The sequence below is a fragment of the Kordia aestuariivivens genome, from assembly GCF_014397005.1.
Classification (GTDB): Bacteria; Bacteroidota; Bacteroidia; order Flavobacteriales; family Flavobacteriaceae; genus Kordia; species Kordia aestuariivivens.
The window spans coordinates 1-57,671 of the sequence record NZ_JACGWS010000008.1 but is presented as its reverse complement, the minus strand read 5'-3'; the positions used below and the strand labels follow the sequence as shown (position 1 = coordinate 57,671).

Here is a 57,671-nt window from a genome sequence, read left to right as displayed (position 1 = left end):
TCGTCAGTAGGTTTATTGAACTCTTCTTAACTTTTTCTATTTCCTAAAAAATGGTAGAAATTCGCCCATATTTCGTCTATTTTTTTATCCATAACGATGCTATACCTTTCAAAAATAGTCTCCTCTGAACAAATTTCAACGTATTTTCGGTTAAAAACAAAAAGTAAAGCTGAGTTCTTGTTAAAGAAGCAATATAATACAGATTGCTGAAAAAAGTAAAAAAAGTCGGTATTATTAACGGCATCATAACTTTAATTATTCATAATGGAGCTAAATTTTGATTTTAGGGAAGATTATTCTAGTTTTAACAATAACTATATTTTTTTAAAGCAACATGAGCATTTTTAATCGAAAATTAAAAAAGAAACATCTTCAGCAATTCGAACGAAATATTGCTGAATTGTTAGCAACTGAAATGCCGCAACTGAAAACTGTCATAGACCTTTCTGAAATAGCCGGAATTAGTTTTATGTATAAACCTAAAGGAATTTATATTCAAACTAAATACAATCCAGAAGATTATAAAATCATCAATAGAAATCACAAAACTTGTTTTAATCTGACTGGAATTTCTGTTTTTCACAAAAAAGAGCAACGCTATCAACCTGTTAAACTATACTATCAATCAGATGGTTTGACTAAAATTGAAGTTGAAAATCCTGAGTATTTTCATAAAATATATGATTTAACTCAAATTCGAAAAGGAGAAATTGAGTTAGAGCATTTGCCAATGGAAAATCCTGACCAAGAAATAGTTGAGAGAATTCTAAAGTCATTGACGCAAGAGCAACGCAATCTTTTAGAACTAGAATATTCTTTTGAAATTGAATTGAATGATATATTATTCTATACAATTTTAGATATGGAAGACGGAAATTATATTGCAGTAGATAAAAAAGGCAACGTATATCGTTTGATTCATGACCATGAAGAAATCGTAAAATTGATTGCTAGGAAACCAACTGACTTTTTTGAAATGTACAATGGACAAAAAAGTGAATTGGATGAATTGTTGTTTGAATAAATACTACTTTACAACAACACACTAACTTCTTAACAACTCAACTTCTGCATTTGGATTGAATAAATAGATGCGTCCTGTAGCCGCTTCAACACATTCAAATCGTTTTACACGCTTATTTCCACGCTTAAATATTTTCCCATTATGCAATCGAAAGGTACTTCCTAACGGAATTTCAAATACGTAATGTTTATCGTTTTCAGGATCGTAATGTTTTAATGCTAACGCGAATTTCGCATCCGTATCGCTACTTGCTTTCGGGTTTTTAAAATGATTCGCAACAATTGGTAATAGACGTGTTGGAAATATTTGCGGGTTAATGAAGGGCAACATGAGTCGTTGAAAAGTACGTTTCCACTCAATTCCGTGTGGTTTTATCTCGCGTCCAAATTTCTCAAAGGCAACTAAATGTGCAATTTCGTGAATAAGTGTCACAAAGAAGCGATACTTATTATCACCTGCATTCACCGTAATAATATGTCTTCCATCAGGCATTCTGCGGTAATCGCCATGACGTGTAACACGCTGATTCACAATCTTTAGATGCACTTGGTTGCTTCTAATCAATTCAAAAGTGGCGTCAACAGCGCGTTCGGGAATGTATTTGGTTAAGATATCTTTCACGTTCAACAAAAGTAAGGATTTGTTTGGTTTAGAGAAATTGAAAGCCTAAAAGATTCAAAATTAAACGTTTCCTATTTATTTGTCATTGCGAAAGTTGTTCACTGAGTTTATTGAAGTGAACAACTTATGAAAATCTGTTTCTTATGATAATGAGAAGAAATGATTAAAAAATATTAACTCTTTTTCTGAATCGTCAGTTCAAGTTGAGCAAAGCGAAGTATCGAGAACTACTTTGATATTTTCTAATACAAAGCTGTTCTCGATACAATTTTTATCCGTTTCACTTCTAAAAACCACTCGAACTGACGGTTCTGAAAATCTTGAATCTATATTCTATATTCTTGGTTCTTTAAAGAAATACTACGCCTTTCTCCATCTTCTGAAAAGAATAATTCCAATAATTAAAACTAAAATGATTGGCCAAACATATAAGATTCCAATTGCCAAACTCTGTATAAAGTACCAACCTGCTAACAAACCTTCTTTTGCTTTGGCTCCAAATCCTTTTTCGTACGAAACTGGTTTTTCTTTATACGTAATAGTTTCATAGATTTCTACTTGAATTGTACTATACGCAACTCTACTACTCATATATTTTATTTTGCCTTGCGCTGCTTCAATTTCTTCTTGAATGACTCTTAATTGCGCTTCTGTCGCCAAAATATCTTTGACCGTTTTTGCATTTTTACGCAATACCACTTCCAAACGTTCTTTGACTTCTAATTTTGTTTTCAAACGCGTTTGAACGTCCAAATACTTTTCAGTAACATCTGTGGTAGAAATATTTACATAATCCGTTTCTTCCGCAAACTTCTGAATGCCATCAAGCATGCCGTCAAAGTTTTCTTTTGGAATCTTAATTGTGAATCTATTTTGCTTTTCTTGATAGTTTTTATCATATCGCAACTCCGAAATGTAACCGCCATTTACATACATTACTTGTTTGATGTCCGATAAGGCTTGTTCAATATTTTTCACCTTATACCGCGTGCTTGCTGTTTTAATGATTTTTAAATCGGTCGGAATGTTCGATGCTAGCAATTGATTACTTTGTGTCGTTGTTAAACCGTTGCTCTTATCAGCTGTTTTATTGTCTAGATCATCTTTAGTATCTACGCTTTTAAAATCGTCTCGAAGATCAACGCTTTCCAGTGTAATTGCATCATTTTTATACTCTGAACTTGTGTTACAAGAAGCAGCAATTAAGAAAAGAAATACCAGTACATACGATTTTACGATTCGTTTTAGTGTGATTGCATTCATAATTTTATATTTTTAAGGATTACAAGCACAAACCTATTAGAGTTTCACCGTGAAGCTTTGTAAACAGCTTGTAACGGCTTTGTAAATTAATTTACAAAATACAATTCACTGATTATCTGACTGATACTTATTCCTTGAACACCGAAAAAACATATTATTTTTCACTCTTAAAAGAGCAAATTGCTAAGACATTTTTGACTTCGCATGCGGCTTCTGATGCTATTCGCGATTGGAAAGGAAACACAATTACCGATTTTCAAGAAGATTTACGCAGCAAAACAAAAGGAAGTATTAGCGAAAAATGGTTTTATACATATATTAAGAATGATGCCGAAAAGTTGCCACGTGTAGACATGTTGAATTTACTCAGCATGTATGTTGGCTACGAAAACTGGAATGATTTTGTGCAACATCAAACAGAAGAAACACAACTTGAAGAGACACAAAAGAATTCGAAAAAATCATCACGAAAATTGATTTGGTTTTTATTATTGTTGCCAATTGCTGCGCTTGCTCTTTATAGTTTATACCCGAAAGAAAACACCTTTTCATTTTGTTTTATAGATGCGGATCAACGTGCATCGATCACAAATATTCCGTTGGATATTATTGTGTTGCGTACGCAAGAATCGCCATTGTATTTTAAAACGGATAGTTTGGGATGTTTCTCGTATACAACTCCTGAAAGCGAATTAAAATTTGTAGTGAAATCGCCGTATCATAAAACAGATACAATTGTGCGACATGTCAATTCTAATCATCATAAAACTGTTCAATTGCAAACCGATGATTATGCGTTGATGTTATTGTATTATGCAAACGGAAATAAAGAAGATTGGAAAAAACGCCGTGAACAATTGCAGGAACTCATCGCGGATAACGCACAAATATATAGAGCATTTAAAAGTAATGTAGGTATTGAAATGTACTCAAAAAAGGAATTCATCAATCTATTAACGATTCCGACAAGTAGCTTGAAAAAGATGCGCATTTTAGATAAAGTCTATACGAATGACAAGATTGTGAAACTTAAATTTATGATTCAATGAAGCTGAAGATTATATATATACTATGTTTCTTGTTGTGTTTTTCGTGTGCGAATAATACGAAAGCAGATCAAATGATGACGAAAGATGAAGCTGTTGAAAGTGAAGAATTCAAAGTGGACAAAAGCGACTTACGAGATGATCTTGATGAAAAAAACAAGAATGCTATCGAAATTGATTTCTCTTTAAATGCTATCAACTCCGAGATTGAAGAAAAATTGCAAGCAAATTACGAAGCAAAAGTGTTAGCCGTAAAACATCCGGAGTTTCAAGAAGTGATTAAAGAACAATTGGCAAATTCTACAAAGTTCAATTTTTCACTTCCAGATTCTATTCAAACTATTGAAATAAAAGACATTGTTTTCGCTGGAAATTTAAAAAAAGAGAACGACAGCATCTACAAACAGAAAGTTTTATACACTTCATTAATTAATTCAAAACATACACAAAAAGACAGCGCTTTGGTCGTTATGAAACGCACCATGATTGTGATTGATAATTCGTTAAAAATGAATACGTCGTTTTTGTTTGAGAAGTTGGATTAGTTGGGCTGCTAGACTTGTTAGCTTTTTCCAAAGCTTCAAAAATTCTTAACGGAAAATGACTGCTATACTGCGGAAAAAGAATCCGTTGCGGGTAATTTTATATTGAGCCTGAATTAAACAAGAAAAAGTGAAGCGCTAAAACTGGCATCCTTTTTGATTTTGAGTTAAAAAGCTATTCACCTATAAATAGGTGTCTTACATCAAAAAGATTACTGATTGTTTTATGACATCGTTTTTTTTGTATAAATTTAACTTCTATTTAAAATTACTATTATGAAAAATGTATTGCTAATTCTACTACTTTGTATTGCTATTCCCTCCACTGCGCAAACCGAGTTAACAGATGCCAACGCTGAGTCAAAGTTACTCGTAGATAACGACCGATTGATTGTCCTAGATTTTTATGCAACTTGGTGCGGACCTTGTAAACGTATGGACCCGATTATAGCGGAGTTGGAGAAAAAATATAAAGATCGTGTTGATTTTTATAAAATTGATGTAGATAAAAACAAAGTAGATGATGCTTTAGGCGTGAACGCGATGCCAACGTATTTGTTTATTTATAATAGTGCAAATTTAGAACAGATTGAAGGTGCTATGAGCAAGTCTAAAATGCAAAGTTTGATTGAAAAACACATGGGCGGCGATTCAGGAACTACGGTTTCTACGGAAACAGCTTCGGATGAAAGTTTTTACGATGCTACTGCCAAACATGGTGATTCAGACGAATTTAGTCAAGCTACTTTAGATAAAATCTGGGATTCTTCTACACGTTTGAATTCACTAGCATGGCATACCTATAAAGAACATAGCGATATTGATTCATTATTGAAAGCTATTAAAGTGGTGGAACGTTCTGTAGAGTTGGAAGCAACCTATTATAATGTAGACACACACGCAGCTTTGTTGTACAAAACAGGAAACTATACCAAAGCTTTGAAGAAAGCTAAAAAGGCTGTTGATATCGCCAAAGAAGAAGGACTAAGTTATGCTTCTACAACAGAATTGATTGAGAAGATTATTGATAAGATGTAGTTTTGTCTGATAAAAGATAAAAGCCCGCTGCGCTTCGACAAGCTCAGCGCAAGCGCTGTTAGATCATAGGATATAGACTACATAGTAACTATTTCAAAAAATCTTTCATAGCGTTTATTATATACTTATAGAAAACGGAAGTCTTATGGCTTTCGTTTTTTTGTTTATTAGTAAGCTATTATTTTCACCATAATGTAACACAATTTAGAAGCGCCGCTACTTCTGGTGTAACGTTTCCTTTGAATTAATCACTCATACTATAGTTATGATTACTTTAAAACAAAAACTAACACACAATTATGGTATATAAAATCAAAGAAAAATTTTGATCATGGGGAACTGATTTTTCAATTACGGATGCACAAGGAAATGATTGTTTTTATGTAAAAGGAAAAGTATTTTCTTGGGGAAACAATTTATCATTTCAAGATGAAAGTAGAAACGAAGTAGCCGTCATAAAACAAAAATTGTTAACATGGATGCCTAAATATCAAATTCTTATTGATGGAGAACTCTATGCCGAAATAATTAAAGAATGGAGCTGGTTCAACAAGAAGTTTACACTAGACGTACCTGGACCAAATGATTATACTATTGAAGGTTCATTTTGGGAACATGAATTTGTATTTATAAGAAATAATCAACGAGTAGCTTCCATCAGTAAAAAAGTTTGGAGTTGGACAGATAGTTATGGTATTGACATTCAAGATGGTGAAAATGACATTGCAATTTTAATGGCTTGCATTGTTATTGACCAAGTGCTGCATGATGATAGAAATAACGCTTCAGATTAATACTACTTTAAAGCATTTCAATCTTCATGTTCAAATGCATCCACTTCGTAGGAACACTATCCGATCTACCATGAACAATTTTATCGTAGTCAATTCCCCAATCAAGTAGATTCATTTGACCTTCTATAACAAGTGCACTCGCCATTGTGTCTTTTGAATCTCTAATACCTGTTACAAATAGTTTTACCTTTTTTTCGATTCCTTTTATGGATAGCGTACCATTCACTTGATACCAATCCAGTCCCATCGTATATACATTCGTAGATTTGAAGATGATTTTTTCGTTATGTTCTCCAATAAATAATCCCGGTGTTTTAATTCTCGCCGTTACGTCATCTCCTCTGCAGACTTTAAATGTAGTAGGATCTACTTCAAATGAAATGTCCATATTCTCTAGCGGATTGCCCAAGTCTTCACGTATAGGAGCATTTACTTTTAAATTATGTACAACACCTGCAAATGGTGTACTGCAATGTCCATGTGTTACAAACATATTGATCATTTGATTTTGTTTGCTTTCTAGTACTTGAACGCTTTTATTTTCTTGAAGATCTGGAGTGTTATTGGTGTAGCCACTCGCAACAATGATAATTGCCAATATGATGAGTGGTAATACACTATTTTTGATTTTTTTCATGACGCTATATTTAATGTTTCTACGAATGTATAGCGTGTTCCCTATTAAATATGTCAATGAAATGTAAAAAAAGTGTGAATTCGTGTCTAATAGTATTTAACGGAGTTCTATATAACTTCTACAAAATGAAAGCTTAAGTATTTATTGAAAATTTAGAAATAAGCATTTGATTTCCAATTTATTATTTTTCTTTTCTTTGCATCGCACAAAGAAAAGAAACAAAAGAAAGTGCGCTTTTCCAGAGGTATTTTTAGTTTTTCTTTCTGTGAAAAACTAAAATCGCATGAATTTTTCTAAATTTTAGTTCACAGTTTTCTATTTCATTAAATAGGAGTTCATGAATCTTCGATTTCTCCAAGGCTTCGAAAATTTTTAACGAAAAATTCCTGCTATACTGCGGAAAAGAAGAAAACCGCTGTTAACATTTATATCGAATTCAGGTTATTTAGTATTTGGATTTACCGTAATAAAATCACTATGGCGTCGAACTAGATACTTGCAATATTTTTCCGTTATAAAACTTGTTTCCATTGAGTGAAAAGTCAAAGATATATTCTGCCATTTCTAAGGCAGTTAATGGTGCTTGATAGCCTGGAAAAGCTTCTGCTAACATTTCGGTTTGTACCGCACCTAAAGCCAATACATTAAACGCGATTCCTGCTTCTTTATGTTCTTCGGCTAATAATTCAACTAAAGTAATTACAGCACCTTTAGAAGAGCTGTACGCAGCTAAGCCTGGGAATTTCATACTTCCTTGAATTCCGCCCATAGAACTGATCGTTACAACATGACTTCCCGATTTCATATACGGAATCAACACTCTGCTGAGTTCAGCAACACCAAAGACATTGACTTCGTAAATCCACTTGAAATCTTCCATCGTGGTTTCTGCAAATGGTCTGTTGAGCAACGCACCTGCATTATGAATCACCACATCTACTTGTTCCCAGTTTTCATCTACGAAATCCGTCACTTTTGCATAGTCTTCTGGCTTGCTTAAATCAAACGCAAGTGAGGTAATGTTTTCAAAAGTTAGGTTGGAAACTGGTTTTTGATTTCGAGATAGTGCTAAGACATTGTGTCCTGCATTGGCAAATAAATGCACCATTTCAAATCCGATTCCTCTACTGGTTCCTGTGATGATGATGTTTTTCATTCTTTATATTTTTTTAAATCCGTTATTAGTATAACGTCAACCTAATATTATTTTATTAAAAAACTTTAGTCATAATAACGACAATACAAATTATTAATTTTCATTTTCTTTGCTCGCACAAAGAAAACAGAAACAAAAGAAAGTGCGCTTTTTCCAGAGGTGTTTTTAGCTGAAAAAGCTAAAACCGCAACCATTTTTCTAAATTTTCTCCAAGGCTTCAAAAATTCTTAACGAAAAATGTCTGCTACACTTCGGAAAAAGAATCCGTCACATAATTTTTATGTCGAACTTAGATTAATTACAAATGATAGTTATTGATTTCATTTTCAAATTATCAAATTAAAAAATCTTCAAATCATCTTCGTTTAACGATTACTCCGTTGGAGCATTCAACTTAATTTCTTTCGTATCCGCATTGACTGCTTTTCGAACTGCTGGAATGAACGTGTTTACAAAGGTTGCCATGTGATTGAAATCCATTGCAGCAGATTCGTCTCCTACTTTGTGATAATGATCAAAGTTTGTGAAATCGAAGGTTGAGAATGATTGACAAGGCACATTGAATTCTTTGAAAAACGCATAGTTATCCGATCGCATGAATAATCTGTATTCGCCTGCTTTTGGCAAGAATCCCGCAATCTTTTTTCCTGCGTATTCGTTCATTTTTTCAGCTAGATTCGATTTATCAAATCCGGTTACATACGCTGTGTAATCTTTCCCTACTAACGGAACACCCACCATTTCATAATTCAACATTAAATATAAATCAATGTTCTTCGCTTTTAAAGTTTCTGCTAAATATTTTGAACCTAGTAATCCTTTTTCTTCCGCAGAGAATAACGTGAATAAGATGCTTCGTTTGTTACTTTTTGTTTTTGAGAAGTATTTTGCCATCGTCAACACCGTTCCAACACCAGCAGCATTGTCGTTTGCACCATTGGCAATACTATCATTCCCTACGGGTTTTGCAAATCCGATATGATCGTAATGTGCGCCAATAATCACAAATTCATTTTTTAGTTTCGGGTCTGTTCCTTCAATGAATCCAATAACATTGAATGCATTTTTTCCTTTTACTGTAAAGCTATCGCGATAGGTATCGAAATACGGCTTCACTCCATTTGATTTGAAATAGTCTTCAATGTAGGTTGCAGCTTTTTCAATTCCTTCACTTCCGGTGTCTCTTCCTTTTAATTCGTCAGAAGCTAAATAGGTTACGATATCATCTACTTCTTGTGCTTGAATTACAACTTCTTTTGTTTTACAAGAAAATACAAGTACAGATATCAGACAGATTCCGAGTATGTTTTTTAAGTGTTTCATGATTGATGTGTCTTTTGATCGATGATTTATTTGATGAATAATTGCTGTATACAAAAAATCCCACTTCCGTGGGATTTTTTAAAGTGTTATATGTTTATGCTAACATTGTCACAGGATTCTCTATATACTGTCTTACAGTTTGTAAAAATTGTGCTCCTGTTGCGCCGTCCACAGTTCTATGATCGCACGCTAATGTTACTTTCATTGTATTTCCTACGACAATTGCTCCGTCTTTGACTACTGGTTTTTGGACAATAGCTCCAACAGATAAAATTGATGAGTTTGGCTGATTGATGATCGAAGTGAATTCTAAGATTCCAAACATTCCTAAGTTCGAAATCGTGAATGTACTTCCGTCCATTTCTGCTGGCGAAATCTTTTTGCTTCTCGCCTTTCCTGCTAAGTCTCTAACTTGACTTCCAATGGTTGTCAGACTCATTTGGTCCGCAAATTTTAACACAGGCACTAACAATCCGTCATCAACTGCAACTGCTACACCTATATGAATGTGTTTTTTATACGTTGTCGTTGCATCATTCCAAGAAGTATTTACTTGTGGATGCTTGCGTAATGCCATCGCGCACGCTTTGACAATCATATCATTGAATGATACTTTGATATCTGGAATAGCGTTGATTGTTTTTCTAGAAGCAATTGCATTGTCCATGTCCAATTCTACCGTAAGGTAATAATGTGGTGCCGTAAATTTAGATTCACCTAAACGACGTGCAATGGTTTTACGCATTTGCGAGTTTTTCACTTCTTCGCTGCTTTCTTCGCCTGCTGGCACAAAAGGAGTCGCTACTGGCGTTTCTTTTGCTGTCGGAGCTGCTACTGCTTTTGGAGCTGCAGCCGCTGCTGGCGTATAGTTTTCAACGTCACGTTTTATAATGCGTCCGTGATCGCCTGTTCCTTGTACTTGTGATAAATCGATTCCTTTGTCAGCTGCAATTTTCTTTGCTAATGGTGAAGCTACGATTCTACCACCTGAAGATTCGCTTCCAGAAACTGTTGGCGTTGCTGCTGGTGTTTCTTCTTTTGTTACTGTTGCTGCTGGAGTTTCCTCTGCTCCTGATTCGTTTCCCGACCCAAATGCTTTTAATACCGTATCAACATCAGTTCCTTTTTCACCAATAACTGCTAAAATGCTATCTACTGGTGCAGATTCGCCTTCTTTGACTCCTATGTAAAGTAAGGTTCCTTCTTGGAAAGATTCAAACTCCATCGTCGCTTTATCGGTTTCAATTTCTGCAAGAATGTCTCCTTCTTCAACTGTATCTCCAATTTGTTTTAACCAAGAAGCTACGGTTCCTTCTTCCATCGTATCGCTCAATCTTGGCATCGTTACTACGATTGCTCCTGCTGGCATTTCAACACTTTCAGTTGCTTCTGCTTTTGGCGCTGATGCTGCTGGTGTTTCTTCTTTTTTAGCTGCTGGCGTTTCTTGAGAAGCACCTTTTAGTAATGCATCAACATCGTCTCCTTCGTCTCCAATGATGGCTAGTAAGGTATCCACAGGTGCAGTTTCTCCTTCTTGTACACCAATGTAAAGTAAGGTTCCTTCATGGAAAGATTCAAATTCCATCGTTGCTTTATCAGTTTCAATCTCTGCGAGAATGTCACCTTCTTCAATTTTATCACCTACTTTTTTTAACCACGATGCAACAACACCTTCTTCCATGGTGTCACTGAGTCTCGGCATGTTTATAATTTCTGCCATGTTTTATAGTTTATGAGATAAAAATGGATAATCTTCTTGTTCGTACACTACGTCGTACATTAGACTTTTTGGCGGATATGGAGATTCTTCGGCGAAATTTTCACATTCTTTCACCAATGCTTTTACACGCTTGTCCATTTCAGCAATTTCTTCTTCCGTAGCATATTTTTTCTCCAACAACGTTTCTTTTACTTGCGTGATTGGATCTATTTTTTTGTACTCAGCTACTTCGTCTTTTGTTCTATAATGTTGTGCATCAGACATAGAATGTCCTCTGTAACGGTATGTTTTCATTTCTAAGAATGTTGGTCCGTCACCGCGTCTTGCTCTGTCTACTGCTTCGCTAACTGCTTCTGCTACTTTTTCAGGATTCATTCCGTCAACAGGTCCACAAGGCATTTCGTATCCTAAACCAAGTTTCCAAATATCTGTATGATTTGCTGTTCTTTCCACAGATGTTCCCATGGCATATCCATTGTTTTCACAGATGAATACTACAGGTAGTTTCCAGTTCATTGCCATGTTGAAAGTTTCGTGTAACGATCCTTGACGTACCGCTCCATCTCCCATGTAACATAAGGTTACTGCTTCTCTTTTGAAGTATTTGTCTGCAAAAGCTAATCCAGCTCCTAATGGAATTTGTCCACCAACTATTCCGTGTCCACCATAAAATCCTTGTTTTGGCGCAAATATGTGCATTGATCCACCAAGTCCTTGTGATGTTCCGGTTGCTTTTCCGTAGAGTTCTGCCATTACTTTTTTAGGATCAACTCCCATTCCAATTGGCTGAACGTGATTTCTATATGCAGTAATCATTTTGTCCTTTGATAAGTCCATTGCATGTAATGATCCTGCCAAAACAGCTTCCTGACCATTGTATAAGTGAAGAAATCCACGTACTTTTTGCTGAATGTATACAGCGGCTAGTTTGTCTTCGAACTTTCTCCAGAATAACATCTCCTCATACCATTTACGGTATATCTCTTTAGTGATCTTTTTCATTTATTTCAAGTTGGTTGGCTTTGTTACTAGTAACAATTCCATTTATAGGTTTATAGCTTCCTGTCGTTTGTTTTTTTTAAACGAATAACAAAAATACTATTTTAATAAGAAGTGAAAAAATGTAATGCAAATTTATCTATGTTTTAACACGAATTATTCTATCGAAAACGTTATCGAAAAGTATAAAATCAATTGATTATTAATTTTGACTTTTGTTTTTAGATAATTTATGGATTTTTTTGCACGTCTATAAATACGATTTATCAAAAATTAACGGTAATAAATCTTTGAGTGAATTGGATTTCATGATTTTTCCTTCGCCACCCATGAAGTATATTTCAATATCCGAATCTTGACGCATTTCGTATTCAGCAATAGATTGTCTACACGATCCACATGGCGGAATTGGTGTTTTGTTAATATGATTGTCTGAAGTTGCCGTGATTGCCATTTGCGTTATTTTGACTCCTGGATATTGAGCACCTGCGTGAAATATTGCTACTCGTTCTGCACATAATCCTGAAGGATAAGCTGCATTTTCTTGATTGTTTCCTGGGACAACGATACCATTTTCTAATTGTAATGCGGCGCCAACTCTAAAGTTAGAATACGGAGCATACGCATTTTTACGTGCTTCTACAGCATGTTGCATTAGCTCTTGAACGTCTTGAGGAAGTTCCTCTATGTTGTCATAACACGTGAGTGTTGTTGTGATTTTTATTTCCTGCATTTGAAATTTTTATTTTCTTTTGATTGATGATTAATTCAAATCAAAATAGCCTAGAAATATAGTGATTATTTATGGAATAGCGTAATTTGGTTGTTGGTTGTTGGTTGTTGGTTGTTGGTTGTTGGTTGTTGGGTGTTGGGTGTTGGGTCGCTGCGCTCTTGGGTTGTGGGTTAACTTGCGTTTTTCACTCTTAACTCTAATCTTTTTAACTTTTAACTTTCGGATTGTGTCCCTTTGCTTCTTGTTTGTTTGTTGATTTGTATATTTGATTATCTTACTTTGATTCAAATCGGAAACTCTTAAACTTATAAACTACTAAACTTTTCTTTTGTTCGTTTGTTCCTAAACTGAGTCTTTCGACTATTACTCATGATAAATTAAAAGTGAAGTTTATATCCACAAAAAAACCTTCCAAGTAAACTTGAAAGGTTTTTGTAATTGTTGTTATATCGAATTTTATAATTCGTCGTACGTGTCTCCTAAGTTGAATGTTAGTGAGAAACGCAATGTGTTTTCTAATGGATTTTTTACTTGTGATGCAGAGAATAAATATGAAACATCAATTCTTACTGCGCTGTATTTGAATCCAGCTCCAAGTGTAAAGAATTTTCTAGCTCCTTTGATTTCACTTTCGTTGAAGTATCCAAGACGTAATGCGAATGAATCTTGGTACCAGTATTCTGCTCCTATTGCATACGTGAATTCTTTTAATTCTTCACTGAATCCGTCTGGTGCATCTCCGAACGATTGAAAGATTCCTGACACAAAACTTACATCATCATCTTGTCCTGCAACAATGATTGTTGGTTCGTTTTCGTCAACGTCTGGGGTTGAAAGATCATCTGTATCTTGATTTCCGTCGTCATTTAAATCAACAAAACCGAGTTTTGGAGGTGTTGGCACTAATAGTTTGTTTACTTCAACACTTACCGCCAATTTGTTGTATTCATCAAAGATAAAGTCAAATCCACCACCAAGTCTTAAGTTTGTTGGTAAAAAGTTTTCTTGACCTAAGTCGTCATATTTTAATTTTGGTCCTAAGTTAGAGATATTAAATCCACCTCTCCAACGTCCGTTGAAGTTGTCATACGCTATTTCTTCTGATTGATAGTATCCTGCGATATCTACAGCAAATGTACTTGCTGCGTTTGCTTCCGTATCTGGTTGCGATTGTAGTTTTAAGTCTGAACGTAAGAAACGACCTGTAACCGACATTGCAAATTGATCACTTAAACGCAATGCATACGATGCATCAATTGATAATTCGTTTGGTCTTTCAATTAATGGTGTAAAGTTTCCAATATCAGCTTGTTGTTGTGTAATAATTTCAATTTCACCTAAACTGAAGTATTTTATACTTGCAGACCAAGCACTTCTTTCGCTTATTCTGTTGTAAAATGTAATATTTCCAAGAAATATATCATTTACTAAGTCACTTAAGTAGGGTGTGTAACTAATTCCTACTCCAATTTGCTCTTTTACAAATGCATATTTTGCAGGGTTCCACTGTTGTGAATACGTATCTGGTGATGTTGCTACTCCCAATTCTCCCATACCAGCGGCTCTCGCATCTGGTGTAATGAGTAAGAAAGGTACTCCTGTCGTTATTACTCTTGTATCATTTGGGTTTACGACCGTAGTTTGTGCTAACATTCCTAAAGGGATTAAACACAATATGGATAAAAATATCTTCTTCATTCAGTTAAAATTTTAACAAATATAGTTTTTATTTATAGTATTACAAGTTTTTCAAATTTTTCAACTTTCTGATTAGTTAACGGAGATTTTACGGTAATCTTGTATACGTAGACTCCTTTTGCTAATTTATCTCCGAAATCATCTTTCCCGTCCCAAAGAATATCTCTAGATAATGAACCAAAATCTTTGCTTGAAGCGCCAGCATTTGTTTTACCAATAAGCGTACGCACCACTTTCCCAGAAACCGTAAATACTTGGATCATGATATCCAGCTCACTAGAACTGTTATGATTGAACCAAAATTCGGTGTAACTGACAAAAGGATTCGGGTAATTTAAAACATTGTTAATGACCAATGAGTTGTTTTCATTGAATACGGTAAATTGTATTTCAGTTGTTGATGAGTTGTTGTAAACGTCCCACGCTTTTAATGATAGTGTATGTGTACCATCTTCTAAATCGCGGAGTGGAAATTTAACAATTCCTCTTGTGTAATCGTTTAATTCTGTTTCGTAGTAATCATTTAGGACAAAAGGATTGACTTCGTCTCCATCAAGAATAGCTACAATATCGTGTCCAATTCCACTTGCTGTATTGATTCCGTTTTCATCTGATAGTTTTGCTAGTAAGAATGGAGCTTCATTGGTAATTCCACCAGAAACAAAACTTTCATCATTCATAAATAGGTTTACTACTGGAGGTTCATTGTCTATTGGCGCATTTTCATTGAGTTCACCAACTTTGAAAGCTTCATTGACTCCTGTATGATCTTCTAAAACATCGCCTTTTTCGGCATAGAAACTTATACGTCCGTTTCCAACAGGAATGGTAATATCTCTAGGAACAACAAATTCAAATTCAAAGTTTCCATCTACGACTTCAGCTTTTCCTCTAAAAATAATTTCTCCCAACGTTTCAAAGTCTAATACAAATGGAAAGTCATTTGCCAATGTTTGACGTTGAATTTTTTTGTCATAGATTGTTGAGAATACGGTTCCATTGTATGTGCTTAGTAGATTTCCTAGCTCATCCGTGATGTTCCCCGCCATTTTCACTTTACTTAATGCTTTAAGCGTATCCGTTGGTTGCGTAATTGGCACATCATTGATGGCTGTAAGGTTTACTCTAGGTCTTGGAATTGCAAGTTTCAATGCAGGATCTCCAATGTAGAATACTGTTCTTTTGTTACTTGTTGATACTTGGTTTTTTGTAAGACGCAATGCTTCAGATATTGGCTCGTATTCGTTAGAACCGTACGAGAATAGATATCTTGCTAGTAATTCATTGATGCTTACTCCAACATTTTGAAATATTTGTCGTGTTGTTGTTAGTAACGAAACTGCACCTCCATTTTCATTCCAGAACATGAATTCTCCTGCAGTTTGACGCAGTGGATTATCAAATCGAGTGTATTCACACGTAATTGTGATAAATAGTGGAAGCCTACATGCATTGGTAAGTTCTTGCGAGTCTACTTTTTCAAAAATTCGTTCTCCTGCGAGTCCATCTTCTCCACCGTGACCAAAATAGTTGACCACTAATGAGCCTAATGCAATGTTATCTTTTATAGCCTCTGTTACTTCCGGATAGCGTTCTCCAGCTGCTGACGATTGTTGCACAAAAGCATCTGAGTGTATTTTAGATATATTGATGAATGGTTTTTGTAACGCAATGGTATTTCCTAATGCATCTAAATCTACTTCTAAATCCTTGTCAGAGTTATTTTGAGCATCATCAGAAATAATTGTTACCGTGTTTCGCCATCTTCCATAAGATTCTTTAGCATAATAACTTAATGTCTTGTCGACCATTTTTTGCGCTTGATTTGCATCAGAAATTAGCATTCTTCCCAACGCAATATCTAAACGATCTGTAATTGACATCAATCCTTCGGTATCATCCATCATTCCATAGAAATCATCCGTCATATAACCTCTCGTGAGGTTAAAACTATCGTAGGCTTGATATACAGGAACAATGTTTGTGTTTCCTTGAATTCTGTCTTTATAGTCATACGAAGCATCGCCAAAGAAACACACATATTTTATTCTGTTTTCGGGAGTACTTGCATTGTCGTACACGTATTTTAGAAAGTTTCTAATGGCTCCAATATCAGGATTTCCAGTATTGAATTCGGTATAGATACTTTTTAAGGTGACCACTTTTACAATCATTCCTGAGTTGTTTCTATGGAAATCTGCTAAACGTTCAGCTTGCCCTACAAAAGATTCTGGAGAGATAATAATGTACTCAACATCGCCATCCGCAAAGACACCACCTTTTAAATCCTGATTCGGAATTAAGCTATTTGGCTCTATGGATGGGATTAAGAATCGAGAGGTGTCTAACGCAATGTATTGTCTTATTTCGCCCATTGGCGCAGAGAAAGAGAAGTTACTTGCAGCAGTATCATTGGTTACTTTAGTTACATTCCAAATGTCTGTAATGTCCCAAACTTGCGCTATTGTTGCTGCATTAGAAATGACAAACTCGCCTGTTCCTATTATATTTCTTGCGTCATTATATTGAAACATAAATTGATCATCAACGCCCATTAACATACGTGTTGAAGCTACTGAAATATAGTCTAAATATGCCACCGAACCTGCAACTCCATTGTTTTGATAGTTTAAGGTAATGCTTAAATCTTCAGAACTTAGATTTACATCGTCTTCTATTAATCCTTGTCTATTTTGTGGAGATCCTGAAACGATATGCTGTGTAGCATACGACGAACCATCTATTGCCGCAAAATTAAAGTTAAACGCAGGTTGCCCATTACTATTTTGCGCAGGTTGTCCGTTTATAAATGTAGACATGGACGTTGCGTTGTTAGATATTGATGCTGGTTTTATTCCGATACGAACAGGTTCTGTCGTTACTATATTTGGCAGTGTAAAGTCAAATGTTTGCTCAGTTTCAATATTGAATACTTCTCCAAACCATCTTCTTCCTAGTTTTACAATGTTTATGTTGTCAACTTCGTGAAATTGATAATCGTTATATTGAGTAATGATAACATCGGGTGTTGCCGTAGGTTGTATCGCTTCTGGAATTCGTTTTCCATCTTCAGAACCATCCACCGTTATGTAATAATAGGTCTTATCTGTATATGCATTGATATGCGTTTGACTGTCTGAATTCCATTTTTTGGGTCCTTCAGCATAAAATAACACATAATCTTCTCCATTAAATTGTCCGTCTTCTTCTCCAACAACCGTAATTGCGTTTTCAGTAACGTCATAATATTGGTTTAATTCGTTTAAATGAGGAATCATTCGTCCACCATTTCCATAGATTTTTAATTTTCTTGGATTTATGTTTCCTGTATTTAAACCTATTTGATTTAAAAAATCGGCGCTTAATCTATGTATTCCTGATTCTTCTACTGAAAATTTATAAAAATTTCCGCTTGCCAATACCGAACTTGTGATTGCTTCACTGTTTTTAAAACCTGAATTTGGTCTTCTGGCAAGAAAATTATAACTCACATCAAAACTGAGTACTTTTTTAACAACTCCGTTTTCGTTGATTAATGGAGATACTATTAATATGTGTGCATTTTTCCCTCTAGCACCCGAATTTAATATTTTAGATTTTATAGAAGTTGGTAATTTTCTTTTGTCAATTCCACCTAAATTTTGATTTGAAATGCTTCCATACGCAACATTTTCAATACGAATAGAGTTTTTATTTACAGCACGATCATCATCCCATTGCGCTATGAAGTTAATGGTAGCATCATCATTGTACACAAAATATTCTTTGGTAAATGTGGGTAATGCGATCGTCGTTGTTTCCGTAGAAAATTGAGTTGGCGTATCATTCCATACTAAATCGAAGTGCTTATTTTGAGCATGAGCACTTATAAAAAGGATACCAATAAGGAGAGTAAGTGTATTTTTCATTGCATCTTTAACGGTAAATACATCGAAATATTATTCAATGTTTTAGCTATTTTATCAAAAAAACAAAATTAAGAATAATAAATAACAACTGTGTCCGTTATATGAAAACTATTAATATTTGTGATGCAGGTAAAGCATCATATTAATTTTTGAAATAAATCTTGATATTTTACCTTTAATTGCTATATTGCAAACCAAAATTTCTTTCAATACTCAAGTCTTGACTATGAAAAAGCGTACAATAAAAATTATGCTACTTGCCGCAGTAGTTTCACTAGGATTTTTTAGCTGTAAAAGATCATCATCAAATAACACCTCAAGAGCCACTGGTTGGCGCATTGACGGTAAAGACGGTGGATTTACAGCCAACACAAAATTTAAAGATCAGGAAACGGCTCCAGGATTAGTATTTGTTGAAGGCGGAACCTTCACAATGGGAAAAACACAGGATGACCCTATGCATGATTGGAATAACACTCCAAACCAACAACACGTGCAATCCTTTTATATGGATGAAACAGAGGTTACCAATTTAATGTACACAGAGTACTTATATTGGACAAAAAGTGTTTTCCCTCCAGAAGATGAAAATTACAAAAACATTTATACAGGTGTTTTACCTGACACATTAGTTTGGAGAGATCGTTTAGGATTTAATGAAACGATGACCACTAACTACCTAAGACATCCTGGATATGCTGATTACCCTGTAGTTGGTGTAAACTGGATTCAAGCAGTTCAATTCTGCCAGTGGAGAACTGACAGAGTGAACGAATCTGTTTTAGAGCGCGAAGGTTATATTGCTAAAGGTGTAAAAACGGATAGTATTGACGCAGGAAGCACATTTAGCACAGAAGCGTATTTGACAAGACCGAAAGAAACTTACGCAGGTAAGATTGATGATTACCAAGGTCGAATTGCTGAAAAATCAAAGAAGAAAAAGAAAAAAGGCGAAGATGACGAAGACGGTGAAGAAGAAGAATCTACAAATGTATATGCAAAACGTACTACTGGAATTATTTTACCAGAATATCGTTTGCCAACTGAAGCTGAGTGGGAATATGCTGCAAAAGGTTTAGATGGATTGAGAGAGTACAATAATGTACGTGGTAGAAAGAAATATCCATGGAAAGGTGAATTCACAAGAAGTGGAAACAGAAAAAGACGTGGAGATCAATTAGCAAACTTCAAGCAAGGAAAAGGAGATTACGGTGGAATCGCAGGTTGGTCTGATGATGGTGCTGATATTACTGCACGCGTAAAAACTTATCCTCCAAACGATCATGGTTTATATGATATGGCTGGAAACGTTGCAGAATGGGTTGCTGATGTATATCGTCCAATTGTAGATGATGAAGCAAATGACTTTAACTACTATCGTGGTAACTACTATACAAAAAACAAAATCAACGCTGAAGGAACCGTAGAAATTGTTGAAGCTGGAAGTATGAAATATGATACTTTAGCGAATGGTAGAATTATGGCAAGAAATCTTCCTGGACAATTAGCGCAAGTTGATGTTGACGAGAAAGAAACATACTTACGTACAAATTTTGACAAGTCTGATAACAGAAACTATCGTGATGGAGATGTTGCATCTTCAAGATATTTTGACTTATTTAATGAAGATGAAGATTCAGAATCTGAGGCAAAACGCATGTATAACGCACCAAAACATCAAGTAGGATCTGATTCTACAGGAATGGTGAGACAATATGACAAATCTAACTCAAGAACTACGTTAATTGATGACAATGTACGAGTTTACAAAGGTGGATCATGGAAAGATAGAGCATACTGGATTGATCCTGCACAAAGAAGAGCATTCCCAGAATATATGGCAACTTCATATATTGGGTTTAGATGTGCAATGTCTAGAGTTGGTTCTAAATCACAAAGTAACAAGAGACCAAGAAAATAATACTACTTACATTTTATGTATAGTACTAAAAAAAAGCCCTGATACATCAGGGCTTTTTTTCGTTTAAATATTAATTCGATTCAAAATGATTTCAGCATTATATACAATTTTTCAACAACACCCAGTAGTTTGTACGGATTCGAGAAACATTACACCTGATTGTATTTTTTTCGCTTTAAAAGGCGATAATTTTAATGGCAACATATACGCTAAAGACGCGTTACAAAAAGGTGCTGCGTATGCGATCGTTGATGAAGAAGCATACAACACATCAGAACACACTATTCTAGTAAAAGATGTATTAGAGACGCTTCAACAACTTGCCAATCATCACAGAAAACAATTAAACATTCCTATTGTATCACTCACAGGAAGTAACGGTAAAACGACCACGAAGGAATTAATAAATGTAGTATTGTCTAAAAAGTTCAACACAACTGCTACCAAAGGAAATTTAAACAATCATATTGGCGTACCACTTACCTTACTTTCCATGGATTCAACTACTGAAATAGGTATTGTAGAAATGGGCGCAAATCATCGTGAGGAAATTACCTTTTTAAGCAGTATTGCAGAACCTGATTACGGTTACATCACCAACTTTGGAAAAGCGCACTTAGAAGGTTTTGGTGGCATTGAAGGTGTTATTCTCGGTAAGAGCGAACTATACGACTATTTAAAAGTAAATAATAAATTTATTTTTGTGAATGGAGATGATCCAAAGCAAGTAGAAAGGACTCATAATGCTACAAAGTACACCTTTGGAAGTTCTGAAGATAATGATGTAGCGATTCGTTTTCTGAGCGCAAATCCAATGGTTCGCGCTACATTAAATGACGTAGAAATTCAAAGTCAATTGATCGGAGCATATAATTTTTCAAACATTGCAGCCGCCATTGCAATAGGAAGTTATTTCGGCATTCCACTAAACGATATAAAAGACGCTGTTGAATCATATACGCCTTCTAACAATAGATCTCAGATTATCAATAAAGATACAAACAGCATCATTTTAGACGCGTACAACGCCAATCCCACAAGCATGAAAGCTGCGTTGGATAATTTTTCAAACTTAACAAGTACAAACAAAATTGCTTTTTTGGGTGATATGTTTGAATTAGGCGAAAGCGCAGCAAAAGAACATCAATTTATCACGGATTATGTAAGTTCTTTGAACATTGATAAGGTATTTTTAATTGGAGAAAATTTCGGAAAGACAAGTAGCACTGACAACAAGATAATTATCTATCCAACTTTTGAAGAATTGAAAGCTAATTTTCCAGCACTAAAAAACAGCAATTTATTGATTAAAGGTTCGCGTGGTATGGCGCTTGAACGAATTTTAGAATTGCTGTAAACTAAAAAAAGCTTCTCATAAAGAGAAGCTTTTTTCGTGGGTAATACTGGATTCGAACCAGTGACCCTCTGCTTGTAAGGCAGATGCTCTGAACCAACTGAGCTAATCACCCGAAATCATTTTCAATAAGATAGTGGGCGATACTGGATTCGAACCAGTGACCCTCTGCTTGTAAGGCAGATGCTCTGAACCAACTGAGCTAATCGCCCTTATTGCGGATGCAAATATAGAATAGATTTTATATCTGACAAAATTTAAACTGAAAAAATTATACTATTTCTGCGACTACAAACGTACTTCCGCCAATATAGATTACATCTTTGTTTGTCGCTTTTGTTTTTGCAGCATGATAGGCTTCTGAAACTGAATCGTATACATTTCCAATCAAGTGTTGCTGTGCTGCTTTTTCTTGTAATTCGGTTGCTGACAAACCACGAATTATTTTTGGAGAACAAAAATAGTAGCGTGCGTTTTTAGGCAACAATGGCAATATAGCTTCTAGTTTTTTATCTTTCACAACACCCAAAACGATGTGTAATTCCTGAAAGTTCTCTGCTTGGAGTTGCTGCATGGCAATTGCTAAACCTTCTTTATTATGTGCCGTATCGCAAATCGTTTTTGGACTTTGATGTAGAATCTGCCATCTTCCTTGCAGTTTTGTGTTGGTAACGACATTGAGTAAACCTTTTTTAATGTGCGTTTCTTCGATTTGAAAGTCTTCTAATAATTGAACTGCTTGTACCGCAGCTTTACAATTTTTCTGTTGGTAATCACCCAATAAATCTGTTTGATACTTTTGTTGAATTGTTTCTTCTGCTAGATATAATACGGCTTCTTCTTCTTTTGCTCTTTCGGTAAATACAGGAAAGGTTTCTTCATGAAATTCGCTAATTACCACAGGAATATTTTTTTTGATGATTCCTGCTTTCTCAAAAGCGATTTTAGGCAATGTATCACCTAAGAATTCTAGATGATCAAAGCCAATGTTTGTGATGACGCTTACTTCGGGCGTGATGATATTTGTAGCATCAAATCGTCCGCCTAAACCAACTTCTATGACAGCAATGTCTACTTTTTTCTTGGCGAAATAGTCAAAAGCCATTCCAACAGTCATTTCAAAAAATGAAAGCCCTTCTGCTTCTAAAAATGCTTGGTGTTCTTTTACAAATTGAATGACAAATTGTTCACTCGCCCTATTTCCGTTGACACGAATTCGTTCTCTGAAATCTTTTAAATGTGGTGATGTGTATAAACCGACAATATAGCCCGCTTCTTGTAAGATAGAAGCAATTATATGACTTGTAGAACCTTTTCCGTTGGTTCCTGCAACATGTATTGTTTTGAATTTTTTCTCAGGAGATTGTAAGTATTCGGAAAGTTTTATGATATTTCCCAAACCTATTTTGAGCGCCTTTCCACCTTGTTTTTGAAAGACAGGCAACTGCTTGAACAACCAATCTAAGGTTTCTTCGTAATTCATTATGTACCGTAAGAAGATTATTAACCGCCTAAACTAAAGTTAAATTCAATAACTCCATATTGATTTTCTGGCGCCTTGTCATCAGGATTCCATTTAAACTTGAAAGCCGCTTCTTTTGCGAGATCTATTAAACATTTATCAATAGCAGTCGTACCTACACCTTGTTTTACTTTAACGACTTTACCTTGCTTATCTACCGTAATCTCTATAACTACTCTTCCTTCAGATTTACAATTGGATTCAACATCGGGTTTATACAGTCGTGTTCTACCATTTAACCCACTTCCTCCTTCACCTCCTGTACCTGAACCTGGCTTGCCATAATAACTTGCCGCATACGGATCACCATCTGGCTTTCCTTTGTTTCCATCACCATCATCTGGACCTTCGCCCTCAACGTCTTTACCGTCAGAGTTATTAACGCCATCCATCATGGCATCTAATTCTGCTTTTTTCTTATCACGCTCTTTTTGTGCTTTTTCTTCGGCTTCTTGTTTTTCTTTCGCAATTCGGTCTGCTTCTGCTTTCGCTTCTTCCGCTTCTTTGTCAGCTTTTTTCTTAGCTTCTTCTGCTTTTTTTATTGCGATAGATTCTTCCGATTCTTGCGTAACAACTTCTTCCGACTCTACTTCTTCTGGCGTTGTTTCTGGCTGCTCTTCCGGAACGGCTTCTGTTTCTTGCGACTCTTCTTCTTGTGTTTCTGTTGGCGTTGTTTTAGGCTTTGGTGTGTCTTTTGCCACTGAGTTTCCACTTCCAACATCAGTATTTCCAAAATTTACCGCAATACCACTTTCTATTGGCGGGTCCATGTATTTCATTCCAAATACAAACATTAATAACAATAATACAATCATTAACGCCGTCGTAATGGTTGCTGATTTTCGCTTGTGTTCTGTATTAAATAATGACATATTATTTTTATTTTGGTCGAACTGTTAAAATAACTTTGTATTGATTCTTGCTTGCAAGATCCATGATGCTTACTGCTTTTTCTACTGAAACACCTTCTTCTATTTGTAATAGAATTGTCGGATTTGCTTGTCCTTCAAATTGTATTTTTAATTTTTCTTCTAATTGAGTTGCCTCTATTTTTACCGAATCTAGATATGTTTCTAAATTTTTAGTAATTCGAATTGTAACCGAATTTTCATTTGCTACATTCTCATCAACTTTCGGTACTTCTAAATCTATTGCTTCCTTTGATAAATCTTCTATATATTTTGCAAAGTATGCCAATCCAATTAAGAAGATCACACCAGCAATAAAAACGAATGGTAAATTAAACTTTTTATTATTCGTTTCGAGCAAACTCATTATTGTGGGCGAACAGCTAGAATGATCTTATACTTATTTCTATTGGCAATATCCATAATGTTTACCGCTTTTTCAATTGGTACACCTTCTTCTGCTCTTAATATAATTGTCGGCTCGGATTGCCCTGCCAATTTTGCCTTCAGCTTTGCTTCTATTTGTCCTTCTCTGATTCGATCTGAATCGATATAAATTTCTAAATTTTTCTTGATGCTTACCGCAACATTTTGCGTGTTTGTTGATTTACCTTTTGCTTTTGGCAATAGCAAATCGAGTGCGTTTGGCGAATTTGATGTTAACATGAAAAACACCAATAACAGAAATACAATGTCTGTCATGGATGACATACTAAACTCTGGGCTTACTTTATTTCTACCTTTTAATCTCATATCTGAAAATTATACAGGTTCGTTTAATAAATCTAAGAAGTCTACTGCATTTGCTTCCATCTGATGCACCACTTTATCTGTTTTCACAACTAAATGGTTGTATCCAATATACGCAATAATTCCCACAATTAAACCAGCAACCGTAGTTGTCATGGCTGTGTAAATACCGCCTGCTAGCGAGCCCATTTCGGCTTGACCGCCACTAGTTGCCATTTCACGGAATGCAATAATCATACCGATAACCGTTCCTAAGAACCCAATCATTGGCGCTACACCAGCGACAGTTGCTAGAATACTTACGTTTTTTTCTAGTTTGTACACTTCTAAGGTTCCAGCATTTTCAATGGCTTTATTGATATCTTCCAAAGGTTTTCCAATTCGCGAAATTCCTTTTTCTGTTAAACGAGCTACTGGCGAATCTGTTTGCGAACACAACATTTTGGCTGCGTCTAGTTTTCCACCTGAAACATTATCTTTAATTTGATTCATGAAGTTTTTATCAATCTTTGAAGCTGCTTTGATAGCAAATAAGCGTTCAAAATAAATGTATAGTGCTACTGCTAACAATACTAATAAGACACTAATTATGATAATACTTCCTAAGCCACCATCAATGACTAATTGATAGATAGAAAATAACTCTTCCTTACTTTCTGGGTTTTCAGCTGCGTTATTCGTTGTTTGAAATAGAAACATGTGTGTTTTTTGATTTAAGATATATAACGTTCAATTTTTCAATAAAGTATACTTTAGAATAAAGTTCGCATGACCATGAATGCTGCTGAACCCACAACGAATCCGATGAATGCCAACCATGCTATTTTCTTGAGATACCAAAAGAAATCTATTTTTTCCATTCCCATGGCTACAACTCCAGCTGCCGAACCTATGATTAACATACTTCCTCCAGTTCCAGCTGCAAAAGCGATAAAGTGCCATAATTCATGATCCATAGGCTCTGTAAACATTCCTAAACTTGCTGCTACCAAAGGCACGTTGTCAATAACTGCTGATCCAACTCCGAGCAACATAACTACTAAATCTGAAACGCCACCAGAGTGCATTTCTGTTCCTAATTGTGGTGTTGCTGTTTTTAACCAATCTGCAAATCCAAAGAGCAATCCTAGTGATTCTAATGCTGCAACTGCCATTAAGATTCCTAAAAAGAATAGGATACTTGGCAATTCTATTTTTGATAACGAATGATGTACTGGGCTGTGATGTGCAGATAATGCATCTGATTCGCTTTCATATCCTTCGTTTGCTCCAACTGCAGACATACTGAATTTTGTATTGCTATACAATTCCGCAAATATGGCTACAACTGATAAAGACAACATCATTCCTACATACGGAGGCAAATGTGTTACTACTTTAAAAACTGGTACAAAAACGATTGCCGATAAACCTAAGTACAACATAGTTGGTCCAAAACGATGTGGCTTTTTATCATCTTTCGTTTCTTCATCAGGAAGATTTCCTTTGAATGGCTCTAAGAATGAAGCTATAAACGTTGGCACTAACATACATAATAATGATGGAATGAATAAATATCCTATTAGTTTCCCTGTAGATACTTTGTTTCCAATCCATAACATCGTGGTTGTAACATCTCCAATAGGAGACCAAGCTCCACCTGCATTTGCAGCAATAATGATTAAACCTGCATACCAAATTCGAATGTTTCTGTCGCCAATAATTTTTTGTAGAATAGAAATTAATACAATTGTTGCCGTTAAATTGTCAATGATCGCTGATAAGATAAATGCTAAGAATGCAAAAATCCAAAGAACCCGTTTTTTACTTCGTGTTTTGATAAAATCTTTGATCGTTGCAAATCCGTCGAAATAATCAATAATTTCCACAATCGTCATTGCTCCTAACAAGAATACTAGTATTTCTGCGGTTTTCCCTAAATGATGCAGTAAGGATTCTTCCATAATATGCATCTTTTCATCGCTCGCCATACTGCCAAAGTTTTCGACTAATGCATGTGCTCCTGAATCGAACCAACTTTGAAAGCCTTCGATTCCAAAAGCAATAAACGCCCAACATATCGCCATCATAGCTAATGCGGGAATAAGTTTATCTATTTTTAAGTTGTGCTCTAAGGTTATGGCTAAATATCCTATGACAAATATGGCTATTATTGCTGATTCCATTTGTAATTTTTATGAGTGGTTAGTTATACGAGTTCTTTTAGTGCAATTTCAAAAGCGGTTTTACTGACATCTACTTTTGAAGCATTTCGTTTGAATGTATTTTGCAATGCTTTTTTGATGGTTTTTGAAGTGTCTTCAAAGATGGCTTCATCGGTCATTTGAACTCTACGTTCCATGAAATAAGCAAATACTCTTGCCATTCCACAATTGGAGATAAAGTCAGGAATTAAACTTACTTGTTGATCTGTATGTTCCATGATAGAACCAAAGAAAATTTCTTTGTCTGCAAACGGTACATTTGCACCACAGGTAATGACTTCCAAACCTGTATCAATCATTTTATCTATTTGTTCTTGTGTAACTAATCGTGATGCTGCACAAGGCGCAAAGATTTCAGTTGGCAATTCCCAAATACGTTTGTTTATTTCTTCAAAAGAAATCATATTGTCTGCCACAAGCGTGTTTCCGTCTTTCTTTAAAAAATAATCTTTTATTTCTTCATACGAAAACCCATCTTCATTAATAACACCACCAACTCTGTCAATGATTCCTACTACTTTCGCGCCCATTTTCGCTAAGTAATAGGCCGCCGCAGCTCCAACATTTCCAAATCCTTGTACAATGGCACGTTTTCCTTCAATAGATCCGCCATAGATATCATAGAAATGGCGTGCAGCTTCTGCAACTCCAAATCCTGTAATCATGTCGGCAACTGTATATTTTCGAGAAACATCAGGAGAATATTTTGAGCTTTCAATTACTTTGATAACTCCGAGACGCAATTGTCCAATTCTGTTGATTTTATCAGCTTCTGTGGGCTTAAAGTGTCCGTTAAATACACCTTCTTGCGGATGCCAAACGCCACTATCTTCTGTGATTGGAATTACTTCATGGATTTCATCGACATTCAAATCGCCACCAGTTCCATAATAGCTTTTTAACAATGGTGCAACTGCATTGTACCAGCGTTTTAATACGCCATTTTTTCGTGGATCTTGCGGATCAAAGTTAATTCCAGATTTCGCACCACCAATTGCAGGGCCAGAAACCGTAAATTTTACTTCCATTGTTTTGGCTAGCGAAAGCACTTCGTTCATATCCAATCCTTTTCGCATTCGGGTTCCACCGCCAGCAGCTCCACCACGAAGCGAATTAATTACGGTCCATCCTTCTGCATTCGTTTCAGGATCTTTCCAGTTAAATACTATTTCGGGTGCTTTATTTTCGTATATTTTGAGTAGTTCTTTCAATTAAATATAGGTTTTATTGGCATGTTGTTTCTATTCAGACAAATATAAAAATTGTTAACATCTTTTAGGTTAATTTGCTTTAAGATTATAAATTTTTCCTGAACTGTGATTTTTAGACGCGCCAGTCACGCTTTTGAGGCAATTTACCTCATCGCGCAATCGGAGAATCCCTAAGAAACCAAATATTACAGCTTCTTTATACTCTAAAAGTTCATTACTTGGTTTTACAAGTGTAACTTCTTTGTAATATTGAATTCTTGATAGTAAATATTCATTGTATGCGCCACCACCTGTGACGAGTATTTTTGATCTAATTTTGAAACTACGTGCAATTTGTTGTGCAATATGCTCTGTAAATGTTCGCAATACATCAATTTGTTTTCGTTGAGAAGCTTCGAGCAGTGGAAATATTTTTTCTTGAACCCATTCCAAACCAAGCGATTTTGGCGGTTGTTGTGTGTAATAGTCTAAATTGTTTAATTCTTGTCCAAGCTGTAACAAATATTCTCCCGATTTGGCAAGATTTCCTTTGTCATCATAATCAAACCCTAACTGTTTTGCATATTTGTTCAAGACAATATTTACTGGACAAATATCATACGCAATCCGTTTTCCATCTTCATGGAAAGAAACATTCGCGAATCCACCTAAATTTAAACAGTAATCATATTCAGAAAATAATAATTCGTCACCAATTGGCACTAACGGCGCGCCTTGTCCGCCAAGTTCAACATCTTGCACTCTGAAATCACAAACTACTTTTTGCTGTAGTAATGCAGCTAAAATTTCTTGATTTCCAATTTGATAGGTAATTCCGTTTTCAGGTTGATGCAAAATCGTATGTCCATGTGAACAAACCGCATCAATTTTTGTAATTTCGTGTGTTGAGATGAATGATTTGATAGTGTTTGCTAACAGTTTTGTGTACAGCGTATCAAATTCGGCTAACTGATCTGCATCAAAGTGAATGGCTTCTCGAAGTGAATCTTCCATTTCTTGCGAATACGGAATCGTCACTGCTTTTAAGATGGAAAACGTCCATTTTTCTTGTTTTTTGAAATGTATATGTGCAATATCAATTCCATCGAGTGAAGTTCCCGACATTACACCAATCACTTTATATGAAATCATCTTGTAAAATTATTCAATTTTTGTCATTTGATTTCCTAATTTAGGATAATATTCACAATTAAATTACCTTTCTAAAGATTTAAAATTAAAGATTCTCAGAAATGCACGCTTATTATTGAAAATCTGCTATTTTAGAATTATCTTTGTGCGACTTTTTAAAAAATTTATTAATACAATATATAGTTATGGATTTTAATCTTACAGAGGAACATATCATGATTCGTGATGCAGCTAGAGACTTCGCAAGAACTGAGTTGCTTCCAGGTGTTATAGAACGTGATAATAAACAAGAATTTCCACAAGAATTAGTTCACAAAATGGGTGAATTAGGTTTTATGGGAATTATGGTTGATCCGAAATACGGAGGAAGCGGAATGGACGCCATTTCTTATGTATTGATTATGGAGGAACTTTCTAAGATTGATGCATCTGCTTCTGTAATTGTATCTGTAAATAACTCTTTGGTTTGTTATGGATTAGAAGCTTATGGAACTGAAGATCAGAAACAAAAATATTTAACAAAGTTGGCAACAGGAGAATTTGTTGGTGCTTTTTGTTTGAGTGAGCCGGAAGCTGGAAGTGACGCAACTTCTCAGCAAACTACGGCCATTGAAAAGGATGATCATTATGTAATTAATGGTACTAAAAACTGGATTACAAGTGGTGGACGTGCTGATGTGTATTTGGTCATTGCGCAAACTGATAGAGATAAAGGACATAGAGGAATCAACGCTTTTATTGTTGAGAAAGGAACACCAGGTTTTCACGTTGGGCCAAAAGAAGATAAGTTAGGAATTCGCGGAAGCGACACACATACATTACAGTTTAATGATGTAAAAGTTCCGAAAGAAAATCGTATTGGAGAAGATGGTTTCGGATTCAAATTTGCTATGAAAACACTTTCTGGTGGACGTATTGGAATTGCTGCACAAGCCTTAGGAATTGCTTCTGGAGCTTATGAATTGGCACTTAAGTATTCTAAAGAACGTAAAGCATTTGGAACAGAGATTTGCAATCATCAAGCAATTGCTTTTAAGTTAGCCGATATGTACACAGATATTACTGCTGCTCGCCTTATGGTAATGAACGCTGCTTGGGATAAAGATCAAGGGAATAATTACGATATGTCTAGCGCAATGGCAAAATTATATGCTTCTAAAGTCGCGATGGAACATACGGTAGAAGCTGTGCAAATTCATGGTGGAAATGGTTTCGTAAAAGAATACCACGTAGAGCGTTTGATGCGTGATGCAAAAATTACACAGATTTACGAAGGAACTTCTGAGATTCAGAAAATTGTAATTTCAAGAGGAGTTATTAAAGGATAAATTTTAAATAGATACAAGATCGCTCCGCTGTAAGATCTTAGAAAAAAAGACAAAATAAAAAAGCGCGTTGAACTTTAACGCGCTTTTTTTATGTTTTAAAAACGATAATCAAGCCCAATTCCCATAGCGTTTATGTTGACACTTCCCAATTGGTAGTGATTAAATCCTCCGTGAAAAGAGAAGCGTTTTCTGTGATAGCGCGCTAATAATTTGAATTCATCCACAGAAGATTCATTAATCAGGCTTTGCTTCCACGAAATTCCAAAACTGAATGGTTTGTTAAGGTAAATATCTACACCTACTTGATAGGCTAATCCAGTTTCGTCAACGCCGTTTCCAACGTGTGTGGCACCAACTCCCCAATATCCTGTGACATTTTTTTCACGAATTCGATAATAGTTTACCATAAATGAGCTTACGCCCAATTCTACTTTTGGAGTTTGCTCAAAGAAATGCAAGTGACTTACTTCAACACCAACCAATGGAATAAATCTGAAATTTAGTTTGAAGTCATTTCCATAGAATTCTTTTCCGCTTGCAAAAACCGTATTCGAAATCATGAATTGACTTCTTTTCAGAGGATAATCTTGCGTAAAGAGTGAATATTCACCATGCGAACCATCAGAATATGGATATTCATAAAAATAGCGTGGCTCCATTTCCCCTAATAAGATTCCGATTGTTACGTGGTATGCAATTTCGACAAATACGCTATCAAAATAACCTGGGTCATCATCATTTCCGCCACCTCTATTATTGTTACGTGAAGAACTTGAAGATGATGTGCTTGAGCTACTTCCCGAAAGATCGTCTTTGGCTTTATTGAGTTTTCCTTGTGCGTTGGCAACACTAAATGCAAGACAACAAAGTAGTATTGAAAGTGTAATTTTTGATTTCATAAAGTTTGGTGTTAATGTTGCCAGACTTCATCAAGAAAAGTGCCAAAGATAAAACCTTACTCATTCCTGAGACACCGTCACCTGGTTTTTATGAATTGCAATAGTCAATTGTGATTCCTCTATTTCATCATAATAAATTTCTACTTCTTTATAATCATTTCCGATTTCGATGGTTGTTTTTGATGGTTTCATTTTAGCTGTTTTAGGTTATCATAAATAACCGCTAAAAACAAACATCAAACAATACTTAATAATACGTATTTTTTGGTCGTTAGTATTGAGGAGTAAAAACACTTCATAATAATTAAAACCACAACATCAACTCATAAATCAGTAGTAAAAATTTAGATTATACCATCAGACTGTAACATCTGCAAAAAAAATTACACATATAATCGTAAATTCTTTATCTTTAGAAATTACTTGAACATATTTTTTTGTATTGCATTACAATAGAAAAACTAAGTAGAATACACTGATAACACTAACATTCATTAACAATAAACTAAATAAATATATGGCTGACGATTTTGATTTACTGGAAACTTCCGGAGCACAACAAGAACAAAAATCAAACGACAAAGTAGATTGGGGAAAGGCTATCGACCAAATGAAGTCGAAATTAGCGCAAGAAGACAGTCCAGAAGTACGTCAAAAAATATTAAATGCAACATTAGACAATGTTGTAGATATGGCTGAAAAAGATCGTACCTCTTTATTAGATGCGATTAAAGATTTAACAGATTACCAAGACGAAGTCGGAATTATTTTTGAGCGTTTTTCCACCTTAAATGATGATGAACAACGCGTCATTGATAATGCCCAAAACGAACTTGAAAAAGCAAAAGTTGAATACCGAGAAGCATTAGAGAAACCCGACACTTGGTGGAACAATCTTTGGGGAAGAAAGGCTAAAATAAAAAGTTCAAAATCTGCATTAGATCAAGCGGAGAAAGACAGACGTTTTTCAGATTCTAAAGCAAAAGAAATGTTTCAAAAGCGTATTGAAAGCTCAGATACGGAAACGTTATTAAAAGAACTTTCATTTAAAAGTCAGGCTGCAGTAAAACGTTTGAAAGATCGTGAGATTGAAATTAAAGACGTGGAAAGCAAATTGCAAGTTGCCATTGTTGAAGCGAGCAAAAATCACACAAAAGCGTTACAGAAAAAGAAAGAGATTGAAGAAAAACTTGAAACAGAGAAATCTTTATTAAGTCAAGTGCGACAAGAATTAGAAGAAGTTGTAGACAAACAATCACCTGAATATTCTGAAGCATTGTCTAAAGTTACAAAGCTAGAGCAATCTGTAGAAGAACTTGAAGGTTTACGAACTGCTTACATTACGTTAGCGGCGAGTAAAGATAGTTTCGTTCACAAGCATAACTTAACAATCAAAGTATTGACTTCGTTACGTAGCAACTTACAAACGCATAGAGCAAAATTAAAATCTGATACGGAAGAACGTGTTCGGTATTATGACGGTTATGTAGTTGCCTTAAAAGCAAGAACGGATCAAGAATTTGCTGCTATTTTAGAGCATTTAGGAATCAAAACGGATGAAAAAATCGGTGAGACTTTAGCGGCAATGCATACTGCAAGTGCAAGAGCGCGTCAAGATATGATGGAAAATATTCCTGTGCACGAAAAAGTAATGAAAGGTATTTACGGAAGTTATGCTGAATCGTTACAAGAAATTCGGGAGAAAGATGTGGAAATTCGCAAGAACTTCGCAGACCGTTATGGAATTGACATGAAAGAATTATTCGAAGAATTTTACAAAAACAATGAAAATCCTTCTACTGGTGGAAATGATGGCGATGCGCCTGAAAAACCAGCTCCAGCACCTGATGGTGGCTCGGATGATTTATTAGGATAATTAGTTCTAAAATATACTATATTATAAGAGCTCCGCATGAAGGATAGAAGCTTTGTTGGAGCTCTTTTTTTAGATTCCTGCCTTCGCAGGAATGACAAAATTGTACTATAAAAAAAAGCGACTGCTGATAGCCTGACCGCCAATTTTTCATTGGTGGACATGCCCAAAAAATATTAATCACTAAAACTAGTTCGTTTTAATGTCTATAAACGATATCACAACACCATTAGATTCCGCAACGTTAGATTCGGATGCGCAATATGAACTTTACTATAAAATGGTAAAGCATGTATTGGACGAGTTTGAAATTAATTTAGTGGAATGGAATTATCACCGAATTTGTACCAAAGAAGAGCTCAAATCGTTAGAAGAATACTGCAAACGATTGGCATTTTCGCTAAAAGCAATGCAGTTAAAATATCGTTTTGACGAAGAACGTATGAAAGTAGATTTGACGGAATCTGGATTCCCAAACTACTTGGAACTTCGCTATATTCATAACGATTTAGACTTAAAGGAAGAATTTAAAGCAAAACTTCCGGAAGCGAATGTCTTCAAAGAAAAGTTTCTCAATCAATTAATGATGAACAAGCAACATGTGGAAAAACGCGATTTGTTTGAAGCATCTTCTTCTTTGTATTACAATATGATTGAGGAAGATAAAATCTTTCAAAAATTAGTGATTGGAAAAATTAAAAAAACCAAGAGTACGTTTGCAAATTATGTCCTCGATTGGGCTTTTTATGATGTATCGCTCAACAGACCGTTTGTTTGTTTTATGTATTTCGATTACAAACACGATGAAAAAATAGAACAAGAAATTTACGATACGATTAAAGATTGTGCCGATCGTTATCAGGATTTGGACAACATGGCGTACATGATTGACAAACGTTTGAAATATGTGCATCCGCGAAAAGTAAAACGTATAGATTTAGGTATTTTACATAGTATTTTCTCGAAAGATGATCATGAAATCACGCATGCGCTTTTAAAAGCCATTGCACAAAAAGACGTGAATCTTCATTCATTTTCATTGACGACAAGTGTAGAAACGATCAGCGCAGTGAATTCGTCAAAAGTGAGCAACGATTTATTATCATTCAAAAAACAAGAAATTCAAGTTTGGAGCGAAGTAGCAACACACAAATACATTTTGGCACCACACAGAGTCATTCAATTGCTCTATGGAAAAATTCCAGATACTATCATTCACTTACATCATGAACCTTTTGAAGTAGAAGAATTGCCAAACGATATAAATTGAAATTGAATGTTGAATCAACAACCGACAACCGACAACCGACAACAAATAACTAAAATAAAACAACAAAAACATACATGGAGAAACAACCGACTTTTCCTATCAAAAAAACTGAATTAATCATTTTACGCGAAGAAGCTTCTTCTTTCATTAAAGGTGTACAATGGGAACAAGGTTATAAAGCTAGAAATAGAGATGGAAATAAAGAGCAAGAAGACATTTTACTGTACTTATCAAAAGCAACAGGAAATGCTGGCGCGAATGCAATTTCGATTTCTAAAACGATTTTAAACCTTAAAAAACGTTTATTACCCGATTCTGTAGCTTTACCGCTTGCGCTGAATGAAACACTCTTTCACTTGCAGGAATCATTGGCAATTGGTTTATGGATTCGTGATAGTTACTATGACGCATCTGGTTTATCAATTCTGCATGAAAAAAGAACTGGACTTTCTACAGATCAACGCAAAGAATACGAATCAAAACAACAAACGGCAACCGCTTTTATGGTGTTTAGTTTGTCCTATTATATCGTTTCTCGATTGAAAGAAAAAGCTTCCGAAGACAATAAAGTGATGCAAAATAAATTTGCGGGAATTCCAGAAGTTTCATTGCTCTCACCAATGAAAGGAATTTCATGTACGCTATTCTATTATGACAAATACATGAATCATCCAAACTTGATCAATTCTGAACAAGATGTGATTGATTTTACGGTGTTGTATTTTGAATCGTACTTAAATGAAATCATTCAACGAAAAGGCGCTTTAGATTACACAGAAGTAATTACAGACCGAACGTATCAACTAGAAGATTCTGAATTTTCTATTGCAGGTTGGGAAACTGCGTTTACAGGAAGTGCTAAAAGTATTGAGTTCAATCCAATTCGTTTTGAGCAAATTGTCGGAAACAAAGATGCAAAACACTTCGCGAAGCGTTTGGTAGAACGTATGATGAGTTATGACATTGCGACTAAGAGAAATCCTTTTCAGGAATTGGGCGGATTCATGCCTGTATTTATGGGCTATGGAATTCCGGGAACTGGAAAAAGTATGTTGATTGCGGCAATTGCAACGATGTTAAAAGAACGTTGCGATCATTTAGACATTCCGTTTCTATTTCACCCAATGCCAGACACTGTAGTTTCTACTTTTCAAGGTGGATCTGCTGAAAAAATGGTGCAATGGATGAAACCTATGCAAGATCCAACGCGATTGATTTTCGCGCCCATTGATGATGCCGAAAACAATTTACAAGAACGAACTGCGCAAGGCGTTTCGGCTGGTGTAAAAGAAGTGATTGGTGTATTTTTACGTTATACAGAAGGTGCGTATGCGGTAAATCACGGAAACAGTGCGATTGGTTTATTTACGAATTTGCCTGAGCAATTAGACAAAGCCGTTATTTCCAGAATTCAAGGACGTTTTAAAATTGATGGAGCACGTACGGAACACGATTTCTTAGACCAAGATTATATTTGGTGGAAAAAACTTGAAAAAACATTGCCAGGATTTGTTTCTATGAAAGATCATCCTGATTACAAATACTTAAGCGATCAAGGTTTGGTTGCCAATGCAGGAGAAATTTTAGGTCAATTAGAAAAACCTACGGAAGAAAAAATTGCGGCGATTTACAATAAAGTCTTAACGCAAGATTCGTTGGATTCACATACGTTTTACTCGAATTTATACGGTTCGGTTCAAAAAGAATTTCCGTTTTTCTCATCAAGAGATATCAGAAACATTCAAAGTGCAATTTCATTGCGTCTGACAGATTTTAACTTGCCAGAAGATTGGTTTGAAAATCCTGAATTGTATTTCCAAAAAGAATACGATACCAAACTTGGAATGCTAAAAGAATTAATGACGGCTAACATGAAAGGACTCAACTTTGCTGATGTTCGTAAGCAAGAAGTAATTCGCTATTTAGATAATGTTGCCACGATTGCTGATACAGATTTCTCTCGTAAAGTAGAACAACAAATTATGCAAATGAAAATTGGAACCGAAGCGCGCAATCGTTTTGAAAAAGGATAAAAGCAGCTATGAAAAAAATCGTTTTCTTACTCCTTTTTTGTGTTTCGTTTGCGTATTCGCAGGATAAAAACTGGGACTATTTCATAAATAGGTATAACATTGAAATACATGCGAACAAAAAGTTCGTTTTTTCTGGAGATGTTAAAGCTAGCACACTATCCAAAGATGGTGGCGCATGTTTATATACTCAAATTTCTGGCACTGATAAAAAGAGATTGTTTTTTGATAATATGTTAGATCGTCCCATTACTAAAGATTCATGGGATTTATATAGTATTGAAGGAATACTTGATGCAGACGCCAAGTTTATACAAGTTGGTGGTATTGTAACAGGACAAGGTATTTTTTATTTTGATAACTTTCAATTGAAAGTGCAAGAGAAAAATGGAACATGGACGATAATTCCCATTGAAAATTCAAATTTTGATCAACCAATAACTGATCAAAATAACTTAGGTTGGATTAGAGACAAAAATAATCTGAATTACGTGTATAGTTCTGTCCCAAGAGTTTCTAATAAAAATTCAGCAGATTATTCTTTATTGGTAAAAAGCATCTATGATATTGATGAAAAACCTGTTTCCGCAAAAAGCATCAAGCTAAATCCAAAAGGAGAAGCCGTTTTGATTGAAAATATCAACGTAATTGATGTCAACACAGGAAAAACTAAAAAGAGAAGTGTTTTAATTCGAGATAAAAAAATCGTTGAAATTGCTAGAAATATTCAAGTTTCAGACGCAACTGTCGTTAAAATTGATGGTACTGGAAAATGGTTAATCCCAGGAATGATTGACAGTCACATCCATTTGTTTCAATCGGGAAGTTTATATACACGTCCGGATGCTTTCGATCTGAGAAAATACAGACCATACGAAGAAGAACGAAAATGGCTTCGCCAAAACGCACCCGATGTTTTAAAACGCTACTTACAATCTGGAATCACCACGGTAATTGATGTTGGCGGACCTTTGTACAATTACGAAATCAGAGATCGATACAGCGACAACACTTCGTTTCCAAATATTTATCTTACAGGACCATTAATTTCTACCTATCAACCAAAAGCGTTTGACATTGAAGATAGTCCAATCATCAAAGCAAATTCGCCCGAAGAAGCAATAGAATTAGTGAGAGCGCAATTGCCATACAAACCCGATTTTATCAAAATATGGTACATTAATAGTGGTGACGCAACGCTGAATCATGAAATTGTAAAAGCTACCATTGCGGAAAGTCATAAACACAACTTAAAAGTGGCGGTTCATGCTACAAATCTTAAAACAGCAAAATTAGCCATTAAAGCAGAAGCGGATATTTTAGTACACAGCGTTTCAGATGCTATTGATGAAGAATTTGTTGAAATGGTCACTTCAAAAAAGATCATTTACATTCCAACTTTAATTGTAAGTGATAAATATACAGAAGCATTCACACAAGAAATTGCATTCTCTAATGAAGAGTTGAGACTTTCAAATCCGTTTCCGATCAAAAGTTTTTCAGATCATAAGCATTTGAACAATGATGCGCAATTTGAGCGGAGTAAAACAAGAAGCTTTGCACGTAGAAAAAGAGATTTTCAACAAAATGATATTGAAGCAGCCAATTTAAAGCTATTGCAAGACAACAATGCACTTATTGCCACAGGAACCGACGCTGGAAATATTGGAACCTTGCACGGAACTTCGTATCAAGAAGAATTACAAACGATGCAAGAAGCTGGTTTGTCCAACTTGCAAATTCTGCAAGCGTCTACGATTAGTGCTGCAAAAATATTGGATAAAGAGAGCGAAATTGGCAGTATTGAAGTTTCAAAATTAGCTGATGTATTAATTTTGGATGAAAATCCTTTAGAGGACATTCAAGCGTTGCAAAAAATCCAGTATGTTATCAAAGGCGGCAGTGTTTTCCGCACGGAAGATGTTCTGATAGAAAGTCCTGAAAATGTTGTGCAGCGTCAAGTAAACGCTTATAATTTAAGAAATTTAGATGCTTTTTTAGAAAATTTCAGTGAAGACATTGAGATTTATTATTTCCCAAATACATTGGACATTAAAGGAAAAGAAGCGTATCGAAAAATATTTTCAAATTACTTTAAAAAATTTCCTGATTTACATTGTGAAATACTGAACAGAACTGTGCTCGGAAATACAATTATTGATCATGAACGTGTACTTCGTGTAAAAGGAGGAAACTATACTGAAGTCATTGCTATTTATAAAATTGAAAATGAGAAAATAGCGAAAGTCTATTTTATTAAAGATTGATTCATACAAGCAAAAAAAACATTTTGAACAAAAAACTTAAAATTACTTCATACATTCTCGGGTTTCTATTGATTCTCTACGTCATACTAAAATACACAGGAATATGTGCACTTTACACTATTAGTTCTACATCTAGCGAGCCTAATTTAAAACATGGATCTTTTATTTTAATTTCTAATCTCATTACTCCAAAACGTGGCGACTTTACGGCATTTACCTTTAAGAATCCTGAGTTAGGTGAATCAACTTGGATGCATCGTTTGTGTGCTATGGAAAACGATACGGTTCAAATTATTGATGGCACTTTGTTTGTAAATGGGGAAAATTTTGATGAACAATACAACTTACAACATTCGTATTTGTTGAGTGAAGAAAAATTCAATTCCTTGAATGATCCTACGATCGAAAACTTTCCAATTTTAAATGACGAAAACAACAAAGCTTATATTACTTTTATAGAAGATGTAGATGCCAGAACACACAAACTTGCAGCAGATCGATACAGAGATTTAAAAACGATTCCTAATCCTGAAATCAACAAAACCTATCAGCAAGATTGGAACAAAGATCATTTTGGACCTTTGGTGATTCCGAAAGGAAAAGTATTTTTACTCGGTGACAATAGAGACAACTCAATGGATAGTCGATTTATTGGTCTTATTGATGTCTCTGCAATCAAAGGTGTACGCTGGAAAACTTTATTCTGATGCTTTAAATAACGTATGCAACATAGGTAAATTATGAATAAGCTATTCTTCACACTTATATTTATTATTTTCTTCAATTTTTCTAATGCGCAAACTTCTAAGAAAATAATTCAGAACGATTTGAAAGAACTATCAATTGATAGTTTAAAAAAAGGATTTTATCAATACCAAAAAACAAATCCTATTGTAGCAAAAGAATACTTACTCTCTCTTTTAAAAAAAGCATCCAATAAAAATACAGCGCTTAAAAAACATAAAATTCATTATCAATTAGCTAGTATTTTTAGCACATTAAGAAATAAAGACAGTGCTTTACATCACATAAATATAGCTATAAAAGAAGTCGAAAATGATGAAGAGCTTGTTTTCAATCATCTATATTTAAAAGGCAGTATTTATTATGAATTTGGAGATTATATACAAGCTATAGAATATTACACAAAGGTATATGACATAGCTAAAAAGAAAAATGATCTCTTTGCTCAAGCAAATGTTGCCAATGACATTGCGTTGATAAAAACACAAATTGGCGACAACGCAGATGCATTGAATTTGATCAAAAAAAGTATTCCTTTTTATGAAAATTTAGTAAAACAGGAAGATGGTGAAAAATATAGTGTCGCGTATATTAATTCACTCATGACAATAAGTGACATTTATACAAATCTATTCATAGACAAAGGGAAAAGTGAAAAAAAATATTTAGATTCTGCACATTACTACAATACTATTGCTATAGACAAAAGCTTGCACTACAATGATAATGAAGCATTTGCTATATCGTTAAGACTCAAAGGTATTATTCATCATGAAGAAGGAAACATTGAGCAATCAACCACCGATTTAATAAAAGCGGAAGATTTAATATATAATCTACACCTTCCGAATCGACTTTTAATCTTATACCTGTATAGAGGTAAAAACTATTATGTAAAAGGCAACTATGATAAAGCCATTACATACTTTACCAAAACAGATTCTTTAATAAAACAAACGAAAGCAGATTTTCCAGATTTACAAGAATTGTATATTCTGATGGCTAAGTCATATGAACAAAAAAGTGATTCAGAAAACGCTATTAAATACTTTAATTTATTCTATCAAAAAGATGCAAAAAATGATGATTTAAGTCAGCAAGGTCAAGAAAAGCTATATAAAAAATATGATGTAGTCGTTTTTAAAGACAAAATTGATTTGCTACAAAATAATCTTGAAGAGAAAAAATACAACCATGGAATTATAGTTTTTTCCTTACTATTCATCATCATAATTATTATTGGCTATTACAAAAGAAGACAATCACAAAATAGCAAACAATTTCAACTAATTGTAGAAGAATTAAAAAATCCAAAAGATAAAAAATCGTCTTCTAAAGAGATCAACATCAGTAAAGAAAATGTTTTAAAAATTTTACAAGGATTAGATAGTTTTGAAAAGAATGAACAATTTCTAAAAAAGAATTGTTCTTTAAACTTTGTAGCTAACAAAACGAATACAAATAGTACATATTTATCAAAAGTGATTCAAATTCACAAGCAAAAAAAGTTTATCCAATACATTACGGATCTTCGCATTGACTACGCTTTGGAAAAACTCCAAACTGATAAAAAATTTAGAGCGTATAATATCAAATCAATCGCTTCTGAATTAGGGTATAACTCTGCAGAATCATTCTCCAAAGATTTTAAAAGACGTACCAAACTGTATCCTTCATATTACATAAAAAAGCTAAACGAGACAGCATCATAATACTGCAAAATAGTGCTCTAAATCTAACAATTTCGACTATAAAGGCTTGAATTCAGAGAAGTAGACTTCTATATTAGCCAAAAAATAAATATTTAGACACATGAAAAAATTAACGTTAAAAAAAATTCAAATTGCAGCAATTGGAAATGTGCATCAAATCATTGGTAAATCAGAAAATTCTAATACTGATACAATTTGTGATAACACAGGTAACAACTCTATAACTTGCCTAACAAACTGTGAAGGTTGTAATAATACTACAAATATATTTAGTCCTTGCACAGCTACTACACCTGGTGCAACTAGACAAAATGGAAGTGCTAAAACAAAAGAATCAAATTGCTTAATTTAGGAATGACATGCTACGTTTACAGTAAAAAAGAATTTAAAAGCCTTAACGTTTGTTTAAATAAACGTTAAGGCTTTTTCATTCAATCTCATGTCTACCTTTTAGATTGGCAACATTAATAATTTCCTAGATTGTATCCGAACAACCCACATCATAAGTATCATCACGAGGTCCAAGTGGGCAATCAACAGGAACAACAAAAGAGCCTAATCCACACATTTCCGTTTTTCCTTCTCCTCCAAAAACAGAGAAAGAATTTACAATTGATTTATTCAACTTAAGCGATTTAAAATTCTTTTTTTTCATCTTTTTAATATTTTAATAGATTAATATGCATCGAAGGTATAGCACTACACAGCGTCAAAAAAACACCTATAATCGGCATTCAACAATTTCGACTCTTAATTATTGAATTTCAGACTATAAAACTCCTGCTAGTTTTCATCAAAAACACTGTGTTTATATTTACTTTTTTATGCTTGAAAGAAAAATTATTTTATCACTATTTCCTTTATCTGTAACAAGAAACAAAAATTAGCTACTTATAAAGTATCTTAGCAAGAGATACCTTATTTTTGTTAAAAAGGTGAATTTTTATAACGAATGGAAAAATTAAAACGATCTGAATTATTTGGCGCAGCCTTAGTACCTGTTACAGGCGCTCTAGTAGAACGCTATAATAAATGTCTTTCTTTTATTGGAACCGCACCCACACAATTGCGCAGTTTTCATATTGACGCAATGGGTTGGAGCCCAGAAATTGCCGATGAAAAAGATGACTTTCTGTATTTGAATTCTGGTGAAGCCAATCCGAACGCCATTATTCTTTCGCCAAAGCAAAACGAAAAACCTGCGTATTCTCCTTTTCATAGTTTTGATAGAGAAATTATGACCTTAGTGTTTAAAGAACATAAAGATGCGATTAAAGATATTACGCGTGATGCAGCTATTTGTGTCGATTTAGATCAATTCATAGATGCGTTTTACGAACCAGAAGATTTATTAAAGTACAATCAAATTACGATTGATTTTAGTGTAGTTGACGATTTATACAGCGTACAAAAAAAACAATTACAACTCGTCGAAGAATTTCATCAAGGCGATAACTTTTTAGATGAAAAATTACATTTAAAAATTTTGGCTTCCGCCAGAAAGCACGGCGATTTGCGATCGCGAACGCTACACATGGAAAGCATTGATTACAAAACAAGTTCATTTTATACAAGAGCATTTGGTGGCGTATTTGTGTTTAGAAGAAAAGGAAGCGGGAAAAACATTTTAATTTTTGAATCAAAAGAACAAGCCGAAAAAGTGAAAACTTCTAGCAAAACACACGCTTTTCATATTGAAGATGGACGTTTTTATAGTGCCTTAGCTTCAGAAAAAATGATTGTTCTCGATCCGGAACACAGTGTTGCTTCTGGCTATTACGAACGTGTACAAAAAATTATTTTTTCAACACATATAAAAGATGCAACACATTCATTAAATGAAATTTTAGAAAATTCAAATGTATACAAACGCTATTTGAATCGTTTAACCGCTGATGCGCGAAAGCAAGTTCAAATTTTAGATCGCTTACAAGCAAATGCTAAAAAAGCAAATGCCTTAGATATTGAAGGTGGATTAACGCCCGAAGTGTTGGCATGTATACAAATTCCAACACCAGAATTACCGATGGAAGAACAAGAACTCGTTTGGAAATTGATTGTAAAAACATCAGCATATAAAGATCCGCTTTTCTTATATTGGTATGACAAAGAAACATTTTACACAGAATATACCGCTTGGGACACATCATATCAGGATTGGGTCATCAAATTAATTAAACAAAACACCTGGAACTCATGATCACATTTGACATCATCATATTTATATCGAGCATTGTTTTTGGAATTGCCATGTATTGGCTCGAAGCTAAAAATAATTGGTTTTATAGAGCAATCAATAAAATTACACATTCAGAAGAATTACAAATGAAGCCGACAAGCAGAAAAGGTTTTTTTGTACAACAGGAATTTATTCCAAGACTGATTTATGTGAATATACTATTTATCATTGTTGTACTCGTTTTTCTTTTACTTCCTTTTGGTCCTAGAATAGAATATTTTGTTTCTGGAGTAATCGGAACAATGATTGGAATTTATATTGCAAATCTTGTGGTGGATGTAAAAGACAAATCTGAAGAAATTATTGACAAAGTTGTCGATACGAGCAAAGATATTATTGACGATATTAAAACAAAAGGACAAGAAGCTGCCGCTAGTTTTTCGAAAGAAGAAACAACTACGGAGGAAACTTCAACCGACCCTGAAACGCCTAAGAAAAGCGGTAGAGAACGTTTAAAAGATAAAGGATTATTATAAAATAAGAACTATGTTAAAAAGATTTTGGAACCGTGGAGCAAAACAAAAAATTATTCTAATTATAATAGGATTGATTGTTTTTAGTGCACTTTTTATTTTGAGAGATGATTACCAGCCGTTTTTACTCTTTTTAAGAAAGTACTTGTTTGTTTTATTATTATTTGTAGTCATTATTTATTTCGGAATACGATCGTTTCGGAAAGCTGCAAACGTGATGAAAAAGATATTCAAAGGAATACTTACATTGGCATCTATTGCGCTGATTTATGTATTGTTTTGGAATGTTGGCATGTATGAATATATACAAACGTACAATGTGTTTAATGACATGAATCTTCAAGAAATTTCAAAGTTACCTTTGAGTCGAAACGAACGTATTCAACCGTACAATAATATCAAAACAATGGCGTACGAATCTATTTCTGAAACACAGGAAGTTTCGGCTCCACAGTTGGTTCGTGTAGACGATCGCAATCAGTGGACAATGGCAGTACAACCTTCTCAGGAATATTTTATTCAACGTACGAATGATAATATTGAAGAGTTATTCTCGGTTTCGAGTACATCGCCTTCTCCTCGCTTTGCGAACGAGAATCGAATTTCCGCAGTGTTTTCCATTGGTGAATCGTTAGCATTTAGTAGAAATACGTATAATGCCGTTGTACAACGTTTCAATCCTTGGCAATTGTTTAATTATGAGCCGCATGAAGCGTATTATATGAAGAATGATGCTGGAAATTGGGTTCAGGTTGTGAGTTTGATTAGATGGAAAGGATTCTTTTTCCCATATCCAACATTTGGTGGCGTGATGGTTTTAGAAACAGGAGATCATAATGATTATTTTGAGCGTTTGTTGATTGGAAAAGGAACTTTTATTTCGGCAGAAGATGTTCAAAAATATCCATACTTAACACGACAAAATACACTCTCTGAAAAAGTATCACGCTTGCAAGCAAAATCGATGATGTTTTTAGGCGGATTTACAGATCCATTGCCATGGAATAAGAAAACTGCTGTGAAAATTCCCGATTTAATCGAAGATCAAAATCAACAACCATTTGTCACCGATTTCAAGTTTACAGGTGCTGTGAATAATGCTTATGACGGTTTGTATCATTGGTTTGGTTTGGAACCTATTGGCGATAAACGAACAGGTTTATCCATCAGTGTTTTTATTCCAGCTGATGGAAGTCAAGGTGTATACTATTATAATCATGCAAGTCGAAAAGAAGGTTTGGCAGGTGTTTCGGCAATGCCAGCAAAAGTGATGGAATCTAAAAAGGAATACGATTGGACCGTGAATAAACCTGTAGAATTTAGACCGTTTATACGCGATATTGCTGGAAAAAGACGTTTATTTATGTTGAGTACAATTGCCGCAAAACGTGCAAATAGCGATCAGTTTGATGGTGGTTCTACACCCGATTTAGCCTTGGTTGATGTTTCGTATAAAGATGTGGTTTGGATTGATGCCAAACATCCATCACAATGGAATACGCAAATTTTAAATCAATTAGGTGAAACATGGCAAGCTTCTGAAAATTTATCGAAAGAAGTAATATATACTGAAGAAGAGCGCTTGCGACAAGAGTTCATAAAAGATAGTATTACTAATGAGCTTAAACAATTAATTGAAAAAATTGATAATCAATAGAAATTTAATAATCATTTACGTATTGCTAAGTTTAGTAGAATATCATACTGTAAAAGATTCCACAACAATTCAGAAAGATAGTATTGTAAAGGATTCTTTATAAAACATAAATATTGACAGATAAGGAAAGAAAGCGGTTGTAAAAAACCGCTTTCTTTGTATTCTCAAAGTCATTTATTGACACTCAAAACAAACACTTGCGCAGTTAGTTTGTTGTACTGTTATTGCTCTAGATACATCTACGGGAATCCGTGTTGTTGGCGGAATTCGGATTGTGTCTATAGGAGGTTGAGGCAACTCTGTTGGACGTCCATTTTTTACTCCTCCATATACAATTGTCGGATTTATTTTAGAAATTGTTTCCTTTGTTAAGACTAAGTTTTTTAAATTCTTTTTTTTCATGATTATAAAGTTTAAGATTATTAATGCTGCTAAATAACATCGAAAAAACAGTAGAAAAAAAAAGGCTTTTTGAGGATTTATAAAACGTCAAGAAGCATTTTGACTTAAAACCACAATTGCTCAGTATGGATTATAAAATTATAAGTAAAAGCTACCAAGCAACAATTACCTTCTACCAAGTACAAGCACAAAACGCGATTTAAAGAAGCTTTATAAATTAAACTTAAGTACAAACATAATATTAGATCGATTAATGAAAGAAGGTATAAAATTAGCTTTCACAGGCATACCATTTATTACTTAAATTTACTGTACGATTTATAAGGTTTTATGTGTATTTCTAACATAATAAAAAAGGATTCCGTACGGAATCCTTTCTCATTTTTATTGTATAACTGTGTGCTATTAAATTTCTCTAGTAATTATCTATGAGCAATTGGATCTGGGTTTCCATCTGGATCTCCATTTACAAAACCACTCGTTGAAACATTACCCCAAATTAACAAACCTGCCATGTGAGGAGATGCCATTGATGTTCCGCTTATTGTACTATAACCAGCGCCTTTCCAGCATGATTTAACAGCTACTCCAGGTGCACAATAATCAACTGGTGGCTCGCCGTAATTTGAAAAAGAAGCAAAATTGTCATTTATATCCATAGCAGATACTGTATAAATATTAGCCCCATTAACTCTTGCAGGTGATGGACTAGGTCCCGTTGCTGCATTTGCCCCATCATTTCCAGCGGCTAAAGCAAATTCAATTCCTAAATTTGATGCATTGATAACTGCTTGATCAATGGAAGGATTTGCAGGATACCCTAAACTCATGTTTGCCACATCTCCTGCTTGCGCATTTGCAGCTACATAATCAACTCCTGAAACACACCAAGAAGCAGCTCCAGAACCTCTTCTGTCTACTACTCTTACTGCTACTACATTTACTCCAGCTGCAACTCCTACAACACCAATACTGTTATCAATTGCTCCAATAGTTCCTGCTACATGAGTACCATGTCCATGTTGGTCATCCGGAGAAGATCCGCCACCACTAGTAACATAAGAGGCACTTCTTGCCGCATCGACATTAAGATCTGGATGATCTAAATCAATTCCAGAATCTATCACCCAAGCAGTTTTGCTTCCTGTATAGACTTGTCCTCCACCTACACGCGTAATGCCATAGGGAACTTCTTGTGCTGCGTTTCCACCACCATTTCCAACGCCTGCTGGTTTAGCTTTTATTGCGGGAAAATTTTGCACTACATAATAATCCTGTTCAATTGATGAAACTCTTGGATCATTTTTCAATACTTTTAATTGAGCATCATTTAGTTTCGCTGTAAAACCTTCAAGTGCAAATCCATAAGCATTTATAATACTTGATTTTTCTAATTTGGCATTTGAAAATTTTTCAATACTTTGAGACATGAAAGACTTTTTAGCGCTCTCATAATTAACAATCCCTTTACCATTTGTCGCTTTATTAAAAACTCCATTATTTAGTATAACAATATATTGTCCTTTTATAGGAGAACTTTCTGTTTGGGTAAAAGTTGCTGAAATGGCGATGTTTTTATTTAGAATACTTGACTCCTCATTTGAGTTTTCGATAGTCTCAGTTTGACAACCGATGATAGCTAAACTAGCTATTGCTAAAAATTTCAAAAAATGTTTTTTCATGATTTATAAATATTTGTTTTGGTTATTATGTTAGCATTCAATATTTGATAATAGTTTTTATCAAACTTAAAATCGCAATAAAGAATGCTTCCATTTGATTAAGTTAATAATACAGCTAAGTAACATTGAAAAAATAGATATAAAAAAAAGGCTTCTTGAGGATTTATAAAATGTCAAGCTTCTTTGATTCAAAAACAGTAATTACATGCTCAGATAATCCAACTTAAATTTTGGTATGTAATCCAATATTTCTACTTTGCATGGAAACCCTTGATTTTTTCATAATGAAAAATAGTACTGCTTTATGTTTATACAAGTATATATGCATCCTATTTTTATGTGTTCCTTTATTCATTTACGCGCAAGAACAACAACTAGAGTTGAAACAGTTTTCTTTTCATCAACTTGATTCATTATTCGAGCTTACCAAAAATAGCGATCTTCTAAAAACAGAGATGTATGCACAAAAAATGCTCTCAAAAGCCCAAGAAAGTAACGATTTAGATAAAATTACTATAGCTTATTATAACTTATCATCTACATATATAAGACAAGGGGAAAAAGCTAAATTTAAAGAAGCTATTGATAAACTTGAATACTATGCCCTAAAAGCAAAAGATACTTATATGTTAGCCAATTGTTTTAATTTTAAAGGAAACATGGCGTACAGCGAAGGAGCGTTAGAGCGTGCATTTTCGCATTATAAAAAAGTCTTAGAACTTACTAAAAACTCCGATGATACATATATGTCTTTGGTTGCTTTAAACAATATTGCATTAATTAAAAAAGAGCTGCAAAATCCTTATGAAGCATTAAAAGATGTACAAACTGCTTTACATAGTTACAGGAAAGAAAATGATTTTTATAGTGAAATTAGTGCACTGCATCTTATTGGAGAATTGCATTTGGATATCTATAAATCAAATTCAAACCCGTTGTATTTAGATTCTGTGAAAACATATATTGATTCAGGCTTAAAAAAGAGTCAACAACATAATGACAAAGAAGGTTCTTTTTTATTTTTAAGCACATTAGGGCAATGGTATCAAAAAACAAAACAATATGAAAATGCATTAAGCACATTTCAAGAAGTATTAGTTTATTTTGAAAAAAATAATGATCGTAAATGGACAATACTTTTACACCTCTATTTAGGAAGATTGTATGATGAATTAAAAGACTACAATACAGTTATAGAAATTTTAGAAAAAGCGAATACATTGATCGCTGATGAAGATTTTTATTTTAATGATGCTCCAGAAATCTATCTTTTATTAGCAAAGAATTATTCATACATCAATGATCAAGAGAAAGCAGAGGTCAATTTTGAAAAGTTTAAAAAGTTTAGTGGTAAAATTCAGCAAGACAATCAAAAATTATATGCAAAACTTCACGAAACTTATGATGTAAAAATTCTTGAAAAGAAGATTTTCCAGCTGGAGACTAAAGCAACACGCAATCTATACACAACAATTTTTATTACCATATTTAGTATTCTATTTTTTGGGTACATTGCTATATTCTATTATAAGAAGAATCGTCATAATAGTAAAAAATTGTCTGAGATTTTAGAAAAAATAAAAAAGGAAGAAGCTCCTAAATTTACTTCCACTATCAACTTGACTAAAATAGAAGATCAAGAGGTTAAACGTATTTTAACGGCACTAGATGAATTAGAAAAAACAGAGCATTTTCTTTCCACAAGTTGTACTTTGAACTCAGTTGCTAAAGAAATTGAGACGAATACTTCATATCTTTCTAAAATTGTGAATACCTATAAAAAGAAGTCGTTTGCTAATTATCTTAATGAATATCGAATCAATAAAGTTTTGGTAAAATTGAAAATTGAAAAAGACTACCAACAATATACACTTAAATATATTGCAGAGCAATTTGGTTTTAGTAGACATGAAACATTTAGTAGGGTTTTTAAAAAGCAAACAGGAATCTCTCCTTCCTATTATTTAAAGAAATTAAAGAATGACGATTTATAAATCGTCAAATTTATTTTTGCTTTTTAAAGCAAGAATACTATAGATTTACATCCATAATTAAACATATACAAGTATTATGAAGAAACTACATCTTATAAAGGAAACTATTTCAAAACTGGGAAATTTAGAACATATTAAAGCTGGTGAAAGACAACATCCAACAGTAACTAACACTAATACATCTTACACTCCGGCAACAACCAACACTCTCTATGTATCATGCCCAGTAACATCAGGAAGACCTGTTGAAGGTAGAAAAACTAAAGGATAGACTCTATTTTGTAATCCAAAACGGTTAACTGAACAGCTATTTAATTAGAGCTAATGTTGCTTTTTTTAATGTAACGGAATAGTCATCACCACTTCTGTTCCGATCGCAGTATTGTTTTGATCTTTTAAATCTAGAAATTCTACGGAGAAACTGTTTTTGAAATTTTTCACAAAATTAGCAAGCCTATTTCTTGTCAACGCAATTCCAATAGATTTTCGTTTTATAATTTTATCATCGGTAATTTTCTTTGCTGCTTCTCTACCAATTCCATTATCTGCAATTGCAATTGTCACAAAGTTTTTTTCAGTACTTGTTACAGAAAGTTTAATGTTTTTTTGTCCTTTTTTAGAAGACAATCCATGCCAAAGTGCGTTTTCTAAGAATGGTTGTAATATCAACGAAGGAATTTTTACCTGATCAAGATTAATATCATTATCTACAAAAACTTCAAAGTTAATTTCGTTAGAAAAACGAATGTTTTCAATACTCATATACAAATCCATCGTTTCCAATTCGTCGCCAAGCGAAACTACTTTTACACGAGAAGCGTCTAATATTTTACGAATGAGTTTGGCAAATTTGTTTAAGTAATGGACTGCATTTTTTTGCTCATTTGCAATGATGTATTGCTTGATTGAGTTCAACGAATTAAACACAAAATGCGGATTCATTTGACTTCGTAGCATGTCTTGTTCTAATGTTAAAATCTTTTTTTCATTGTTTAATAAACGTTGTCGGTATAAAATGTAAATCATAATCGCCAAAAACGCCAACACGATACTACTCGTAATCCAAATACTTTTATTTCTTTTCAGCGTAAGCTTTACATTTTCGTTTTCTTTTTCAAGGTTTTCAATTTGTAAATTGAATTTTTCCTTATCATATTTTATAATAAGATCATTCACATACTTGAAATTCTTCTCGTTTGTTATTTCTTCATTCAATGCATACGATTGCTTCTGAAAATTTAATGCTTTTTCAAACTCTTTTTCCTTTTCAGCAAGATTGGCTAAATGGGTATAACTTTCAGCTATTGAACTTTTTAAATTGTATTCTTTAGAAATTGCTAAACCTTCGTTTAAATATTTTTTTGCTTGCTGGTTATTGTCCATCTCCAAATATGCCCAACCTAAGTTGATATATACATCTGACAAGTGAAATTTATCACGCAATCCTTTTGCCCTTTCCAATGTAGAGGAAATAATATTAATGGCTTCTTTGTATTTTTTCTGTTTAATATAAATTCGACCAATCGTATTATTACAAATTACACGCCCCAAATCAGAATCGATTGCATTATTATAGCGCAATGATTCTTTATAATCAATTAACGCGCCTTCTAAATCGCCCGTAGCTTCTTTTGCATATCCTATATTGTGATAATTAATTGCTAAGCCCAATTTATTACCTACACTTTCTTCAATTTTCATTGACTTTGTAAAGCGTTGTACTGCCAAGTCGTATTGTTCTAACACTAAGAAAATATTTCCCATACTATTTAGAGAAACGGCAATACTTCTTTTTACGGATTCGGTACGTTCTTCAATGGTTTCAGCGAGCGCTAATGCTTCTTGATGGTAATCTAAAGCGGTGCGAATATCATCTATTCGTCTATACACAACGCCTAACATGTTTAAAGAGTTTACACGTAATTCTTTATCATCTGCTTCTTTTGCTTTCTCTAACGCTCTATTATGATATAAAATCGCTTTGTCGTACTGAGACGTATTTCGACAGTAAATACCGATCGCATTTAACGCATAACTTTCTCCATGTAAGTATTGATTTTTTTCGTAAAGATTGACTAAATATTGAAGTTGTAGAGAGTCTCTATTGTATTTTTTTAGTTTTTGATTGATCTCAAAATACGCTGTAGGTTTTGCTTCCAAAAGTGCGTTTGCTTCTTTCACAAAAACACTATCAATCGTTTGTGAAAAGCTAATAGAAGTAAAAAAGAGGGTAAGAATGAGTAGGATATCATTCTTAAATAAATTACACATACATTTTGGGTTTTCTTATAATTTTTCTAGAAAAGCTGCCTTTCGCTGTCTAGAAATTGGAATTTTATGGTTGGAAACTAAAATTACATATCCATCAGATTTTATAAATTCCTTTATTTTATCTAGGTTGACAATGTATGAATTGTGAATTCTGAAAAAACGCTCATCGGGCAACATGGCATTTACTTCTTTTAATTTCTTGGTAAGCACTATTTTTTTTGAATTGGTTAAATATAGGGTACTATAATTTCCATCAGATTCAGCAAATAGTAAATCTTCTAAATCGAGAAAAATTAATTTTCCGTCTGTATTGATGGTAATTCGTTTCTTGTTGAATCTACTGTTGTAATCCGATAAAATACGCTCAAACTTTTCGGTAGATACATCATTGCGAGAAATGTATTTTTTTATTTTGGAGATCGCCACTTTTAAATCATCCATATCAATAGGCTTCAATAAATAATCGATTGCTTCTTCCTTTAATGCTTTCATCGCATATTCGTTATAAGCCGTTGTAATAACGACTGCAAAATCTTTTGATTTCAACCGATTTAAAAACTGGAAACCGTCCATTGTTGGCATTTCAATATCTAAAAAGACACAGTCACATGATGCTTTTTCAATATACAATAAGGCTTCTTCAGGATCGGTAAACGTTGCTAGAATTTCTATTTCATCGCTAAAGTTTTCCAATTCCCAAGACAAGCTTTCTAAAGCTTTAGGTTCGTCGTCGATTAAAATTGCTCTTAACATGAGATTTTGGGTTTTATACTATAAAGGTAAACTTTTAGGCTTACATTTATACAGTGTTCGTATCGTTGGTGCAAAAATGTGTATATGCGGTTTGGTTTTATAAATGGTTAACAAACAAGGGGATTTTCACCCTTTTCAGTCAAAAACAATCTATACAACATTTGATTCCATTTATACAAAAACTGCACTAATCTTATTCTTGTTCAGGTATATTTGAAATGTAAAAAAAGTTTCACCCAAATCTTTGATCACAAACTAGTCTATATTATATGTATGGCTAATAATTATTAACTAGAGTACAATTTATCAAATTAACTAAATAATCAAAATCAAAGTAATGAAAAAAATTACACTAATTCTAATGCTAATTTGCTTTGCCTTTTCAACAAAAGCAAACAATATCAGAGTGAGCAACATTTCACTAGAAAACTTAAATGACATTTCAAATTGGGTACACGTTGAGTTCGACTTGGCTTGGGACAATTCATGGAGAATCAGTTCAGGACCATCCAATTGGGATGCTGCTTGGGTATTTATCAAATATCGTGTAAATAATGGTACATGGACACATGGAATCATCAGTCAGGCAAACTCTGTTGCTTCTACAGGATCTACCTTAGATGTAACTTCTGATGGAATCGGAGCATTTATTTATAGAGATTCTGACGGAAGCGGAAACGTAAACTTCCAAAATATGCAAATTCGTTGGAACTTTGGATCTACGGACACAAATGACATTATAGACATTCAGGTATTTGCTGTGGAAATGGTATATGTACCATCAGGATCTTTTTATGTAGGTGGAACTACTGGAGATGAAGCAAACAAATTCCATTCAGGTGGTTTTTCTACATCATCATCATTTCGAGTTACTTCTGAAAATGCATTAACAATCGCAAATACTTCAGGAAATTTATACTATACAGCAACCAACGCTAACGGTGGAGACCAAACAGGTGTTTTATCAGCTTCATACCCAAAAGGATTCAATGATTTTTATTCGATGAAATATGAAGTCACCGAAGGGCAATGGCTAGCTTTCTTTAATAGTTTAACAGAAAATCAAAAAACAAATAGAGATGTTACTGATGCAACACATAAAAATAGTGATGCAGTCGTAAGTAGGAATACAATTGCATGGACAGGCGGCACCGCAAGTGCTACAACAACAGCTCCAGATAGGGCAGTGAGTTATTTAGATATTGCAGATATGAATGCCTATATGGACTGGACAGGAATGCGCCCGTTGAGCGAACTAGAATACGAAAAAGCATGTAGAGGACCTATTTTACCTAAACCAGGAGAATTTGCTTGGGGAAGTGCTAATATTGCCTCTAATGATTACACATTGGTAAATTCAGGATTCTCAAGTGAACGAATCACAAATCCAGAAACAAATACAGGAAATGCATTATATAGTATTACAAATGGTACAATTAGTGGTCCTGTTAGAAATGGAATTTTTGCTGCAAGTGCTGTAAATAATAACAGAGAAGAAACTGGAGGAAGTTATTACGGAGTCATGGAAATGTCTGGTAACTTATACGAAAGAGTGGTAACCGTAGGAACTGCGCAAGGAAGAAACTTTACTGGATTACATGGTAACGGAATTATAAGTTCAACTACTGGAAATGGTACGGTATCAAACTGGCCAAATAATACAACAGGTGACGGATATAGTTTCCGTGGTGGAAGTTGGTTAAATGGTGCTGATTTTATTAGAGTTTCTGATAGATTTGATGGAGCTTCGTTAATTGCTGGAGGAAACAATCGCCTTGGATTTAGAGGAGCAAGAACAGCACCTTAATATATAAAAAAGATGAAAAAAAGATTTTTAATCTTATCTTTTATACTATTCCAATGTACACAGGTATTTGCTCAATATGAAGGTGGAAACGCTGATGGTCATGATGTTGAAGCAAGACTTAATACTACGTTAGATAATATTTCTCTAGTCATCCTATACCGAGGCGGTAATGGTGACGGACATGATGTTGAGAATTTACTCAGTACCACGTTGGAGAATATATCTTTAACAGTATTGTACGAAGGTCGAAATGGTGACGGACATGACGTTGAAGGTTTATTCAGTACGACATTGGATAACATTTCACTAGCAGTATTGTACGAAGGTGGAAATGGCGACGGACATGACGTTGAAGGTTTATTCAGTACGACATTGGATAATATTTCGCTAGCAGTATTGTACGAAGGCGGAAATGGCGATGGATTTGATGTTGAAAGTTTACTAAACACAACATTAGATAATATTTCGCTGGCAGTATTGTACGAAGGTGGAAATGGTGACGGACATGATGTGGAAACCTTACTCAACACAACATTAGACAATATTTCTTTAGTAGTATTGTATGAAGGTGGAAATGGTGACGGATTTTCTTCAAATCAAGAAAATGTATTCCTTGATCCAAATCAAGTTGTAGACTTGAGATTGCAAATAAAAGTATTTTTACAAGGACCACTATTAGATCCTGTAAATGCTGGTCTAATGAATGATAACTTACGTGTTGGAAACATAATTCCTAAGGTAAGTCCTTATGACGCTGGTGATGTAATTTCAAATTCTAATGTATTCAATAACGGAGGAATTTCAGGATCTGGATTAACTCAAAATAACATTGTAGATTGGGTATGGATCGAAATTAGAAGTGGTTCAGACGCTACAATTGTTGTCGGTGATACTTCTGCCTTACTTCAACGCGATGGCGATGTTGTAGCTATAGATGGAACATCTGATGTAATAGTACGTGGATTGACAGGAGAATATTATATAGTTGTAAAACACAGAAATCATTTATCTGCTATGACAGCTAATAAAATTCCTTTATCTGTAACTCCTACTAGTGTTGATTATAGCAACAACGCAACTGGCTTTTTTGGAACCAATCCACAGGTGCAATTATCTAATGGAAGTATGGCACTATGGGCTGGAAATGTAAATGGAGATATTGTAGTTCAATATACTGGAGCAACTCCTGATACCACTGGTGTGTTGTCAGAAGTATTAAACAATCCAGGGAACTTTTTAAATTTTCCAACATATATTGTAACTGGATATAATGTACATGACGTTGACATGGATGGAAACACACAGTACACTGGAACAATGCCAGATACGCCGTTCATTTTACAAAATGTATTAGCACATCCAGGAAATTTCCTTAACTTTAGTACATATCAAATTCAAGAACAATTACCAGAAAATTAAACTCATGAAAAAAATTAATATTTTAATAGTCTCGTTTATTTTCCTTCTAGCTGGACAACTAAAAGCTCAGGATGGATACACCTACACATTGATACATAATAGTAGTTATAGCTTTTCAATACAAGCTGTGCCAAATGCAAGTGCTAACAACTTTGCTACTTCTGTACAGAGTTATGGGTTTACAATTATAGTACCAGATGGTGTAACTATTGATACAGGATCAGCAACTTCATTAGGAGGAGCTGCGGGTGCAACATTCTTTGATGGAACTAACGTAGCACAACCAACTATTGATGGATACTTAGTTACAGAAACTTTAGGAAGTCCTGCAACATTATCTGCGCCTTCAGCAGCAACAAACTCTACTGTATACACCTTTACGGTGAATGGAACTCCAACGATGGGAACCATATATATATTAGAAAATAATTCTGCATTAGCAAATACAGTAACGCCCTTAAAATCCTTCATGCAAGCTGATATGATTGATAATGGAATGGCAGAATTTGTAAATGTAGTAGATCCCAATGCGGCAGCTGTTACAGCACCATCTTCATTCAATTTAGCAACGTTATCTATTGAAGAAGAAAACATACTATCACAATTATCATTATATCCGAATCCAGCAAAAGATATTGTAAAAATTGAATTGCCAGCAGGAATAGAAGATATTAAAATTGAAGTATTCGATAATGCAGGGAAGCAAATTGCAATGCAATTATCACCTGAAAACACAATTGATGTAAGTAATATTGCATCAGGTTTATATCTAATTACAATAACGTCAGACGATATAAAAACTACTAAAAAGCTTATTGTAGAGTAAATTGTAATAAGCTTCTATTTTTTGTTTCACAAAAACCTCTTAGTTTTCACAACTAAGAGGTTTTTTATTTCTATCTATAAATTAATCGCTATCTCTAGCTTGGTTTAATGTATCAATTAACGGTTAATATATTTCCTAATTGATTATATACTACCATATTTATTTATTACCTATAACGTTACCTGAATAACATATCCTATACACTACATGATTAAAACAATAAATGTTCTAATTAAATATTCTTACGTTGAATCAATTTCTTAAACTATTAACGTGAGTTTGACATAACAAACTGCTACTATAAACCACTGAGTATAATAAAATAAATTCTTTCTATTAAACATACTAATGTAAATGAACCTATATCAACCTCTAATTAGCTGAGTATTTTAGGTTTAGATTTTAGGCATAAAAAAACCCTTACCTGTTGGGGTAAGGGTTTTAAAAAAAGGCGGCGACATACTCTCCCACATTTCTGCAGTACCATCTGCGCTAATGGGCTTAACTTCTCTGTTCGGAATG

Annotated in this window: 48 protein-coding genes, 2 tRNA genes and 1 rRNA gene; 23 read left to right on the top strand and 28 right to left on the bottom strand. The window is 34.2% G+C overall.

Translation table 11 applies throughout. The features are described 5' to 3' along the window. Positions 1-334: 334 nt before the first annotated feature. Positions 335-1,024 (top strand): hypothetical protein, encoded by a 690-nt coding sequence (locus H2O64_RS13575; RefSeq protein WP_187562748.1) that lies wholly within the window; start codon positions 335-337, stop codon positions 1,022-1,024. A gap of 21 nt (positions 1,025-1,045) precedes the next feature. Here the strand turns inward: H2O64_RS13575 and H2O64_RS13570 are convergent, their stop codons facing one another. Together H2O64_RS13570 and H2O64_RS13565 are read right to left on the bottom strand one after the other, a co-directional pair. Beyond that, positions 1,046-1,645, bottom strand: coding sequence for a SprT-like domain-containing protein (locus tag H2O64_RS13570; protein WP_187562747.1), 600 nt, complete (start codon positions 1,643-1,645; stop codon positions 1,046-1,048). A gap of 360 nt (positions 1,646-2,005) precedes the next feature. Next, positions 2,006-2,908 carry a DUF4349 domain-containing protein gene (locus H2O64_RS13565; RefSeq protein WP_187562746.1) on the bottom strand — a complete coding sequence of 301 codons (903 nt, stop codon included), beginning with the start codon at positions 2,906-2,908 and terminating at the stop codon, positions 2,006-2,008. Positions 2,909-3,042: 134 nt separating this feature from the next. Here H2O64_RS13565 and H2O64_RS13560 point away from each other — a divergent pair, with 134 nt between their 5' ends. The 4 genes from H2O64_RS13560 (at position 3,043) to H2O64_RS13545 (ending at position 6,328) form a co-directional block, all read left to right on the top strand. Further along, positions 3,043-3,957: a hypothetical protein gene (locus H2O64_RS13560; RefSeq protein WP_187562745.1), complete on the top strand. Its 915-nt coding sequence runs from the start codon at positions 3,043-3,045 to the stop codon at positions 3,955-3,957. After that, positions 3,954-4,499 (top strand): hypothetical protein, encoded by a 546-nt coding sequence (locus H2O64_RS13555; RefSeq protein WP_187562744.1) that lies wholly within the window; start codon positions 3,954-3,956, stop codon positions 4,497-4,499. Before H2O64_RS13560 ends, H2O64_RS13555 begins: the two co-directional genes overlap by 4 nt. A gap of 273 nt (positions 4,500-4,772) precedes the next feature. Then, the gene (locus H2O64_RS13550; RefSeq protein ID WP_187562743.1) at positions 4,773-5,534 is read left to right on the top strand and encodes a thioredoxin family protein; all 762 of its coding nucleotides are present in this window, start codon (positions 4,773-4,775) and stop codon (positions 5,532-5,534) included. A 350-nt stretch (positions 5,535-5,884) separates the two neighbouring features. Then, complete coding sequence (locus H2O64_RS13545; protein WP_317173832.1) at positions 5,885-6,328, top strand: LURP-one-related/scramblase family protein; 444 nt, start codon at positions 5,885-5,887, stop codon at positions 6,326-6,328. A gap of 7 nt (positions 6,329-6,335) precedes the next feature. On the opposite strand, the gene H2O64_RS13540 is transcribed toward H2O64_RS13545, so the two are convergent. The 8 genes from H2O64_RS13540 to porU form a co-directional block, all read right to left on the bottom strand. Further along, positions 6,336-6,965, bottom strand: coding sequence for a YceI family protein (locus H2O64_RS13540; protein WP_187562742.1), 630 nt, complete (start codon positions 6,963-6,965; stop codon positions 6,336-6,338). A 475-nt stretch (positions 6,966-7,440) separates the two neighbouring features. Next, positions 7,441-8,121 (bottom strand): SDR family NAD(P)-dependent oxidoreductase, encoded by a 681-nt coding sequence (locus H2O64_RS13535; protein ID WP_187562741.1) that lies wholly within the window; start codon positions 8,119-8,121, stop codon positions 7,441-7,443. A 372-nt stretch (positions 8,122-8,493) separates the two neighbouring features. Further along, positions 8,494-9,444, bottom strand: coding sequence for a M28 family metallopeptidase (locus tag H2O64_RS13530; RefSeq protein ID WP_187562740.1), 951 nt, complete (start codon positions 9,442-9,444; stop codon positions 8,494-8,496). Between the two features lie 94 nt (positions 9,445-9,538). Continuing rightward, positions 9,539-11,164 carry a pyruvate dehydrogenase complex dihydrolipoamide acetyltransferase gene (locus H2O64_RS13525; RefSeq protein WP_187562739.1) on the bottom strand — a complete coding sequence of 542 codons (1,626 nt, stop codon included), beginning with the start codon at positions 11,162-11,164 and terminating at the stop codon, positions 9,539-9,541. 3 nt (positions 11,165-11,167) lie between these two features. Further along, positions 11,168-12,166 (bottom strand): pyruvate dehydrogenase (acetyl-transferring) E1 component subunit alpha, encoded by a 999-nt coding sequence (pdhA, locus tag H2O64_RS13520; RefSeq protein WP_187562738.1) that lies wholly within the window; start codon positions 12,164-12,166, stop codon positions 11,168-11,170. A 247-nt stretch (positions 12,167-12,413) separates the two neighbouring features. Continuing rightward, positions 12,414-12,896: a cytidine deaminase gene (gene cdd, locus H2O64_RS13515; RefSeq protein ID WP_187562737.1), complete on the bottom strand. Its 483-nt coding sequence runs from the start codon at positions 12,894-12,896 to the stop codon at positions 12,414-12,416. Positions 12,897-13,352: 456 nt separating this feature from the next. Further along, complete coding sequence (porV, locus tag H2O64_RS13510) at positions 13,353-14,594, bottom strand: type IX secretion system outer membrane channel protein PorV (RefSeq protein WP_187562736.1); 1,242 nt, start codon at positions 14,592-14,594, stop codon at positions 13,353-13,355. Between the two features lie 32 nt (positions 14,595-14,626). Next, positions 14,627-18,502: a type IX secretion system sortase PorU gene (gene porU / locus H2O64_RS13505; RefSeq protein ID WP_187562735.1), complete on the bottom strand. Its 3,876-nt coding sequence runs from the start codon at positions 18,500-18,502 to the stop codon at positions 14,627-14,629. Positions 18,503-18,728: 226 nt separating this feature from the next. On the opposite strand from porU, the gene gldJ reads away from it, so the two are divergent. Both gldJ and H2O64_RS13495 read left to right on the top strand, forming a co-directional pair. Next, positions 18,729-20,423 carry a gliding motility lipoprotein GldJ gene (gldJ, locus tag H2O64_RS13500; protein ID WP_187562734.1) on the top strand — a complete coding sequence of 565 codons (1,695 nt, stop codon included), beginning with the start codon at positions 18,729-18,731 and terminating at the stop codon, positions 20,421-20,423. Positions 20,424-20,508: 85 nt separating this feature from the next. Continuing rightward, entirely contained in the window at positions 20,509-21,780 is a 1,272-nt protein-coding gene (locus H2O64_RS13495) for a UDP-N-acetylmuramoyl-tripeptide--D-alanyl-D-alanine ligase (protein WP_187562733.1), read from the top strand. Between the two features lie 37 nt (positions 21,781-21,817). Here the strand turns inward: H2O64_RS13495 and H2O64_RS13490 are convergent. The 10 genes from H2O64_RS13490 to H2O64_RS13445 all read right to left on the bottom strand — a co-directional run bounded on the left by H2O64_RS13490 (position 21,818) and on the right by H2O64_RS13445 (position 29,503). Next, positions 21,818-21,892: transfer RNA gene (locus H2O64_RS13490), tRNA-Val, on the bottom strand. A gap of 22 nt (positions 21,893-21,914) precedes the next feature. Then, positions 21,915-21,989: transfer RNA gene (locus tag H2O64_RS13485), tRNA-Val, on the bottom strand. Positions 21,990-22,048: 59 nt separating this feature from the next. Continuing rightward, complete coding sequence (locus tag H2O64_RS13480; protein ID WP_187562732.1) at positions 22,049-23,260, bottom strand: bifunctional folylpolyglutamate synthase/dihydrofolate synthase; 1,212 nt, start codon at positions 23,258-23,260, stop codon at positions 22,049-22,051. Positions 23,261-23,280: 20 nt separating this feature from the next. Continuing rightward, positions 23,281-24,171 (bottom strand): energy transducer TonB family protein, encoded by an 891-nt coding sequence (locus H2O64_RS13475; protein ID WP_187562731.1) that lies wholly within the window; start codon positions 24,169-24,171, stop codon positions 23,281-23,283. A 7-nt stretch (positions 24,172-24,178) separates the two neighbouring features. After that, entirely contained in the window at positions 24,179-24,574 is a 396-nt protein-coding gene (locus H2O64_RS13470; RefSeq protein ID WP_187562730.1) for an ExbD/TolR family protein, read from the bottom strand. Continuing rightward, the gene (locus H2O64_RS13465; RefSeq protein WP_187562729.1) at positions 24,574-24,960 is read right to left on the bottom strand and encodes an ExbD/TolR family protein; all 387 of its coding nucleotides are present in this window, start codon (positions 24,958-24,960) and stop codon (positions 24,574-24,576) included. Before H2O64_RS13465 ends, H2O64_RS13470 begins: the two co-directional genes overlap by 1 nt. Positions 24,961-24,969: 9 nt before the next feature. Next, positions 24,970-25,656: a MotA/TolQ/ExbB proton channel family protein gene (locus H2O64_RS13460; protein ID WP_187562728.1), complete on the bottom strand. Its 687-nt coding sequence runs from the start codon at positions 25,654-25,656 to the stop codon at positions 24,970-24,972. Between the two features lie 53 nt (positions 25,657-25,709). Then, the gene (gene nhaD / locus H2O64_RS13455; protein WP_187562727.1) at positions 25,710-27,122 is read right to left on the bottom strand and encodes a sodium:proton antiporter NhaD; all 1,413 of its coding nucleotides are present in this window, start codon (positions 27,120-27,122) and stop codon (positions 25,710-25,712) included. Between the two features lie 23 nt (positions 27,123-27,145). Further along, entirely contained in the window at positions 27,146-28,372 is a 1,227-nt protein-coding gene (locus H2O64_RS13450) for a Glu/Leu/Phe/Val dehydrogenase dimerization domain-containing protein (protein ID WP_187562726.1), read from the bottom strand. Positions 28,373-28,441: 69 nt separating this feature from the next. Then, positions 28,442-29,503, bottom strand: coding sequence for an anhydro-N-acetylmuramic acid kinase (locus tag H2O64_RS13445; protein WP_187562725.1), 1,062 nt, complete (start codon positions 29,501-29,503; stop codon positions 28,442-28,444). A gap of 185 nt (positions 29,504-29,688) precedes the next feature. Here H2O64_RS13445 and H2O64_RS13440 point away from each other — a divergent pair, with 185 nt between their 5' ends. Next, complete coding sequence (locus tag H2O64_RS13440) at positions 29,689-30,831, top strand: acyl-CoA dehydrogenase (RefSeq protein ID WP_187562724.1); 1,143 nt, start codon at positions 29,689-29,691, stop codon at positions 30,829-30,831. Positions 30,832-30,926: 95 nt separating this feature from the next. Here H2O64_RS13440 and H2O64_RS13435 read toward each other — a convergent pair whose 3' ends face one another. Continuing rightward, a complete protein-coding gene (locus H2O64_RS13435; RefSeq protein ID WP_187562723.1) occupies positions 30,927-31,730 on the bottom strand; it encodes a hypothetical protein in 804 nt (267 codons plus the stop codon). Between the two features lie 60 nt (positions 31,731-31,790). Beyond that, positions 31,791-31,922: a hypothetical protein gene (locus H2O64_RS24215; RefSeq protein WP_262890645.1), complete on the bottom strand. Its 132-nt coding sequence runs from the start codon at positions 31,920-31,922 to the stop codon at positions 31,791-31,793. Between the two features lie 325 nt (positions 31,923-32,247). Here H2O64_RS24215 and H2O64_RS13430 point away from each other — a divergent pair, with 325 nt between their 5' ends. From H2O64_RS13430 to H2O64_RS13400, 7 genes are all read left to right on the top strand, one after another. Continuing rightward, positions 32,248-33,606 (top strand): coiled-coil domain-containing protein, encoded by a 1,359-nt coding sequence (locus H2O64_RS13430; protein ID WP_187562722.1) that lies wholly within the window; start codon positions 32,248-32,250, stop codon positions 33,604-33,606. Positions 33,607-33,805: 199 nt separating this feature from the next. Further along, on the top strand, positions 33,806-34,873 hold the full coding sequence (locus H2O64_RS13425; RefSeq protein WP_187562721.1) for a hypothetical protein: 1,068 nt from the start codon (positions 33,806-33,808) through the stop codon (positions 34,871-34,873). Positions 34,874-34,947: 74 nt separating this feature from the next. Next, on the top strand, positions 34,948-36,906 hold the full coding sequence (locus tag H2O64_RS13420) for an AAA family ATPase (protein WP_187562720.1): 1,959 nt from the start codon (positions 34,948-34,950) through the stop codon (positions 36,904-36,906). 8 nt (positions 36,907-36,914) lie between these two features. After that, positions 36,915-39,170 carry an amidohydrolase family protein gene (locus tag H2O64_RS13415; RefSeq protein ID WP_187562719.1) on the top strand — a complete coding sequence of 752 codons (2,256 nt, stop codon included), beginning with the start codon at positions 36,915-36,917 and terminating at the stop codon, positions 39,168-39,170. A gap of 23 nt (positions 39,171-39,193) precedes the next feature. Beyond that, the gene (lepB, locus tag H2O64_RS13410) at positions 39,194-39,877 is read left to right on the top strand and encodes a signal peptidase I (RefSeq protein ID WP_187562718.1); all 684 of its coding nucleotides are present in this window, start codon (positions 39,194-39,196) and stop codon (positions 39,875-39,877) included. 33 nt (positions 39,878-39,910) lie between these two features. Further along, a complete protein-coding gene (locus tag H2O64_RS13405; protein WP_187562717.1) occupies positions 39,911-41,626 on the top strand; it encodes a tetratricopeptide repeat protein in 1,716 nt (571 codons plus the stop codon). Positions 41,627-41,726: 100 nt separating this feature from the next. Continuing rightward, a complete protein-coding gene (locus tag H2O64_RS13400) occupies positions 41,727-41,978 on the top strand; it encodes a hypothetical protein (RefSeq protein WP_187562716.1) in 252 nt (83 codons plus the stop codon). Positions 41,979-42,101: 123 nt separating this feature from the next. Here H2O64_RS13400 and H2O64_RS13395 read toward each other — a convergent pair whose 3' ends face one another. Next, entirely contained in the window at positions 42,102-42,281 is a 180-nt protein-coding gene (locus H2O64_RS13395; RefSeq protein WP_187562715.1) for a hypothetical protein, read from the bottom strand. Between the two features lie 297 nt (positions 42,282-42,578). Here H2O64_RS13395 and H2O64_RS13390 point away from each other — a divergent pair, with 297 nt between their 5' ends. Genes H2O64_RS13390 through H2O64_RS13380 form a run of 3 tightly spaced genes read left to right on the top strand, consistent with a single transcriptional unit; the run spans position 42,579 to position 45,995 of the window. Next, positions 42,579-43,826 (top strand): DUF6638 family protein, encoded by a 1,248-nt coding sequence (locus tag H2O64_RS13390; protein WP_187562714.1) that lies wholly within the window; start codon positions 42,579-42,581, stop codon positions 43,824-43,826. Then, positions 43,823-44,341 carry a hypothetical protein gene (locus tag H2O64_RS13385; RefSeq protein ID WP_187562713.1) on the top strand — a complete coding sequence of 173 codons (519 nt, stop codon included), beginning with the start codon at positions 43,823-43,825 and terminating at the stop codon, positions 44,339-44,341. The genes H2O64_RS13390 and H2O64_RS13385 overlap by 4 nt, the downstream gene beginning before the upstream one ends. 10 nt (positions 44,342-44,351) lie before the next feature. After that, positions 44,352-45,995, top strand: a complete 1,644-nt coding sequence (locus H2O64_RS13380) for a hypothetical protein (RefSeq protein WP_187562937.1) — start codon at positions 44,352-44,354, stop codon at positions 45,993-45,995. A gap of 174 nt (positions 45,996-46,169) precedes the next feature. Here the strand turns inward: H2O64_RS13380 and H2O64_RS13375 are convergent, their stop codons facing one another. Together H2O64_RS13375 and H2O64_RS13370 are read right to left on the bottom strand one after the other, a co-directional pair. Next, the gene (locus H2O64_RS13375; protein ID WP_187562712.1) at positions 46,170-46,397 is read right to left on the bottom strand and encodes a hypothetical protein; all 228 of its coding nucleotides are present in this window, start codon (positions 46,395-46,397) and stop codon (positions 46,170-46,172) included. A gap of 422 nt (positions 46,398-46,819) precedes the next feature. Beyond that, positions 46,820-48,079 (bottom strand): S8 family serine peptidase, encoded by a 1,260-nt coding sequence (locus H2O64_RS13370; protein WP_187562711.1) that lies wholly within the window; start codon positions 48,077-48,079, stop codon positions 46,820-46,822. 284 nt (positions 48,080-48,363) lie between these two features. Between H2O64_RS13370 and H2O64_RS13365 the strand changes: the two genes are divergently transcribed. Both H2O64_RS13365 and H2O64_RS13360 read left to right on the top strand, forming a co-directional pair. Then, the gene (locus H2O64_RS13365) at positions 48,364-50,073 is read left to right on the top strand and encodes a helix-turn-helix domain-containing protein (protein WP_187562710.1); all 1,710 of its coding nucleotides are present in this window, start codon (positions 48,364-48,366) and stop codon (positions 50,071-50,073) included. 76 nt (positions 50,074-50,149) lie between these two features. Continuing rightward, positions 50,150-50,344, top strand: a complete 195-nt coding sequence (locus H2O64_RS13360; RefSeq protein WP_187562709.1) for a hypothetical protein — start codon at positions 50,150-50,152, stop codon at positions 50,342-50,344. Between the two features lie 65 nt (positions 50,345-50,409). Here the strand turns inward: H2O64_RS13360 and H2O64_RS13355 are convergent, their stop codons facing one another. After that, positions 50,410-52,344 carry a tetratricopeptide repeat-containing sensor histidine kinase gene (locus H2O64_RS13355; protein WP_187562708.1) on the bottom strand — a complete coding sequence of 645 codons (1,935 nt, stop codon included), beginning with the start codon at positions 52,342-52,344 and terminating at the stop codon, positions 50,410-50,412. A gap of 15 nt (positions 52,345-52,359) precedes the next feature. Then, complete coding sequence (locus H2O64_RS13350; protein ID WP_187562707.1) at positions 52,360-53,097, bottom strand: LytR/AlgR family response regulator transcription factor; 738 nt, start codon at positions 53,095-53,097, stop codon at positions 52,360-52,362. A gap of 337 nt (positions 53,098-53,434) precedes the next feature. Here H2O64_RS13350 and H2O64_RS13345 point away from each other — a divergent pair, with 337 nt between their 5' ends. From H2O64_RS13345 to H2O64_RS13335, 3 genes are read left to right on the top strand one after another with little or no spacing between them, the layout of a single operon-like run. After that, a complete protein-coding gene (locus H2O64_RS13345) occupies positions 53,435-54,904 on the top strand; it encodes a formylglycine-generating enzyme family protein (RefSeq protein ID WP_187562706.1) in 1,470 nt (489 codons plus the stop codon). Positions 54,905-54,916: 12 nt separating this feature from the next. After that, positions 54,917-56,323, top strand: coding sequence for a hypothetical protein (locus tag H2O64_RS13340; RefSeq protein WP_187562705.1), 1,407 nt, complete (start codon positions 54,917-54,919; stop codon positions 56,321-56,323). 4 nt (positions 56,324-56,327) lie between these two features. Beyond that, on the top strand, positions 56,328-57,149 hold the full coding sequence (locus H2O64_RS13335) for a T9SS type A sorting domain-containing protein (RefSeq protein ID WP_215907167.1): 822 nt from the start codon (positions 56,328-56,330) through the stop codon (positions 57,147-57,149). Between the two features lie 446 nt (positions 57,150-57,595). Here the strand turns inward: H2O64_RS13335 and rrf are convergent. After that, positions 57,596-57,671: ribosomal RNA gene (gene rrf / locus H2O64_RS24400) — 5S ribosomal RNA — on the bottom strand; the annotation flags it as partial.

What these genes read in the sequence shown, in the direction of transcription:
- pdhA (WP_187562738.1), bottom strand. Translation starts at nt 12,166, where the DNA reads ATGAAAAAGATCACTAAAGAGATATACCGTAAATGGTATGAGGAGATG.
- H2O64_RS13375 (WP_187562712.1), bottom strand. Translation starts at nt 46,397, where the DNA reads ATGAAAAAAAAGAATTTAAAAAACTTAGTCTTAACAAAGGAAACAATT.
- H2O64_RS13350 (WP_187562707.1), bottom strand. Translation starts at nt 53,097, where the DNA reads ATGTTAAGAGCAATTTTAATCGACGACGAACCTAAAGCTTTAGAAAGC.
- H2O64_RS13415 (WP_187562719.1), top strand. Translation starts at nt 36,915, where the DNA reads ATGAAAAAAATCGTTTTCTTACTCCTTTTTTGTGTTTCGTTTGCGTAT.
- H2O64_RS13530 (WP_187562740.1), bottom strand. Translation starts at nt 9,444, where the DNA reads ATGAAACACTTAAAAAACATACTCGGAATCTGTCTGATATCTGTACTT.
- H2O64_RS13360 (WP_187562709.1), top strand. Translation starts at nt 50,150, where the DNA reads ATGAAGAAACTACATCTTATAAAGGAAACTATTTCAAAACTGGGAAAT.
- H2O64_RS13385 (WP_187562713.1), top strand. Translation starts at nt 43,823, where the DNA reads ATGATCACATTTGACATCATCATATTTATATCGAGCATTGTTTTTGGA.
- H2O64_RS13365 (WP_187562710.1), top strand. Translation starts at nt 48,364, where the DNA reads ATGAAAAATAGTACTGCTTTATGTTTATACAAGTATATATGCATCCTA.
- H2O64_RS13435 (WP_187562723.1), bottom strand. Translation starts at nt 31,730, where the DNA reads ATGAAATCAAAAATTACACTTTCAATACTACTTTGTTGTCTTGCATTT.
- H2O64_RS13470 (WP_187562730.1), bottom strand. Translation starts at nt 24,574, where the DNA reads ATGAGTTTGCTCGAAACGAATAATAAAAAGTTTAATTTACCATTCGTT.
- nhaD (WP_187562727.1), bottom strand. Translation starts at nt 27,122, where the DNA reads ATGGAATCAGCAATAATAGCCATATTTGTCATAGGATATTTAGCCATA.
- H2O64_RS13370 (WP_187562711.1), bottom strand. Translation starts at nt 48,079, where the DNA reads ATGAAAAAACATTTTTTGAAATTTTTAGCAATAGCTAGTTTAGCTATC.
- H2O64_RS13535 (WP_187562741.1), bottom strand. Translation starts at nt 8,121, where the DNA reads ATGAAAAACATCATCATCACAGGAACCAGTAGAGGAATCGGATTTGAA.
- H2O64_RS13460 (WP_187562728.1), bottom strand. Translation starts at nt 25,656, where the DNA reads ATGTTTCTATTTCAAACAACGAATAACGCAGCTGAAAACCCAGAAAGT.
- H2O64_RS13475 (WP_187562731.1), bottom strand. Translation starts at nt 24,171, where the DNA reads ATGTCATTATTTAATACAGAACACAAGCGAAAATCAGCAACCATTACG.
- H2O64_RS13405 (WP_187562717.1), top strand. Translation starts at nt 39,911, where the DNA reads ATGAATAAGCTATTCTTCACACTTATATTTATTATTTTCTTCAATTTT.
- H2O64_RS13400 (WP_187562716.1), top strand. Translation starts at nt 41,727, where the DNA reads ATGAAAAAATTAACGTTAAAAAAAATTCAAATTGCAGCAATTGGAAAT.
- H2O64_RS13575 (WP_187562748.1), top strand. Translation starts at nt 335, where the DNA reads ATGAGCATTTTTAATCGAAAATTAAAAAAGAAACATCTTCAGCAATTC.
- H2O64_RS13430 (WP_187562722.1), top strand. Translation starts at nt 32,248, where the DNA reads ATGGCTGACGATTTTGATTTACTGGAAACTTCCGGAGCACAACAAGAA.
- H2O64_RS13340 (WP_187562705.1), top strand. Translation starts at nt 54,917, where the DNA reads ATGAAAAAAAGATTTTTAATCTTATCTTTTATACTATTCCAATGTACA.
- cdd (WP_187562737.1), bottom strand. Translation starts at nt 12,896, where the DNA reads ATGCAGGAAATAAAAATCACAACAACACTCACGTGTTATGACAACATA.
- H2O64_RS13345 (WP_187562706.1), top strand. Translation starts at nt 53,435, where the DNA reads ATGAAAAAAATTACACTAATTCTAATGCTAATTTGCTTTGCCTTTTCA.
- H2O64_RS13380 (WP_187562937.1), top strand. Translation starts at nt 44,352, where the DNA reads ATGTTAAAAAGATTTTGGAACCGTGGAGCAAAACAAAAAATTATTCTA.
- H2O64_RS13355 (WP_187562708.1), bottom strand. Translation starts at nt 52,344, where the DNA reads ATGTGTAATTTATTTAAGAATGATATCCTACTCATTCTTACCCTCTTT.
- H2O64_RS13565 (WP_187562746.1), bottom strand. Translation starts at nt 2,908, where the DNA reads ATGAATGCAATCACACTAAAACGAATCGTAAAATCGTATGTACTGGTA.
- H2O64_RS13495 (WP_187562733.1), top strand. Translation starts at nt 20,509, where the DNA reads ATGATTTCAGCATTATATACAATTTTTCAACAACACCCAGTAGTTTGT.
- H2O64_RS13425 (WP_187562721.1), top strand. Translation starts at nt 33,806, where the DNA reads ATGTCTATAAACGATATCACAACACCATTAGATTCCGCAACGTTAGAT.
- H2O64_RS13550 (WP_187562743.1), top strand. Translation starts at nt 4,773, where the DNA reads ATGAAAAATGTATTGCTAATTCTACTACTTTGTATTGCTATTCCCTCC.
- gldJ (WP_187562734.1), top strand. Translation starts at nt 18,729, where the DNA reads ATGAAAAAGCGTACAATAAAAATTATGCTACTTGCCGCAGTAGTTTCA.
- H2O64_RS13555 (WP_187562744.1), top strand. Translation starts at nt 3,954, where the DNA reads ATGAAGCTGAAGATTATATATATACTATGTTTCTTGTTGTGTTTTTCG.
- H2O64_RS13420 (WP_187562720.1), top strand. Translation starts at nt 34,948, where the DNA reads ATGGAGAAACAACCGACTTTTCCTATCAAAAAAACTGAATTAATCATT.
- porU (WP_187562735.1), bottom strand. Translation starts at nt 18,502, where the DNA reads ATGAAAAATACACTTACTCTCCTTATTGGTATCCTTTTTATAAGTGCT.
- H2O64_RS13445 (WP_187562725.1), bottom strand. Translation starts at nt 29,503, where the DNA reads ATGATTTCATATAAAGTGATTGGTGTAATGTCGGGAACTTCACTCGAT.
- H2O64_RS13540 (WP_187562742.1), bottom strand. Translation starts at nt 6,965, where the DNA reads ATGAAAAAAATCAAAAATAGTGTATTACCACTCATCATATTGGCAATT.
- H2O64_RS13335 (WP_215907167.1), top strand. Translation starts at nt 56,328, where the DNA reads ATGAAAAAAATTAATATTTTAATAGTCTCGTTTATTTTCCTTCTAGCT.
- H2O64_RS13465 (WP_187562729.1), bottom strand. Translation starts at nt 24,960, where the DNA reads ATGAGATTAAAAGGTAGAAATAAAGTAAGCCCAGAGTTTAGTATGTCA.
- H2O64_RS13395 (WP_187562715.1), bottom strand. Translation starts at nt 42,281, where the DNA reads ATGAAAAAAAAGAATTTTAAATCGCTTAAGTTGAATAAATCAATTGTA.
- H2O64_RS24215 (WP_262890645.1), bottom strand. Translation starts at nt 31,922, where the DNA reads ATGAAACCATCAAAAACAACCATCGAAATCGGAAATGATTATAAAGAA.
- H2O64_RS13440 (WP_187562724.1), top strand. Translation starts at nt 29,689, where the DNA reads ATGGATTTTAATCTTACAGAGGAACATATCATGATTCGTGATGCAGCT.
- H2O64_RS13390 (WP_187562714.1), top strand. Translation starts at nt 42,579, where the DNA reads ATGGAAAAATTAAAACGATCTGAATTATTTGGCGCAGCCTTAGTACCT.
- porV (WP_187562736.1), bottom strand. Translation starts at nt 14,594, where the DNA reads ATGAAGAAGATATTTTTATCCATATTGTGTTTAATCCCTTTAGGAATG.
- H2O64_RS13525 (WP_187562739.1), bottom strand. Translation starts at nt 11,164, where the DNA reads ATGGCAGAAATTATAAACATGCCGAGACTCAGTGACACCATGGAAGAA.
- H2O64_RS13480 (WP_187562732.1), bottom strand. Translation starts at nt 23,260, where the DNA reads ATGAATTACGAAGAAACCTTAGATTGGTTGTTCAAGCAGTTGCCTGTC.